Raw genomic sequence first — 57,010 nt, forward strand, 5'->3', positions numbered from 1 at the left:
GACAACACTGACTCGGCAACCTTCGGTTGAACTCGCAGCGCGGATTCCCCAATCACGCTGCAAGCCCATCCTTGCCAAGCATTGCTGCCCGACGCGCCCTACCTGACACCCGACCGCCTCCACCTTGCACACTGGCGGAGTTCGTCGCCAAGCAGTGATTGCACTGTATGACCCGTCGGCTTTCGTCAAACTTTCGGAGGCGCTCAGGACTTACCCGCATGTGCGTGCCCCCGTGCGGCAGAATGGCAGCCCCATCACACGGACTGCTCACCATGCCCGCATCTGCCGAACTGCTGATCCGCCCCATCCGCCAAGACGACTACGACGCCTGGAAACCCCTCTGGGACGGCTACAACGCCTTCTACGGCCGGGCCGGGGAAACCGCCTTGCCCGACTTCGTCACGCAGACGACGTGGCAACGTTTCTTTGACGAGCATGAACCCGTCTATGCCATGGTCGCCGAGCGCGATGGCGCGTTGCTCGGCATCGTGCATTTCCTCTTCCATCGCAGCACGACGCAGGTGCAGATGACGTGTTATCTGCAGGATCTGTTCACGGTAGAGGCGGCACGCGGGCAGGGCGTGGGCCGCGCACTGATCGAAGCCGTCTACCAGCGCGCCGCAGAGGCCGGCCTGCCGCGCGTTTACTGGCAGACGCATGAGACCAACGCGACGGCGATGAAGCTCTACGACACGGTTGCGGAAAAATCGGGCTTTGTGGTCTACCGCAAGTTTCTGTAACGCCCGCGCGCTAGCCCGCCACGCGGAATACGCTGACCGCGCGCGCCAGCTCCTGCGCCTGCTCTTCCAGCGATTCCGCCGCGGCCGCGGCCTGTTCGACCAGCGCGGCGTTCTGCTGCGTCACCTGGTCCATCTGCGTGACGGCCTGGTTGACCTGCTCGATACCGCTGCTCTGTTCGGCCGAGGCGGCACTGATCTCGTCCATGATCTGCGTGACGCGCGCGATCGCTTGCACGATGCGCTCCATCGTGGCGCCCGCTTCGCTCACCAGCGTGGAACCCGTCGCCACGCGCTCGACGGATTCACCAATCAGCGCCTTGATCTCCTTGGCCGCCGCTGCGGAACGCTGCGCCAGCGTGCGCACCTCGCCCGCCACCACGGCAAAGCCGCGGCCTTGTTCGCCAGCACGTGCTGCTTCGACTGCCGCGTTGAGCGCGAGGATGTTGGTCTGGAACGCAATCCCTTCAATCACGCCGATGATGTCGACGATCTTGCGGCTGCTGTCGCTGATCTCGCCCATGGTGGACACCACACGCGCCACCACCTCGCCGCCCTGGCTGGCCGTGCTGGACGCATCGCCCGCAAGCGCGCTGGCATGGCGGGCGTTATCGGCGTTCTGACGCACGATGCCCGTGAGCTGCTCCATGCTCGATGCGGTTTCTTCCAGCGACGAAGCCTGTTCTTCCGTACGTTGCGACAAGTCTGCATTGCCTGCCGCAATCTGCTTGGAGGCCACGTTGATCTGCTCGATGCCGGACTGGATGCGCGCCACCGTGCCAGTCAGCGTGGATTGCATCGTATGCATGGCGTGCAGCAGGCTTGACCGGTCATCCGCACGCAGCGCAACCGGCACGCTCAGGTCGCCATCGGCAATCTGCGTGCAAACGGCGGCGGCATAGCCGGGCTCGCCACCCAGGCTGCGCTTGATGTTGCGGATCAGCGCCAGCATCAGCAGCGTCAGCAGCAGGCCGATGGTCAGCACGATGGCCGTGCCCTTGATTGCGTTGTCGCGCAGTACGGCGTCGATGTCGTCGATATAGGCGCCGGTATAGACGTGCCAATCCCAGTCGGGCAGGTACTGCGCGTACGTGAGTTTGGGGACCGGTTTCTCCGTGCCCGGGCGCGGAAATTCATATTCGATGAAGCCTGTGCCGACGCCGATGATGCGCTTGACCGCCTGCACGCCGGCTGGGTCGTTCAAGGTGTCGACGTGCTGGTTCTCAGAGGTGGGTTTGACCGGCAGCAGCCGAATCACCTGCCCAGAATCCATCACGCCGATATAGCCGGTCTTGCCAAAGCGGATGGGGCGCAGCGCTTCCAGCGCGGCCCGTTTGGCGTCGTCCACCGGCATGGTCTGTTTGGCCGCTCGATCCTGGTACGACTTGATGACGGCTGTGGCGCTTTCGATCTGGTGCTGCAGGTCCAGCCGTTTCTCGTTCAGCATGGTGGCGCGGTTGGCCAGCAGGCCGATCGCCAGCAGCGCGCTCAGGCTTACCCACAGCAGCGCTAGCGTCGCGTACAGCTTGGCGTTCAAGGTCAGTCGTTTCATGTGGTTGTTGTTGTCTCGTGCGTGTCTCCGTCGCATTTCGGCCAGCCGCCAGCCAGCCGCCCCTTGTGTGCGACGAATAGAGATACGGCAACCAGTTGCATATCTGAAGAGACGTCCCTCGAAAGAGGGAGGGCGTGCGCGCCGCATCTTTCCGGCTACACCAGCTAGCGCGTACGGGTATTGATGGGGATGGCTGCCGGTTTTGGCGCCGGCGTCCTGGGTAGGAGAGGAAGGAGGGGCGCTGTCGATTGATGCAGGGCTGGCCGACCTCGCCAAGACTGGTGCCCCACGCGCCATCCGGCCGATCGGCCGGCTTCTGGTGCACCAACTTTTCACAAAACCATAGGGTAATCCCGCATCTGCGATTTCGAAGACGCGGTCTATAGTGGCACCTGTGTTCCAGATATTAACAGACGTTTCATAGGTAAAACAAGCGAAACGTGATGGAGTCGACAAATATGCAGCCGCAATTCAACCCCGACCTCGCTCCGTGGGAGCCGATTTCTCCAAACAACGTCGCTGGCAAGGGCCGTGTTGAGCGCCCGGGCCACGTCGCCAATCTGGTGTGGCAGACGCGCGCTGCTGAGCCGACGCCCTATGAGAACCAACTGGCCGATTCGCTGGAAGCGGCGTTCCTGGGCGGCGCGCAAACGCCGGCCGACATCGTCGTCGTGCTGAACGAACGTGGCCCACGCAACGCCGCTGGCGGTGAGGTCTGGACGGAAGACACGTTCCTGGCCGAAATGCGCCGCCTGGGCGCCTGATCACCACACACGATTCGACGCCGTATTGCCCGCAGAGGCAGCCGGCGCAACCCCATCAAGCGAGGCAAGCAATGGAAGGCAACAAGGAAGCGCAGAAGGAAGCGCGCATCAACACCGGTCTGCGCAACTACTGGTATCCGGTGGCGGCGTCGTGGAACGTGAAGAACGCGCCGGTGGGCATCACCCGCCTGAGCCAGAACATCGTGCTGTGGCGTGATACCGCTGGCCAGGTGCATGCACTGGAAGACCGCTGCCCGCACCGTGGTGCACGCCTGTCGATGGGCTGGAACCTGGGTGATCACGTGGCCTGCTGGTACCACGGCGTTGAAGTGAACGGCCAAGGCACGGTCACGAGCGTGCCGGCTGTCGATGCTTGCCCGATGGAAGGCAAGACCTGCGTGCGCAGCTACCCGGTGCAGGAACGTGCCGGCGCCATCTTCCTGTGGTTTGGCGACAAGGCACCGTCTGAATACGACGATGCTGTCGGCACGCTGCGTTTGCCGGAAGAGCTGACCAACGACGAGCACAGCCACTTCCTCTGCTTCGCGCACTGGAACGTCAACTACCGCTACGCCATCGACAACGTCATGGATCCGATGCACGGTGCGTACCTGCATGCGGTATCGCACTCGATGGCCAGCGGCGAGAAGAAAGCCGTGATGGAAGTGGTCGAAACCGAGCACGGCATCATGTTCCAGAAGACCGGCCAGCGCGGCGTGAACTTCGATTGGACCGAGTTTGGCGAGACCGGCACGATGTGGCTGCGCCTGTCGATTCCGTATCAGCCGAAGGTGGGCCCCGGTGGCCCGTTCACCATCATCGGCATCACCACGCCGGTGGATGAAGAACACTGCATCGTCTACTTCTGGCGCACGCGTCACGTGCAAGGCTGGGAGCGCGACGTGTGGCGCTTCCTGTATCGCAATCGCCTGGAAGGCCTGCACTGGGACGTGCTCGAGCAGGACCGCGTGGTGCTCGAATCGATGGCGCCAGAGGCGCGCGACCACGAAACGCTGTATCAGCACGACATCGGCATCACGCGTATCCGCCGCCTGCTGGCGCGCCGCGCTGCCGCCGAACTGGCCGATGCGCCGGTCGCCATGCTCAAGCCCATTGCTTCGGAAGCCCAACATGCCTGAGCGCAATCCAGCCGCCGGGCTGCTGGTCGGCCGCAAGGTGCTCGTCACGGGCGCTGCACGCGGGCTGGGTCTGGCATTCGCCAAGTCCATCGCCGAAGCGGGTGGCGCGGTCGCGCTGGCGGACATTCTGGGCGAGCGTGTGCAGGAAGAGGCCGCAGCACTGCGTGCGGCCGGCTTCGAAGCCCATGGCTTCACGCTTGATCTGGGTGATCCCGCATCCATCCAGGCATGTGCTGCTGCGGCCGCACAGGCACTGGGCGGTCTCGATGGCCTCGTCAACAACGCGGCGATCACCAACTCGGGCGGGCGCGATGCATCGTCCATCGACGTCGACACCTGGGACCGCGTGATGAACGTCAACGTGCGCGGCACCTGGCTGATGACGACGGCCTGCCTGCCGGCGCTCAAGGCGTCGGGCCGTGGCGCGATCGTCAACCTATCGTCAGACACGCCGCTGTGGGGCGCGCCGAACCTGCTGGCCTACGTGGCCAGCAAGAGTGCGGTCATCGGCATGACCAAGTCATTGGCGCGCGAGTGCGGCGCAGACGGCATCACCGTCAACGCCATCGCGCCGGGCCTGACGCTGGTGGAAGCCACCGAATACGTGCCGGCGCATCGTCACGCGCTGTATCGCGACCAGCGCGCCATCTCGCGCGACCAAGTGCCCGGCGATGTCTGCGGCGCCGTGCTGTTCGCGTTGTCCGATCTTTCCCGATTCGTGACGGGCCAGACACTGGCCGTCAACGGCGGTTTTGTCATGCAGTAACGCAAGCACATTCTGCAACCACACACCATTCAGAAGAGGCATTCGATGAGCGATCTCTCCGAACAACAGCAAGTGCAGCGCACCTGGGACCGTCCTGAAGGCGCGTCGTTTGAAGACTGGATGAACAGCCGCGTGGCGCGTTTTGCCACCCGCCGTTACGACTGGGACGCTCTCAAGTTCCAGGCCGACTTCGACCCGAAATACCGCCGCGCTCAGATGCGCTACGTGGGCACAGGCGGCACGGGCGTTGCGGCGGACACCAACACGGTGCCGTCGGAGCACTTCACGTTCTCGACCATGGTCATCCCGGCCGGCCACGAAGGTCCGTCGCACCTGCACACTGATGTGGAAGAGGTGTTCTTCGTCATCCGCGGCAAGCTCAAGCTGGTCCTGGAGAAGGACGGCGAGCGCTTCGAGACCATCCTGACCGATCGCGACCTCGTTTCGGTGCCGCCCGGTGTGTACCGCGAAGAAATCAACATCGGCGACGAAGACGCGCTGATGTGCGTGATGCTCGGCGCCAAGAAGCCGATCACGCCGACGTATCCGCCCGAGCATCCGCTCACCAAGATCAAGCGTTGATGCCATGAGCACGCAGGCTGTCATGTCCTCCCACCCGTTCCGTGTTGCTGATGCACTTGCCGTGCTCGGCGCCGAGTTTGCCGAACACACCGTCGCAATCAACGAGCAAGGCGATCGCATTGGCTTTCGGCAATGGGGTGAGCGCGGGCCGGTGGTGGTGCTGTTGCACGGCATCAGTTCCAGCGCCGCGTCATGGCTGCCTTGCGCGCAAGTCCTTTCGCAAACCATGCGCGTGTTCGCGTGGGATGCGCCGGGCTACGGCAACTCCACGCCGCTGCAAACGCTGGCTCCCTGCGCTGCTGACTATGCAGTGCGCCTGCGCGCTTGGCTGGCCGCTCTGCATGTGAAGCCGGATGTGATTGTTGGGCATTCGCTGGGCGCGCTGATGGCGTCTGCCTATGTGGCCGAAGCGCCGGCGGCGATGCAAGTGCGCAACTTGCTGCTGCTGAACCCCGCACAGGGCTACGGCCAACCAGGGAGGGAGGCGCAGTCGCGCACCATGCTGGCGCAGCGTCTGGCAACGCTCGAAAAGCTTGGCATCGACGGCATGGCGGAATCGCGCCACGCGCATTTGCTTCGACCCGATGCGAGCAACGAAGAGCGCGCCTGGGTGCGCTGGAACATGAAGCGCCTGAACGATGGGGGCTACCGCCAGGCGGTGGCCATGCTCAGCGGCGACGACATTGGCGCCTATCTGCGCAAGCGCCCGGCATCGACACCCGCCCGCGTGGCCTGTGGCGATGTTGACGGCATCACGCCGCCGCAAGGCTGCGAAGCCTTGGCCGAGACGTTCGATCTGCCGTTCGCGCTCTTACCGTCTGCCGGACACGCTTCCTATATCGATGCACCTGAAGCGGTTGCAGGCTGGATCGAACAAGCCGTCCTCTCTCAATCCCGAAACGCGTAAGCGTCAACACGTATGAGCAACGACCTCATCTCCGAAGACGTGCAGGAAAAGTACATCGTCCCCGGGCTCGAACGCGGCCTGCGCCTGCTGTGCGAGTTCAGCCACAAAGATCGCGTGCTGTCTGCACCGGAACTGGCGCGCCGGCTGAAGGTGCCGCGCTCGACTGTGTTCCGTTTGCTCACCACGCTCGAAGTCATGGGCTTTGTGGAGCGTGTCGACGGTGGCCGTGATTTCCGCCTCGGCATGGCGGTGCTGCGCCTGGGCTTTGAATACCTTGCCTCGCTGGAGCTGACCGAGCTGGGCCGTCCGCTGCTCGATCGCCTGCGCGATGAAATCCACTACCCGTGCAACCTCGTGGTGCGCGATGGCCGCTCGATCGTCTATGTGGCGAAATCGGTGGCGCCCACGCCGTTCACGAGCTCCGTCAATGTCGGCACGCGCCTGCCTGCGCATGCCACCGTGCTGGGCCGCGTGCTGCTGGCGGATCTGTCACTGGCTGAGTTGCGCCAGCTCTATCCAGAGCCGCAGCTGGAAGTGTTTTCTGCCAACACGCCGCGCACGGTGGAAGAGCTGTTCGAGATGGTCCAGCGCGACCGTGACCACGGCTACGTACTGCAAGAGGGCTTCTTCGAAGCCAACATCTCCACAATCGCCGCACCCGTGCTGGACCGCGGCGGCAAGGTGGTCGCCGCGCTCGGCACGACGATCCCGTCGCCGCGCATCGAGCCCGCCCAACTGGACACGATGATCGACAAGGTGCGCGCCGCCGCCGGTGAGTTGTCGTACCTGCTGGACTATCGCCCCGCCAGCGGCAAGGTCGTCAACCTGTTCCGGGAATGACCATGCCGATGATCGACCTGACAGGCAAGACCGCTGTGGTGACCGGGGGCTCCTCTGGCATCGGCCTCGCCACCGTTGAACTGCTGCTGGAAGCCGGTGCCGCTGTGGCGCTGTGCGGCCGCAATGCAGAACGTCTTGCACAAGCTGAACAACACCTGCGCAGCCGATTCCCGAGCGCAAAACTGTTCGCCGCAACGTGCGACGTGCTCGATGCCGCGCAGATGGCCGCGTTTGCCGATGCGGTGGAGCAGGAGCTTGGCCCCATCGACATGCTGGTCAACAACGCCGGGCAGGGTCGTGTCTCGACGTTTGCCGACACCGACGATGCCGCGTGGACGCAGGAGCTGCATCTCAAGTTCTTCTCCGTCATCCACCCGACGCGTGCGTTCATGCCGCAACTGGAGCGCTCGGCGCACGGTGCGATCGTCTGCGTGAATTCGCTGCTCGCGCAGCAGCCTGAGCCGCACATGGTCGCCACGTCGGCGGCGCGGGCGGGCGTGCTGAACCTGGTGCGCTCGATGGCCACCGAGTTTGCGCCGAAGGGCGTGCGCGTCAACGGCATCCTGATCGGCCTGGTTGAGTCCGGCCAATGGCGGCGTCGCTTCGAGGCTCGTCCCGAAGAAGACCGTCAGCTTGACTGGGCCGCGTGGACGCGCCGCCTGGCCGCGCAAAAACATATTCCCCTTGGCCGCCTGGGCCTGCCAGAAGAAGCAGCCCGCGCCATTCTGTTCCTTGCCTCGCCGTTGTCTTCGTACACCACGGGCAGCCACATCGATATCTCCGGAGGACACTCCCGTCATGCTTAAACGACAACAACAGGAACAACAACTGGTCACGGTGGGCCACGCGATTGCAGCCTTCCTGGAATCCTGCGAGGTGAAGGCCGCCTTTGGCGTGATCTCCATCCACAACATGCCCATCCTCGATGCGATGGGCGAGCGCGGCAAGATCCGCTTCATCATGGCGCGCGGCGAAGCAGGCGGCACCAACATGGCCGACGCCTATGCCCGTACCACGGGTGGCCTGGGCGTGTGCCTGACGAGCACCGGCACGGCGGCGGGCAATGCCGCCGGCGCAATGGTCGAAGCCCTGACCGCCGGCACGCCGCTGCTGCACATCACCGGCCAGATCGAAACACCGTATCTGGACCAAAGCCTCGCGTACATCCACGAAGCGCCGGACCAGCTCACGATGCTCAAGTCGGTGTCGAAGGCGGCTTTCCGCATCCGCAGCGCAGACACCGCCATCAGCACGATGAAGCTGGCTGTGCAGACTGCGCTGACGGCCCCGACCGGCCCGGTGAGCGTGGAGATCCCCATCGACATCCAGGCCGCGCTGATCCCGATGCCGACCGACCTGCGCCCGCTGCTCGTGCCGCAGCATGTGCCGTCGGCGCATGCACTGGATGAGCTGGCCGAGCGCCTGTCGCGTGCGCGCCGTCCGATGCTGTGGCTGGGCGGTGGCGCCCGCCATGCCGCAAAGCAGGTCAAGCGCCTGATGGATCTGGGCTTTGGCGTGGTCACCAGCACGCAAGGTCGCGGCATCGTGCCGGAAGACGATCCGCGCTCGCTGGGTGCCTTCAACCTGCACAAGCCGGTCGAAGCGTTCTATCAGACGTGCGACGCCATGCTCGTGGTCGGCTCGCGCCTGCGCGGAAACGAAACGCTCAAGTACGAACTGAAGCTGCCGCGTCCGCTGTATCGCATCGATGCGGATGCCTCGGCCGAAGGCCGCTGCTACGCCAGCGACTACTTCGTCTGCGGCGACTCGGCCCTCGCGTTGGACGGTCTGGCCGACCGGCTGGAAAAGAAGATGCAGATCGACGCGGCATTTGCCGGCGATCTGCGTGCTGCGCATGAGACGGCAGTTGGTGCACTGGTCGATGGCCTCGGCCCGTACTCGAAGCTGGTCGAAGCGCTGCAGGCTGCTGTGGGCCGTGAGTTCAACTGGGTGCGTGATGTGACCGTTTCCAACAGCACCTGGGGCAACCGTCACCTGCGTATTTTCGATTCGCGTGCCGGCGTGCATGCGCTGGGCGGCGGCATCGGCCAGGGCCTGGCGATGGGCATTGGCGCGGCCATTGGTGCCGCGGCAACAGGGTCGGGCAAGACCACGTTCTGCCTGGCCGGCGACGGCGGCTTCATCCTGAATCTGGGTGAGCTGGCAACGGCCGTGCAGGAGCGTGCCAACCTCGTCATCGTGCTGATGAACGACAAGGGCTACGGCGTCATCAAGAACATCCAGGACGCGCAGTACGGCGGCCGCCGCCATTACGTGGATCTGCATACGCCGGACTACGCGGCGCTCTCGCAATCCCTGCAGTTGCGTCATCGCCGCGTGTCGGATCTGGCCGACGTGGGCAACGCACTGAACGAGGCAGCATCGGGCGAAGGCCCGTTCCTGCTGGAGATCGACATGCTCTCCATCGGTAGCTTCAAGACCATTTTTGCGGGCCCGCCGGTCAATCAGCAAGCCAAGGACGGTCAAGGCGAACGCGCAGCCGAGCGCACCACGGTGGTGGCGTGAGCCCGCAACCGAGCCAACCCAAGGAGCCGGACATGCTGCATGTATCGATGGTCGGTTGCGGAGCGATCGGGCAGGGCGTGCTGGAGCTGCTCAAGAGCGATCCAGACGTCTGCTTCGACGCCGTGATCGTGCCCGAGCACGCGATGGACAAGGCGCGCGAGGCCATCGCCCCGTTCGCCCCGAACGCGCGCGTGACGACGCGTCTGTCGGCAGATGCACATCCAGATCTGTTGGTCGAGTGCGCCGGCCATGACGCGCTCGAAGAGCATGTGCTGCCTGCACTGGAGCAAGGTATCGACTGCCTGGTGGTGTCCGTCGGTGCGCTGTCCGAGCCCGGTGTCGCCGAGCGGCTGGAAGCAGCGGCCCGTCGCGGTAATGCGCAGGTGCAATTGCTGTCGGGGGCCATCGGTGCCATTGATGCGCTGGCTGCCGCGCGTGTTGGTGGGTTGGATGCTGTGATCTACACCGGCCGCAAACCACCGCGCGCCTGGAAGGACACGCCGGCCGAGTTGCAATTCGACCTCGACGCACTGCGTGAGCCGACCGTGATCTTTGAGGGTAACGCCCGCGAAGCTGCGCGCTTGTTCCCGAAGAACGCCAACGTGGCTGCCACGCTGTCGCTGGCTGGCCTGGGGCTCGATCACACGCATGTGAAGTTGCTGGCCGATCCGACTGTTGATGAGAACGTCCATCACGTGGAGGCGCGCGGCGCCTTCGGTGGCTTCGAATTGACGATGCGCGGCAAGCCACTGGCAGCCAATCCCAAGACTTCTGCGCTGACGGTGTTCAGCGTGGTGCGTGCGCTGGGCAACCGCGCGCACGCTGTTTCGATCTGAGAGAGGCCACTGCGCCATGACTGTCTCCACCCTGAATCCAACCGCAACCGCTTTGCTGCCGATCTGCATTGCAGGCGAATGGCGCCTCGGCACCGGCGAGCGCTATGTCACGCGGTACCCCGCCACGGGCGAAGTCGTGGCTGAACTCAACGCTGCCAGCGTGGCCGATGTGGAAGAGGCCGTGGCCGGTGCCTACCGTGCTTTCCTCTCCAGCGGCTGGGCACAGCGTAAGCCACATGAGCGTGCGGCTGTGCTGTACCGCGTGGCCGAGCTGATCCGTTCGCGCAGCGAAGCCCTTGCCCAGCGCCAGCGCCTGGACAACGGCAAGCCGATCAACGAAACGCGCGCCCTGGTGGCGAGTGCGGCCGCGACGTTCCAATTCTTCGGCGCCGCCTGCGAGACGCTGGAAGAATCGCTGACGCCTGCGCGTGGCGATTGCCTCACGATGAGCGTGCACGAGCCTATGGGCGTGGTGGCGGCCATCACACCGTGGAACTCGCCCATCGCCAGCGAGGCGCAGAAGATGGCGCCTGCGCTGGCCGCCGGCAACGCCGTCGTCGTCAAACCTGCGGAAGTCACGCCGCTGATGGCGCTGGAACTGGCCGCCATCTGCGAAGAGGCGGGTGTGCCCAAGGGCATGATCAGCGTGCTGCCGGGCAAGGGTTCGATCATTGGCGATGCGATTACCAAGCATCCGCTGGTGCGCCGCGTGTCGTTCACGGGCGGCACGAACACTGGCCGCCATATCGCGCATATCGCGGCTGACAAGATGATGCCGGTGTCGCTGGAGCTGGGTGGCAAGTCGCCGACCATGGTGTTTGAAGACGCCGATCTCGACCACGCGGTCAACGGTGTGCTGTACGGCATCTTCAGCTCATCGGGCGAATCGTGCATCGCGGGTTCGCGTTTGTTTGTGGCGCGCTCGCTGTATGAGCCGTTCATGGACCGCCTGGCGGCTGCCGCAGCACGCCTGCGTGTCGGCAACCCGGCGGATGAGTCCACGCAGATGGGGCCGCTGATCACCGATCGCCACCGCGAAACCATCGAGTCGTATGTGGCAATGGGCGTGGAAGAGGGCGGCCACCTGCGCACCGGCGGTCTGCGCCCGGAAATCTCCGGTTGTGAGTCGGGCTACTTCTATACGCCGACCATCATCGAAGGCCTGACCAACAGCGCGCGCATCTGCCAGGAAGAGATCTTCGGCCCGGTGCTCGTTGCCATGCCGTTCGACGATGAAGAGGAGCTCATCGAACAGGCCAATGACAGCGTGTACGCATTGGCCGCCGGTATCTGGACGCGCGACTACAAGCGCGCCTGGCGCATCGGCCGCGCCGTGCAGGCCGGCAACGTGTGGATCAACACGTACAAGCAGTTCTCCATCTCGACGCCGTTTGGCGGCTGGCGCGATAGCGGCCTGGGCCGCGAGAAGGGTCGCCTGGGCATCCTGCAGTACATGGAGCAGAAGAGCCTCTACTGGGGCCTGAACGAACAACCGCTGGCCTGGGCCAATTGAAGAATTGAAGCCGGGCAGGTGTGAGGAGACAAAAGAATGAAATCGCATCAACGCAACGCGCAAAGGAGCTCGCAATGAACTCAAGTGCGCAACGCTGGTTTGGCGTGGTCGTGTTGTTCCTGGTCGTCGCCATTTCGTATATCGATCGCATCAATATTGCGGTGCTGATCACGCAGCACGATTTTCTGCAGCATGTGGGTCTTGCTGCGAATGACCGCAGCGGCCAAGGGTTGCTGGCGACGGCGTTCATGGCGGGTTATGGCTTGTCCGCCATTGTGTTCACCCCGTTCTGCGCGGCGCTGTTTGGTGTGCGCCGTAGCCTGATCTATGGGCTGGCGTTGTGGGGTGCCATCACCATGGTTTCGCCCTGGTTCAACAGCTACATGGAGCTGCTGACGTCCCGCTTCGTGCTTGGCTTTGCCGAAGGGCCGCTCTTCTCGCTGGGCGCGTCTTACATCAAGGCCCATTTCGACAGCCGGGAAAGCGGCAAGCCCAACGCGATCTTCAACATGGGCACAGGTGTCGGCTTGGCGGTGGGCTATCCGCTGGTGGGCTACGCCATTGCCAGCGCCGACTGGGAAGCGTCGTTCCATCTGCTCGGCCTTCTTAATCTGCTCTTGGGCATTCCGCTGGTGCTGGCCTTCGTGCGCATGCCGGCTCGATACGCGGCCATCCCCAAGCCGGAGTCATTCCCTGCAGCGCTGAGCACGGTTGGCGAGATGTTTCGCGGCGCCTTCCACACGCGCCATATCCTGACCATGACGGTGCTGACCGCCGCCTTCCTTTCCTACCTGTGGGGCAGCAGTAACTGGTTGCCGACCTACCTGAAGGAAGCGCGTGGTTTTTCCCTGCGCGAGATGGGCTGGATGGCATCGATGCCGCAATACGCGGCGGTGCTCGGTGTGCTGCTGGGCGGGCTGTTGCTGGATCTCATTCCGCGCCGTCGCATTCCGCTGATCTTTGTGTTTGGGAGTCTGGGCGTGGCGGTGGCAGTGTTGCTGGCCATCAATAGCACCGATCGCTATGCCGCCGCTTACTGGCTGACGGCCGCCAGCCTGTGCTGGGGCCTGCAGAGCCCGGCCATCCCCAGCACCGTGCAATTCAACGCCAAGTCAGAACATGTTGCGTGCGCGTTTGGTGTCACCAATGGCGTGGGCAGTCTGGTGGCGGGGTTCATGCCGGCCATCATGGGGGTTGTGATCGGGTTGGGGGGCGGCGGTGGGCTTGCTGCCGGTTTCGGCAGCCTGGTGGGCACCCAACTGATCGTGTTGCTGTGCGGCCTGGCTTTGCTGCGCAATGGTGAGGCGGTCACGCGTGCCGTCCCGGACGCGGCGCACTGACAACCCGCAACGAATCACAGCGCTCGCCGGCCACCCGAGGCCACGCGGCGCCAAGCAGGAGATGAAGATGAATACCATTCGAGGCATCGACGAAATCGTCTACGGTGCCGACGACCTTGCCGCCTGTAAGCAGTTCTTCCAGGACTGGGGCCTCACGCTGAAGGCAGAAGACGCCGGTGGCTTGCTGTTCGAAACACTCAACGGTTGCCGCGTACGCGTCAAGCGCAGCGACGATGCAACACTGCCGCCGGCCATGGAGGCTGGCCCCACGCTGCGCGAAGTGATCTGGGGTGCGGATTCGCAAGCCGTGCTGGATCGTCTGGCCGACAAGCTGGCAGATCAGCCGGGCTACATCAATGCGGATGGCCGTGTTGGCTGTATCGACCCGAACGGCTTGGCCGTGCGTGTACAACTGACCGCCAAGCACGACATCGATGTGCAATGCGCCGCGATGAACACGTGGACAGACAAGCCACGCCTCAATCAACCCAGCCCCATCTATGAACGTGCCACGCCCATCGAAGTGGGTCACGTGGTGTTTTTCGTGAAGGACGTGGAGACCACCGAGCGCTTCTACATCGAGAAGCTCGGCTTCGTACCGTCGGATCACTATCCGGGCCGCGGCGCCTTCCTGCGCTGCGAGCCGGAAGGTGGCCACCATGATCTGTTCCTGCTGCAACTGCCGCAGGCCAAGAGCGGGCTGAACCACGTCGCCTTTACCGTGCGCGACATCCACGAAGTGTTTGGCGGCGGCATGCATGTGTCGCGCTGCGGCTGGGATACACAGCTCGGTCCGGGCCGTCACCCGATCTCGTCGGCGTACTTCTGGTATTTCAAGAACCCCGCCGGCGGCCTGATCGAGTACTACGCCGATGAAGACCAGCTCGACGCCGAATGGCAGCCGCGCGATTTCGAGCCCGGTCCGACCGTGTTTGCCGAATGGGCTATCGACGGCGGCATCGACGGCAATACGCGCCGGCAGAAGGATGCCGGCAAGGTTGAGGGCAAGTTCCTCACCGAGAAGCGCTGAACTGAAGTTGAGAGACGTGTCAGTCATGAGTACGAATCCCCCCCTCAACCTGCGCGTGCACGCCATGCGCTACGAAGCCCAGGGCATCGTGAGCGTGGAGCTGCGCGATGTGGACGGCAAGACCCTGCCCGAGTACGCGCCGGGCGCACATATCGACCTGCACCTGGGCAATGGCCTGGTGCGCAGCTACTCGCTGTGCGGTGCGCCGGAGGTGCGTGACCGCTACGTGGTTGGCGTGCTGCTCGACCGCAACAGCCGTGGTGGCTCGCGCTACGTGCATGAGCAACTGCGTGTGGGCTCGACGCTCAAGATCGGCGGCCCGCGAAACAACTTCGTGTTGGATGAAGCCGCGCCGCGCACGGTGCTGGTGGCCGGCGGCATTGGCGTGACGCCTATCGTGTGCATGGCGCGCCGGCTGGCGGAGCAGGGCAAGACATTCTCGATGCTCTACTGCGCCCGCTCACGCACCGAAGCCGCTTTTTCTGACGATCTGGCGGCACATGGCGATGCCGTGCGCTTTCACTTTGACGCAGACGCCGGCGGCCCGCCGGATTTGAAGGCGCTGCTCGCAGGCCATCCGGCGGAGACGCATTTCTACTGTTGTGGCCCAGGCCCGATGCTGCGCGCCTTCGAGGCCGCATGCGAAGCGCTGGGCTACACCAATGTCCACATCGAACGCTTTGCCGCGGATGCGGAAGTGTCGTCGGTGCAGGAGGGGGAGTACACAGTCAAGCTGGCGCGCACCGGCTCGGAGCTGTGCGTGCCCGCCGGAAAATCACTGCTGGATGCGCTGCTGGAAGTGGGCGTGGAGGTGGAATACAGCTGCAAGGAAGGCGTGTGCGGCTCGTGCGAGACGCGCGTGCTGGAGGGGGAACCCGAGCATCGGGACAGCGTGCTCTCCAAGAGCGAGCGTGCCTCTAACCAGACCATGATGGTCTGCGTATCCGGCTGCAAGGGTAAGCGCCTGGTGGTTGATCTTTAAGCAGTTGAGCGCCGGCCTGACCAGCCGCGCGCTCTCTTTTTTTACGGTGCCAATTTCTTAAACATCGTTTCATAGGTGGAACGATCGATAACGGTCTGCCAATAGGCGGGCGATAACAACTGGCGGGGCCCGACACCCCGGCCAACGGAGGAAGCAAAATGAGGAAGACACTGTTCGCCGTGGCGGCGATGAGCCTGGCCGGTACGGCTGCCGCGCAGAGCAACGTGACGCTGTATGGCAGCATCGACCAGGGCGTGGCCTACATCAACAACCTGAAAAGCGGTGCGACCAGCGGCTCTGCCATGCGCGTGGACCCGGGCACGATGCAGCCGGACCGGTTTGGTTTCCGTGGCTCGGAAGATCTTGGTGGCGGCACGCAAGCCATCTTCCAGTTGGAATCGGGCTTTCTGGGCGACACCGGCAACAGCGTGGTGGCGGGCAAGCTGTTCAACCGCGCCGCATGGGTCGGCCTGTCGAATGAGCGCCTGGGCAACATCCAGCTCGGCCATCAGGCGGACTTCATGTTCGACTACCTGGGCCGCCTGAGCAACGGCTTCCAGCTCACCAACTTCTACCTGTTCCACCCGGGCAACTTCGACAACCTGGCCAACCAGTTCCAGATCGACAACGCCGTGCGCTATGTCTCGCCCATCTTCGGCGGGCTGCAACTGGGCGGTATGTACGGTTTTGGCGAGGTGCCGGGTTCACCCTCGAAGAGCCGCAGCTACAGCCTGGGCGCGTACTACAGCAACGGCGGCTTCCGTGCGGCAGCGGCGTACACGGCCTCGAACGACCGCGCGCTGGACATTGCCGGTCGTCTGGGGATCACCAACACACTGGGCACGACGCTGGTGCCGGGCGTGATGACGCCGATGAGCTCGGTCAAGTCGTTTGGTGCGGGCACGCTGTACCAGTTCAGCAGCCTGCCGGTGCAGATCAACGCGGTCTACACGCAGACGCGCATCACGCTGGGCGGCGCCAATGCCCGCTCGCAGAACGTCGACCTGGGCACGGCGTGGCACTACACCGCTGCGAACACGCTCAATGTCGGCTACACCTTCAGCAAGTACGAAAGCGCACGCTGGAACCAGTTCAGCGTGGGCAACGTGTACGCGTTCTCCAAGCGCACGCAGGTGTACTTGCAGGGTACGTATCAGCGCGCCTCAGGCGATGCGCCGTCGGCGGCGATCAACGGCGTGGGCGTGTCGGCCAATCGCAGCCAGATCGTTGTCAGCACCGGGGTGCATCACTCGTTCTGATGGCCTGACCCGGCGCCGCGCTGCCAGACTGTCGTCTAGCGGTGCAGCGCCGCGCGTTCCCTAGGCCTTGCGCCGTGATTTGGCGGCAGGCAGCGGCATGGCGTTTGCCACCGCTTCGCGGCGCCGGGTGGATTCACGCACAACCAGGCGCGGTTCGAGCAGCGCATATTCGCCATCGCCGTTTTGGCCAGCCAGCAGGTCGAGCAGTTTCTGCATGGCCACCTCACCCATGCGCTCGCTCTGCAAGTCCATCGTGGTGAGCGCGGGGGAGGAGTACTCCCCATAGGGCACGTTGTCGAAGCCCACCACCGATACGTCATCAGGCAAGTTGAACCCGAGTGCGCGCGCTTCCTTCATGAAGCCGAGTGCGATCAAGTCGTTGTAGCAGATCACCGCCTGCGGGCGTTTGGGCGCAAGCATGATGGCAGAGCAGGCCTGTTCGCCGGCCTGTGCCGAGGGGGCGTGCGCGTCGTGAATGTCGACGGTAAGGCCGGCCTCCTGAAAGCACTCCGATACCCCGCGAATGCGCTCTGCATTCCAGCGTGACTGGCCGAAGCCCAGGTAAGCCACCTGGCGGTGGCCTTCGTTCAGCAAGTGTTTCGCCAGCATGTAGGCTGCCAGATGGCTGTCTGAGCCGACGCTGGGAATCTGCAGTTCACGCGTGCGGCCAAACAGCACCACCGGCTTGTTCAACTCGACCATCCACTGAATCGCTTCTTCCGGCATGCGCGAGCTGACGATCATGCCGTCCACGCGCTGTGCAAGCGCTTCGATCAACTGTCGCTCGCGCTCCTGGCTTTCTTCCGTATCCACCAGCAGCAGGGTGTAGTCATTCTGCAGGGCAATCCGGTTGGCGCCTTTCACGATGTTGGTGAAGTGCGGATTGCGGATGTCGAGGATGGCCAGGCCGATGGTGCGTGTCTTGCCCGTGATCATCGAGCGCGCGAGCGGGTTGGAGCGGTAGCCGAGCTGTTCGATGGCGGCCTTGAGCTTGGCTTCCACCGGCGCGGAAAAACGCTGCGCGCCGTTCATATACTTCGACACGGTGGCCACGGATACCTCGGCAGCGGCTGCAACGTCTCGAATGGTCGGAGAGCTCTTTTTCATCGGGTGGCACGTACGTGCAGGGGAGGGGCGAGAGAGTCGGCCGCTGCACGAAAACGGCAGCGGCCAATGGTGTGGAATTATAGGTGGAGAACGTTTTCCACCGGTGCGCATTGGCGTGGATGGCGCACCGTGCTGCGCCGGTACCCTCAGGCGACGGTGTGGTCCGCCATCAGTTCGAGCGCGCGCACCATGGCGGAGTGGTCCCATGCCTTGCCGCCGTTGGCTGCGCACACGCTAAAGAGTTGCTGCGCGCTGGCTGTGTTGGGCAGGGCGATGCCGAGCTTGCGCGCGCCGTCCAACGCCAGGTTCAGGTCTTTCTGGTGCAGTTCGATGCGGAAGCCCGGGTCGAACGTGCGCTTGATCATGCGCTCGCCATGCACTTCCAGGATGCGCGACGAGGCAAAGCCACCCATCAGCGCCTCGCGCACGCGCGCCGGGTCGGCGCCGGCCTTGGAGGCGAAGAGCAGCGCCTCGCCCACCGCCTCGATGGTCAGTGCCACGATGATCTGGTTGGCCACCTTGCAGGTTTGCCCGGCGCCGGATTCGCCCACCAGCGTGATGTTCTTGCCCATCAGTGCAAACAGCGGCTTGGCGCGTTCAAACGCCGCCTCCTTGCCGCCCACCATGATGGTGAGCGTGGCATCGCGCGCGCCAACTTCACCGCCCGACACAGGCGCATCCAGGTAGTCGGCCCCGAGCGCTTCGATGCGCTTGGCGAAGGCCTGCGTCTCGATCGGCGAGATCGAGCTCATGTCGATGAACAGCTTGCCGGCGGTCAGCCCCTGGGCCACGCCATCTTCGCCAAACAGCACGTTGGCCACGTCCTGCGTATCCGGCACCATGGCGATGATGATGTCCGCCGCCTGGGCGACAGCCGCGGAATTGGCGACGACCGTGGCGCGTGCACGCAGGTCATCGGGCACCGAGTGTTTGCCACTGACGACAAGCGTGTGATCGCCCTTGAGCAGGTTGCGGGCCATATGGGCGCCCATGATGCCCAGACCGATGAAACCGATGGTTGCCATGATGTTCTTCCGTGTTGTTCAGTGCAGCGTTGGTGAGGATTCGTAGTGTGGCATCAGTAACGCGGCTTTTTGCGTGTCCAGTCGGGGCGGAACTTGCGCATCTGCGAGACATCGTCGCGGTTGGTGATGCCGCAGCGCAGGTACTGCTCGTGCAGGGTGGCCAGCGCATCTTGGTCAATCTCGATGCCCAGGCCCGGCGCGTCGGTCACGCTAACGCAACCGCCCTCGATGGCGATCTTCCCGCCTTTGAGCACTTCGTCGTCCTGCCACGGGTAGTGCGTGTCACAAGCGTAGGTCAGATTGGGTACGGCGGCGGCCAGATGCGTCATCGCCATCAGGCTGATGCCCAGGTGCGAGTTGGAGTGCATCGACAGGCCCAGTCCGAAGGTCTCGCACATCGCCGCCAGCGTCTGCGTGGCGCGCAGGCCGCCCCAGTAGTGGTGGTCAGACAGCACGATCTGCACACCATTGAGTGACACGTTGCGGCGGAACTCGTCCATGTCGGTCACCACCATGTTGGTTGCCAGCGGCAGGCCGGTGGCCTTGTGCAGTGCAGCCATGCCCTCCAGGCCCGGGGTGGGGTCTTCGTAATATTCCAGGTCGCCCTGCAGCAGCTCGGCCATGCGGATGGCCGTCTCCAATGACCAGTTGGCGTTCGGGTCGATGCGCAGCGGATGGTTGGGGAAGGCGCGCTTGAGTGCCTTCAGGCACGCCACCTCCACCTCCGGCTCCAGTGCGCCGGCCTTGAGCTTGATGCTGCCGAAACCGTACTCGTCGATCATCTTGCGGGCCTGTTCGACCATCTGCTCGGCGTTGAGCGCAGGGCCCCACGCGTCGGGCTTGTACGACGGGTCGACATCGCTGGCGAACTTGAAGAACAGGTAGGCGGAAAACGGCACCTTGCGACGCACGGCGCCACCCAGCAGCGCGTGCACGGGAATGCCGAGCGAGCGCGCTTGCAGATCCACGAACGCCACCTCGAACCCGCCGAACACCTTGCGATCCCCCTTGCTGGCCGCGGAGCCCGGCGCGACGTCCAGTTCGACGCCCTGCGACACCGGAGCACCTGCCGCCGCCACACGCTGCCACAGACCGTTTAGGTCAAACGGGCTCAGTCCGATGAGGGAATCCTTCACGCGCAGCAGGCCTTCGAGCACCGGCTTGTCGCCGTAGGTTTCGCCCAGGCCGACGAGCCCGTTGTCAGTCTCCACCTCGATGATGGAGCGCAGTGCAAACGGCTCGTGCACACCGCTGGCGTTGAGCAGAGGCGGATCGCTGATGGCGATGGGAGTGACGCGGACGGCGGTGATCTTCATGGCGGGCTTCCTGTTGCGGATGGGGCGGCTGGTCTGCCGCTAGGAATATTAGGGTAACGTTTTCCTATCGTAAACAATTTTCCTGAAAGCGTAAACCGAGGGGTCAGCTGCCTGGCTTGCAAAGAAAGTACTGAGGCTGAGTTCGACAGAAAGCGGGACGGAGAAAACAGAATTTTGGCGTATCTAAGCCATCTTTGACTGGGTGGTTGTGCAAGGATGGCGGTGCATTCCAGTTGGTATGAGCGGAAAGGTGGCGAGCGAATCGCTTTGGGGAGGCCCTCTGACGACGGATGCGGGTTTTCACGAATGCGGAAATTTAGGAAAACGGTTGACTTGATTTTGGTCGGTCCCTATAGTTTGGAAACCGTTTTCCGAGAAGTTCTCTTTCAACCGCTTCCTCGCTATGCACACTCAGTTCGATTTCCACGGCAAGTTGGCTGTCGTGACCGGCGCCAGCGGCGCGATCGGCGCAGCCATCGCGCGCGAATTCCACCGTGCCGGCGCGCACGTGGTCGCCACCGGCCGCAATCGCCAAGCACTCGATGCCCTGAGCAAGAGCCTGGGTGAGCGCTGCGACATCGTCATGGGTGACATGGCGGATGGTGCGCATCGCCAAGCCATCATCGACCGCTCGGCAGAGCGCGGCGGCATCGACGTGCTGGTCAACAACGCCGGCATGACCCAGACCAAGAGGCCAACGGCAGACGGCACGCTCACGGATTTCGACGAGATCGTCTCCGTCAACCTCCGTGCCATGTATGCGCTGAGCCTGGATGTGATCCGCGGCTGGATCGGGCGCGCGCATCCGGGGGTCGTGGTGAACGTGTCGTCGCCGGGGGCGCAGCGTGCGCACCGCAACAACGCAATCTACGACATCAGCAAGGGCGGCGTGGATGCCATGACGCGCTGTCTGGCAGTGGACTTCGGCCACCACGGTATTCGCGTGAACGCGATTGCGCCGGCACAGATTCCGCATTCCCACACGAAGAACGTCGACCCAGCTGCCGCACGCGGCTTGCCGCTGCCCCGTCATGGGTTGGCGGAAGAGGCTGCGCGGCCGGTGCTGTTTCTGGCGTCCAGCGCAGCGTCGTTCATCACCGGGCATGTGTTGCCCGTTGATGGCGGCCTGCTCGCGCAGTTGCGGATGCCCGCCACCGCGTAAGGGTAAGGGGCGGTGCAGGGCTGGCGCGGCTTGCCCGAGCCGGGGCGTAGAAGTTGATGAACGAGCGCGGCGCCACATACGTTGGACGCCGGGCCGACAGAACAAGCAGGAGACAAGATGAAGATCACCAGGGAACGCACGCGCCTGTTTGCGCGGCTGATGGCATCTGGCGCGGTATGCGCGGCACTGTTCGGATTCGCATCGCACGCGCAGGCGCAGACCACGCTGCGTGTTTGGACGCGCTCCAACCCGGATGCGCGCACGACCTACGACAACATCGCAGCCGCGTTCACCAAGAAGACCGGCATCAAGGTCGAGTACTTCAATGCGATGACGGACTACGAGCAGCGTCTGTCGCGCGCCATTGCCGGCAATGACCTGCCCGACGTCATCATCAACGACAGCTCGTCGCTGGGCCTGATGATGAAGACCGGTGTGGCTACCGAGATCGACCGGGCGGGCTTCCCCGGCGGCGCCGATATCCAGGACCGTGCCTGGCAGGGCGCGCAGGGCTACAACGGCAAGTACTACGCGGTGCCGGTGTCGGTGCAGTCGTTCGTGTTCTTCATCCGCAAGGACTGGCGCGAGAAGCTGGGCCTGCCGCAGCCTAAGTCGTGGGATGACATGGCGAAGCTGGCCAAGGCCTTCACCACGATGCAACCGGCAGGCGCGGGCAAACCGGTCTACGGCTTTACGTTCCCCGCCTCGGCCACGCGTGGTTACACCACGTGGTTCATGAGCAGTTTCCTGTGGCAGGCGGGTGGCGATTTCATCCGCCCGGATGGCAAGGGCAAGTTCCGCGGCGCGCTGGATGAGCCTGCCGCCGCCAAGACCGTCGCCTACTTCCGCCAGATGCTGTGTACCGACAAGGTGACGCAGCCGGGCGCCATCAACGCCACCACGGCCGATGCCATCGCCAGCTTCCGTTCCGGCCAGACGGGCATCTTCTTCAGTGGCCCGTATCACATCGCAGTCGTGGATCAGGAGCCGGGCCGCGACAAGATCGAGGTGGTTGCGCCGCCGCCGGGCCCGGCCGGCAAAGCGGACAGCCTGGGCGAAGGCGAGTTGGCGTACGTCACGCGTTCGGCCAACAAGCAGGCGGCGCTGTCATACATCGCGTTCCTCACGTCGCCGGAAGGGCAGAAGTTGGGCATGCATCCGGGCGGTTTTCCGGTGGTGCGCCTGCCGGTCAACAAGACGGTTGATGCCGGCAAGGTCTACAACGACCCGCGCTGGCAAACGGTCGAAACCGTGTACGAGAAGAGCGCGCACTACGCACCTGCCATTCCTGACTGGATGAGCATGCGCCAGCTCACGGCCGACGGCCTGAACCGCATCCTGGCCAACTGCAGCAGCGATATCGATGCCGGCCTGAAAGACCTGAACAAGAAGGTCAACCAGGAACTGGCCCGCCAGCGCGTGGCTGCAAACTGACGGCGGGCTTGTCATGCGACTCACCATGAAACGCAACGCGCGCGGGCTGGCCACACGCCATCCGATCGTGCCGTGGCTCTTCCTGTTGCCGGCCATTGCGGTGTTCGTCACGTTCAAGTTCGTGCCGATGCTGCGCGGGCTGGAGATGAGCTTCTACCAGGTGCACTTCGGCTCGGATTGGCAGTGGGTGGGGCTCGAGAACTTCGAGCGCGCCTTTGCCGACTCCGATCTGCATGCGGCTGTGGTGCAGACGGCGCTGTATGTGGCGGTGTCGGTCATCGCCTCCGCCGCGATCGCCTTCTTCCTGGCGCTGGCACTGGAAGGCCCGGCCCGGCATCTGCGCATCATCCGCACGGCGATGTTCCTGCCGGCCGTGACGAGCGCTGCCGTGGTTGCGCAGATCTGGCAGATCCTGCTGGCGCCCACGCCAGAGGGCATCGGCAACACGATCCTCGGCTGGTTTGGCGTGGCACCCGCAGGCTTCTTCTCCGACCCCGATCTCGCTCTCGGCTCGCTCATCGCCATGCAGATCTGGAAGACCGTGCCCTACGACATGATGATCTTCATCGCGGGCCTGACCGGCGTGAACCGCGAGCTGTACGACGCGGCCGCCGTGGATGGCGCACGTTGGCACCACCGCCTGTGGTACGTGACGCTGCCTGCCATCCGCCACACCTTCGTGATCGTGGGCGTGCTCGGCTTCATTCGCGGTGTGCGCGTGTTTACCGAGGTGTATTCGAGCACGGGCGGCGGCCCTGGCGGCGCTACCGAAGTCGTCATGACGTACGTCTACAAGGCCGGCTTCGTGCAGTTCGACTACGGCTATGCCTCTGCCGTGTCGTGCCTGCTGTTCCTCTTCACGGCGGTGACCACCGTCACCTACTTGGCCCTGCGGCAGCGGAGCAAACGTCATGAGCGCTAAACCGATCGTTTCCGGGCAACCCGTTGCCATGGCGCCTGCGCAATCCGGCGTTCGGCTTTCGGGGGTGGCCGGTACGGCTGTCCGCTGGCTGCTGTACGCAGTGGTCGTGGCTGTGTTTGCCGGCCCGTACTGGGCAATGATCGCCACCGCTTTCAATGCCGATACCGTGCAGCCGGGCCAGCTCCAGTTGTGGCCGTCGCACCCGTCGCTCAAGCATTTCGTCTATGCGTGGAGCGAGGCTGGCGCGTGGCGCAATCTGCTGAATTCTTGCGTGGTGGTGGTGGGCGGCCTGGCATTGCAGATGACCGTCAGCGCGTTGGCGGCCTATGCACTGGCCCGCAAGAAGTTTGTTGGCGCGGGCATCGTGAGCCTGTTGTTCCTGTCGACCATGATGCTGCCGGAAGAGGTCATCGCCATTCCGCTGTACCTCGTGCTCGGCAAGCTGCCGGTGGTGCACGCGAGCCTGTTGAACTCCTACCTCGGGATGATCCTGCCGGTGGCCGGCTGGGCGTTCTCGATCTTCGTGCTGACCGAGTTCATGAAGGCCGTGCCGATGGAGCTGGAAGAGGCCGCGCGCATCGACGGCGCAAGCGAGTGGCAGATCTTCTTCAACGTTGTGCTGCCGCTGGTCAAGCCGGCACTGGGCACCACGGCCATCTTCGGTTTCCTGATGATCTGGGACCAATACCTGCTGCCGCTCATCGTGGTCAACCGCGAGACGCTGTACACGCTGCCCGTGGTGCTGGCCTCGCTGCGCACGGACGAACACATTTCGCCCAACGTCTTCATCGCCGTCACGCTGCTGGCAATGATTCCCAGCGTGGGGCTCTACCTTGGCCTTCAGAAGCACTTCCAGCGCGGGCTGACGTCCGGCGCGTTGAAGGGCTGAGGCTGAACCCGGTAACCGATCAGAACAGAAAGAGGAGCGAACCATGGCTTCCGTGACCCTGGACGCAATCGACAAGCGTTTTGGTGACCAGCACATCATCAAGAACGTCTCGGTAGACATCCGCGACGGTGAATTCTGCGTGCTCGTGGGCCCGAGCGGCTCGGGCAAGTCGACGCTGTTGCGCATCATCGCCGGCCTGGAGGAAGTGTCGGGCGGCACCGTGCGCATCGGCGGGCGTGACGTCACGCAACTGCACCCGAAGGAGCGTGACATCGCGATGGTCTTCCAGAGCTACGCGCTGTATCCGCAACTGACCGTGCGCGAGAACATGGGCTTCAGCCTGAAGCTCGCCAAGCGGCCGAAAGCAGAGATCGATGCCATCGTGAATGAGATCGCGCGTTCGCTGGCGCTCGACAAGTTGCTGGACCGCTATCCGCGCCAGCTCTCGGGCGGACAGCGCCAGCGCGTGGCCATGGGGCGCGCCATTGTGCGCAAGCCGTCGGTGTTCCTGTTCGACGAGCCGCTGTCCAACCTGGATGCCGCGCTGCGTCACCACGTGCGTGCGGAGATCCGCGAGATGTACGAGCGCATGCGCACCACCTGTGTGTATGTGACGCACGACCAGGTCGAGGCCATGACGCTGGCCGACCGCATCGTCGTGTTGCGCGATGGCCGTGTCGAGCAGGTCGGCACGCCGGTCGATTTGTATGACCGCCCGGTGAACCGGTTCGTCGCGCAGTTCATCGGCTCGCCCGCCATCAACTTTTTCGAGGGTGTGGCCCGGGTGCGTGGTGACCAGGCCGCCATCCGCTGTGCGGAGGGCATCGAGATTGCACTGCCGGACCGGGCCCCCGTGCACGATGGCCAGGAGATCGTCTGTGGCGTCCGCCCCGAGCACATCCGCATTGGCGCGGACGATGGGGCGCAGAACATCCGGGTGAACGCCCGCGTGAAGAGCGGCGAGTTTTACGGCGCCGAGACGCTGCTCGTCTGTGACACCCCGGTCGGCGCGCTTGCCGCAACCGGGCGCGACCGCCAGGCGTATGGCCTACAGCACGGCGCACAAGCCAGTCTCAGCATTCCGGCGGCGCATTTGCATCTGTTCGATCGCACGACTGAACTGCGGTTGAACTGAGAGACCGGTTTCCCGCAGTGGATCTGCCACGGGTGAAAACCACAACGCAATCACAAAGAAGACAGAGATCCACAAGGAGAAAGGAAATGGGTTTGAAGACGAAACTCTCTTGCGCAGCGGGCGCGGTGGCGGCGATGTGTGCGACCGTCAACGTGCATGCACAGAGTTCGGTGACGCTGTATGGGGTGATCGACAACACGGTCGAGGCTGTTCGTACCACGGGCGCCAACAAGGTGGGCGGCAACGTGCCAATGGCGGTGAAGGATTCCAGCAACAGCTCGCTGTGGGGCCTGCGCGGCAATGAGGATCTGGGTAACGGTCTGTCGGCCATCTTCCAGATTGAATACGGCTTCAATGCCGACACGGGCTCCGGCCCCAGCGGGCGTGACCAGTTCGTCGGCCTGCGCAGCGATAAGCTCGGCACGGTACAGATGGGTCTGATGACAACGCCGATGCGCGGCCTGGGCGGCAAGCTCAACTTTATTCCGGGCAGCACGTCGATTGCCAACAACATTGGCATCATGACCACGCTCAACGGCACGCAAACCAACCTGAACGCGCGCCTGGCCAACACCATTGAATACACCACGCCCGACATACTGGGCGGATTGAGCGCGCAGGTGGTGTATTCGCCGGGCGAGGGCAGCGTCGGCCCCACCAACAGCAGTGTGGGTGGCACCGCGGGCAAGCCGATCAACGGCATGTATGCATGGGGCGCCGGGACGCAGTACGCGAACGGCCCGATCTACGCGGCCTATGCTTACGAAACGCGACGTGGCCAGGCATTGCTGGGCGCGGGCGCAGGCCTCTCGGGTGCAGCCAGCGCAGGCATGGGGGTAGCCGCAGCAGGCTACTCGAACGATTACGAACACCGCGTGGCCGTACGCTACGAAGCGAAGTGGCTGTCAGCGGGCTCGACCAACTTTTCGGTGGGCTGGGATCGGCTGGGCTCCAAGGGCATCTTTGGCACGGGCGCATCCACTGGCAGCGGTGAGACCTACCGTGACGCCTTCAGCGTGTCGGTCATGCAGAAGGTCGGCGCGCAGGATTTCATCTTCAGCTACTCGGTGGCGCGCCCGCTTAAATGCTCTGGCGCGGCGCAGTTCGGCCAGTGCTCGGATGCGCAGCGTGAGCACACTGGCGCCCAGCAGATGGTGTTTGCTTACCACTACTGGTTGTCGCAGCGCACCATGTTGCAGGCCTACGTCAGCCGCATTCACAACGGCTCGTTTGCCACCTATGACTATGACGTGAACCCGGTTGTCACTGCGGTGGCAAGCCGTACACCGGGCGGGTCGCCAATCGGTGTGGGTCTGGGTATCCGCCACTCCTTCTAACCTTCGGTGGGGCTTTTCCATGCAGCGCAACCGGTTCAAGGCACAGTTGCTCGCCCGCAAGCAGCAACTCGGCATCTGGAGCATGCTGGCCTCCAGCAATGTCGTTGAAGTCCTGACGCAGTCTGACTACGACTGGATCCTCCTCGACACCGAGCACGCACCCAACGAGGTGCCGATGGTGCTGGACCAGTTGCGCACGGTGGCCCAGACGACGATGTCGGCAGTGGTCCGGCCAAACACGAACGATGCGGTGGTGCTCAAGCGCCTGCTCGACATTGGCGCGCAGACGGTGCTGGTGCCCATGGTGGATACGGCGGACGACGCACGGCGTGCCGTTGCGGCGGTGCGCTATCCGCCGCTGGGCATTCGCGGTGTGTCGCTGGCCACACGCGCCAACCGCTACGGGCGCGATGCCGACTACGGCCAGTGCGCCAACGAGGAGGTCTGCCTGCTCGTGCAACTGGAGACACCCAAGGCCCTGGAGAACCTCGAGTCCATCGCCGCGGTGGACGGCATCGACGGCATCTTCGTCGGGCCGGCCGACCTGGCCGCCACGATGGGGCACCTGGGTAACGTCCGGCATGCGGCAGTGCAGGCTGCCATCCATGACGCTCGCGAGCGCGCTCACCGTTGCGGCAAGCCGATCGGCATCCTGATGGCCGATCCGGAGCTGAATGCCCGCTACATCGCCGACGGCTTCGACTACGTGGCCGTCGCCACCGACATCAGCCTGATGCGCAGCGGTGCCGAGGCGGCACTCAAGCAGGCACGGTCACATCAACGCTAACCACACCATTCAAGCATGGGAATCCACGACAAAGAAGGCGGCACGGCCGCACAAGGCAAGCCATTCAAGCGGCTGCTGCTGACCGGCGCTGCCGGCAATCTCGGCCGGCAACTGCGCGGCGCACTGGCAGCCTGGGCAGATGTGGTTCGCGTGAGCGACATTGCCCCGCTGGGCGAGCTGGCTGCGCACGAAGAGGGCGCGGTCGTCGACCTGGCGGACCGTCAAGCCGTGCTCGCCCTGCTCGAAGGCGTGGATGCAGTCGTGCACCTGGGCGGTATCTCGGTCGAGGCGCCGTTCGATGATCTGATGCAGGCCAACATCCTCGGTCTGTACAACCTGTATGCGGCTGCGCAGAAGCAAGGCGTGAAGCGTGTTGTCTACGCCAGCTCGAACCATGCGATGGGCTTCCATCCCGTCACCTCCGTGCTGGATATCGATGCGCCGCTGCGCCCCGATTGCCTGTACGGCGTGACCAAGTGCTTTGGCGAGGCGCTGTCGCGCTACTACTTCGATCGCTTCGGCCTGGAGACCGTGTGCCTGCGCATCGGCTCGTCGTTCGAGGCGCCGAAGAACCCGCGCATGCTGGTCACCTACCTGAGCTATCGCGATTTCATTGAGCTGGTGCGCTGCTCGTTGTTCACCAACCGTGTCGGCCATGCCATCGCGTATGGCGTGTCGGACAACCGCATCAAGTGGGGGGACAACACCAAGGCCGGTTTTCTGGGCTTCCGCCCGCAGGACAGCTCAGCCCAGTTCGAACATCTGTTCCCGGCCGTTGCTCCCACCCCCGATCTCGACGACCCGACGCAGCGTTTTCAGGGCGGACCGTTCGTACTCGCCGGGCCGATGGAGCCAAAGTGATGCACGTGGTTTCGCAAGCGCGTATCGAGCGCATTGACGAGGGGTACGCACCAGCCACGGTCGGTGAGAGCCCGGTCTGGCGCGCGCAGGAAGACGCGCTGTACTGGGTGGATATTCCCGCGCAGCGCATCGTGCGGCAGCACGTGGCCTTGGGTGTGCGCACGGAGTGGGCGCTGCCGGAGAAGGTTGCGTGCTTTGCGTTCTGCCGCCATGGCGGGTTGGTGGCCGGATTGGAGACGGGCCTGTTTGCCGTCGCGTTGCCAGAACCGGCGCCTGCCGATGGCGCAACGCCGGCCTACGCACGCAAGCTTGCCGCACCGGTGTTCCCCGTGCCGGGCATGCGCTTCAACGACGGCCGCTGTGATCGCCAGGGCCGCTTCTGGTCGGGCACGATGGTGCAGGACATGGCTGCCGCCAACCCGGCCGGCGCACTGTTCTGCCTGGACACGCAGGGGCGGTTGTCGGCGCCCGTGGTTGATCAGTTGATCGTGCAGAACGGGCTGGCGTGGTCGCCCGATGGCACGACGATGTATCTGTCCGATTCGCACCCGCAGCGCCGGCTGATCTGGGCGTTCGACTACGACACCGAGACCGGCATGCCCAGCCGCCGCCGCGTCTTTGCCGATCTGCACGACTATGTGGGGCGCCCCGATGGCGCCGCGGTGGATGCCGATGGCTGTTATTGGATCTGCGCGAACGATGCCGGCGCGGTGCTGCGCTTCACGCCACAGGGTGTGCTGGATCGCAGGATCGATCTGCCGGCCATCAAGCCGGCCATGTGTGCATTCGGCGGGACCGATCTCGACACGCTGTTCATCACGTCAATCCGCCCGGCCACCGGTGCCACTGAGCACGACGGGCATGTCTTCGCCGTCCGCCCAGGCGTGCGAGGGTTGGCCGAGGCGGAATACGCGGGGGTGCTATGAGCTGCGAAGACGTTTCCGGCCGGCACTCCCAGGGCCGTCGCGTGCTGCTGCGGGGCATGTTTGCGGCACCGCTGACGGCGGTGGCAGGCGCCTATCGCACCACGTGGGCAGACGGTGCCGTCGCCAAAACCAGTGCCACGCCCGCTGCCACCTATGCACTGTTTTCAACGCAGCGTGCAGAGGCGTTGGCGGGCAACGTGCCGCCTGCCGTGGCTGCGCAACTGATCTCGCTGGCACAGGCCGGGCTGACGCGTGCGTTGCACGTGCGCGAGGTTGTGCATACGCAGGGCCTGCTGCCGCATGAAGGCGACCGCGATGCGAGCGTGCTGGCGCAGCAGGACTGGCAGCAGACGCTGGTGCAGGCGCTGGCGTTTCGTGTGTCCAGTACGTCCGCCTATGCCGACAAGGCGGTGGCGTACATCGCCGGCTGGCTGCCGGCGTACCGGTCATCCTCCAACCCGGTGGACGAGGCGGGGCTGGTGCAATTCCTGTTTGGGCTGGATCTGGTGCGCGAGCATGTGTCGGCCGAGCTGACTGCCCGCATTCCTGCCTTCGGCGCGCAGCTGGCCGAGGCTTACCTGACGCCCGCGCGGCGCGTGGGCGACGACAGCACCCTGCTCAACAACTGGCAGAGCCATCGCGTCAAGCTGGCGACCGCCGGTGCCTACCTGAGCGGCGACAAGCGCTGGATCGACGCTGCGCGTGCCGCCTTCATCGGCCACGTGCGACAGAACGTGCGCGATGACGGCAGCACCTACGATTTCGCCCAGCGCGATGCCATGCACTACGTGGTCTTCAACCTCGAGCCGCTGTTGATGGCGGCGTCGATGGCGGCCGCGCATGGGCACGACTGGTATGGCGCGCCCGAGATTCGCGGTCGGCTGGCGAGCGCACTGAACTGGCTTGCCCCCTTTGCGCGCGGCGAGCGGCAGCACGAGGAGTTCGTGCACAGCACCGTCAAGTTCGATGCGCGTCGTGCTGCTGCCAACGTGAAAGGCTACGCAGGCCTTTGGCAACGCAACGAGGCTGCCGACCTCTACCGGATCGCCTCGCACCTGGATCCGCAATTCCGCGCCGTATCGGTTGGGCTGGATGCCACGCCGGTTGTGCGCACTTTGTTCCCGGCCTAGGGAGATCGCAATGACAATGAAAATCAAGGGACTGCGCTGGTGGATGATCGGCCTGCTGACGCTCGGCACGGTCATGAACTATCTGGCGCGCAGCTCGCTGGGCGTGGCCGCACCCACGGTCATGCAGAGCCTGCACATCACCACGCAGCACTATGGGTGGATCACGGGCGCCTTCCTGGTCATGTATCCGATTGGCGCACCGCTGACCGGCTACCTGATGGACCGTATCGGCTTGCGCTTCGGCTTCTTGCTGTGCGGGGTGGCATGGTCGCTGATCTGCATGGCACACGGGTTCGTGAGCGGCTGGGTTGGCCTGTTCATCCTGCGCGGCCTGCTGGGGCTGGTGGAGGGGGCATTCATTCCCGCCGGCATGCGTGCCACCGCCTATTGGTTCCCTGCACGCGAGCGGGGCTTTGCGGCCGGCACGTTCAACCTGGGCGCATCGGTCGGTGCCATCCTGGCGCCACCGTTGATCGCATGGTCGATCCTCAAGTACGACTGGGAGACCGCGTTCATCATTGCCGGCGCGTTGAGCCTGGGCTGGGCGGGGTTGTGGCTGATCTTCTATCGCCACCCTGATGAGCACCCGGCGCTCACGCAGGAAGAGGCCGACTACATCGCAACCGGGCAGGAGCAGGACCAGAAATTCACTGGCAGCGAGCGGGCGGAACCGGCCAGGGAGGGCGGCAGGCCGCCCATCCGGCAGATCCTGTCGCAGCGCAATTTCTGGGGCATCGCGCTGCCGCGCTTCTTTGCCGATCCGGTGTGGGGCACGCTGGTCTACTGGATGCCGCTGTACCTGTACCAGGCGCGCGGGTTCGATCTCAAGACCATCGCGCTGACCGCGTGGCTGCCGTTTGTGGCGGCGGATTTCGGCTGCATGATGGGCGGCACCATCTCGGCCTATCTGAACAAGCGCTTCGGCATCCTCATCGTCGATGGCAAGCGCGTGGCGTTCTCGCTGGGTGCGGTGCTGATGATCGGCATGGCGGGCGTTGGCTTCGTCAAGGATCCGGCCGTGGCCATCTTCCTGCTGTGCCTGGGCGGCTTTGCGCACCAGACCTTGTCGATCTCGGTGATCTCGCTGTCGGCGGACCTGTTCCCCAAGAATGAAGTGGCGACGGTGACCGGCATGGCCAGCTTCGTGGCCGGTCTCGGCAACCTCGGCTTTACGCTGATGATCGGCTGGCTGGTCAGCAGTATCGGCTACACGCCGTTTTTCGTGGCGCTCGGTTGCGGAGACCTGATTGGCATGGCGTTGCTTTGGACGCTGGTCAGGCCGCGTGCGCAGACGCTCGGGCGTGATGTGCCCTCCGCTGCCAACGCGTGATTGGCGTTCTGCGAGGGCAAGAGACCCTGGATTTCAGCCAAGGCATGCTGATCAAGACAGGGTCTGCGCAGTTGCAGGTCAAGTTGCGCAGACTGCGCGCCAAGCCCACCGCGCTGGGTGTCAATCGCGCGTCACATCAAGGTGACGTGATGCAAAAAATCCCCCGGAGAATTGGCCCCAAGAACCGTCATTGCTCGTGCAATGGCTTTTCGCTGCCCTCTCATAAGCTGAATCCGTGCCGATAACACAACTATCGGAGCACGGCGGAGATGGGAGGGGATATGTCCACCACAGCCACAGCAGCCAACTGGATCGTCGTCCTGACATGCGCGTACATGGAGTACAGCACCTGGCGCGGTATGAGTGTCTATCGCCGCACAGTCGGCTATGAGAGCGTGGTGTGGTGCTGACTAGCGCACCGGTGGCTCCGTGGGCAACTTCGGCAGCAACCGACGGATCAGATCATCATGTGCCGCATGACGCTCCAACAGCACACGGCCCTCCGCCAGTTCGAATTCACTGAACTCGAAGCCCGGCGCGACCGTGCAGCCAACCAGCGTGTAGCCATGTGCACCGGCAACACGCTCGGCAGCAAACCAGCGGCCTGCCGGCACCACCGCCTGGTACACCGCCATCTCGTCCTCGGCCGCGTGGCCCAGGCGATGCGTGCGCACCGTACCGTCGTCTTCCAACACATGCACGTCTAGCGCATCACCCGTATGGAAATGCCAGAGCTCGTCTGACTGGATCCGATGCCAGGCGGAATATGCATCATCCGCCAGCAGGTAGTAGATCGCGGTGGCAGCCGCACGTTCAGCGGCCTGGCAATCGATTCGGCCGCGCTGGATGCGTTCCTCGCTGCGATAGGTCTCGCGGTAGAAGCCGCCTTCCGGGTGCGGCTCAAGACCGAGCCGGCGGATGAGATGCAACGCAGCGGGTGCAATCGGCATGATGATGAGGCCTCTGCGGCTCAGTCCTTCTGACGCTGGAACGGAAAGCGCTGCTGGTTGATGAAGCCGTCAGGCATGTAGTCGCCCACCACGCCGTATTTTTCCGGAAACGCCTTCTTCGATTTCACCGCCGTGCCGAACAGGTAGTCGATGAAGGCGAAGTGCGCAGCGTAGTTCTTGTCGATGGCCTCGTCTTCCGACGAATGGTGCCAGTGGTGGAAATCCGGCGTCACGAAGATGTACTTCAGCGGCCCCCACGGCAGGTGCACGTTGGCGTGGTTGAACACCGCCTGGAAGCCCACGATGATGATGTAGATGTCGACCACGGCCTTGTCGAAACCCAGCACGAACAGCGGCCCCAATACAGCCACGCGCGTCACGATCAATTCAAGAATGTGCTGGCGCGAGCCGGCCAGCCAATCCATCGTCTTCACGCTGTGATGCACGGCATGAAAGCGCCACAGGAACGGCACCTCGTGATATGCGCGGTGCGTGACGTACTCCATCAGATCGGCCACCAGCATGCACAGCAGCAACTGCGGAATGAACCAGATGTGCTGCACCATCTGCTGGAAGTCTGCGTGGACCATCCACCCGAATACGCGGTGGATCAGGAAGTTCACCACCAGCAGCACCAGCCCCACGATGAAGTGGTTGACCGCAAAGTGCGCCATGTCGGTCTGCCACTCGGCGCGGAACACTGGCTGCTTCTTGTAGAGCGGGAACAGCTTTTCGAGCAGCACGAAAATGGCCGTCGAACCGAGCAGGTCGAGAATGAACCAGTCCATGCCGATATACGGCGTATGGTCTGGAAAGTCGCCCACCGGCACCCGCGAGCCGCCCAGTGCCACTGCGATCACCACGAACACAAACGCCAGGCAATTGAGGCGGCGACGGTTATCCAGCACGATATTCGCCAGCGACAGCCCACCCGAGATCAGCAACGAAAAAAACAGGATCTGCCGAATCACATCCACAGAGTACGCACGCCGCAATTCCGGCGTGGTCATGTACTGCGGAAAATGAAACGCCAGCACGCCCAGCAGGCATAGGAAGCCCAACACCAGTGCCAGGACGGTGCCGATCATGCCGCGGCCGAAAACCATGCCACCGCTGGAGTGCAGCAGCGTGTTGGCATCGCGGATCGTGGCGTCAGCCACGCGGACGATGACGGGATGTTGTTCCTCTTCGGGCAACGGTGCCGAAGGTTTATGGTTGGTATTCATGGACCTGACTCGCGCGTATTGTTTTATTTTGCTTTGATAACAAACGATGTGCCTTATCGCGAAAACCCTTTTAGCTTGGATGCCGCTTTTTGTAGCGGGTTTTCCGTAGAAGCAACGCCCCGGATGATATACCGGTACGCGATGTAAATCGCACCGGTTCTTTTGCGTCTGGTGACTGAAATTGAGGGGTGAGTTAGAAGCACCGGATGACAAAAATCAAGCGGCTCTAAACCATCGTGGATACAGCGCAAGTAGGAGGGGCGATGTCGAGCGGGGGATGCCATCATTCCCGGGTTCGGCAAGGTCACCGTGCAGGGCCGTGGGCCAATGGCGGTGCGGCCAAAGCAGATCCGCGTGCGTTGACGCAAGCATCGGCAAATGCCCTGCGCGAGGGCAACACACTGCAGCGGTTCCTTGCCCTGTGTCGGGTAAAGGATGGATAGTGCCCCTTACTCCTCAGCTTCGCTGCGCACCATCAGCACAGGTTTGTTGGTCTTGCGAACCACGCCTTCGGCCACACTGCCCAGCACCAGATGGCTGAGCCCACTCCGGCCGTGCGTTCCAAGCACGATCAGGTCCGCTCCGTTTTCGTTGGCTTCCGCCACGATCGTCGCCGAGATCTGGCCGGGTTCGATCCCCCTTTCCAACAATTTGGTCGAGTGTTTGACGCCAGCCGCCCCCAGCTTGGTCGCTGCGCTGGCCAGGGTTTCCCGGCCTACCTCGAGCACGCGCTTTGCGTAGGCAACCGAGTCGCAGCCGACCATGTCGAAGGTCAAGTCTGAGCTGTCAGCCACAAACAAGGCTTCGACCTCTGCGCCGGTGGCTTTGCCTACGACGATGGCCTGATGCAATGCGAGGAGCGATGCATGACTTCCGTCGATAGCGAGCAGGATGCGTTGGTACATGGTGGTCTCCAATGGGATCTCGCGGAATGGTGCCGCGTGTCACCAGCGTAGCCCGCATGGAGGCCGCCCCATTGACCCACATCAACGCTGATCAGGCATTGACCCTCAGTACTGCCGCGCCGGCAACGCGCCCAGCGCGCAGGTCATCCAAGGCGGTGTTGGCATCCTGCAGCCGGTACGGCGTGACATGAACCTTCAGCGGGATTGCCGATGCCACACGCATCAGCGCAAGGCCATCCGCGCGTGTCAGGTTGGCAACCGACATGAGTTTGCGTTCTTCCCACAGCAGCCGGTATGGGAACGACGGAATGTCGCTCATGTGAATGCCGCCACAGACCACGGCACCACCCTTGGCCACGGCCAGCAGGGCTTGTGGTATCAGCGCCCCAACCGGAGCAAAGATCAAGGCCGCGTCCAGCAGCTCTGGCGCAGATTGGTCGCTCGACCCCGCCCAACTGGCGCCGGTCTGCAGGGCAAGTTGCTGTGCGGCAGTGGCTCCGGCACGCGTGAAGGCAAAGACTTTGCGCTGCTCCGCCACGGCAATCTGGGTGACCAGGTGGGCTGCCGCACCAAAGCCATAGATGCCGATTCGGCGCACATCTCCAGCCATGCGCAGCGTGCGATAGCCGATCAGGCCAGCGCATAGCAGCGGCGCCGCATGCGCATCGTCATACCGCTCTGGAATGGGCAGGCAGTACCGTGCATCACAGACCACGTACTCGGCATAGCCGCCATCACGCGTGTAGCCCGTGAAGGCGGGGTGGTTACACAGGTTCTCGTGCCCGCTCAAGCAGAACGGGCAGGCTCCGCATGTCCAGCCAAGCCAGGGCACGCCGACTCGCTCGCCCAGCGCTGGCCAAGAAACGCCAGGGCCACAGGACTCGACCACGCCCACGATCTCGTGGCCGGGAATGAGCGATGCCTTGGGGTGTGGAAGCTCACCATCCACGATGTGCAAATCGGTGCGGCAGACACCACACACGGACACGGCAATCCGGACTTCACCTGGCCCGGGAGTCGGCACCGGCATCTTTCGCCAATGCAAAGGCGTTCCCGCGCTCTCATAGACCATGGCGCACATTGACTCGGGCATAGGGCCTCCAAACGCACCGTACCCATTCAGTATGGACGGCGAGGAGCGTTCAATCTCGGCCGATGCCCATCATCCAATAGACCGGACACATGCGGATGAGGCCGGTGACCAGAGGTACCAGGCCAAGCCATCCAACCCAGGGCGGCACCTTGCTGAAGAGCGCCAGAAGAATCATCACAAGGCCGATCAGGATGCGAACGATGCGGTCGGCTGTTCCTACGTTGGGAAACATGGCGGCACTCCTACGGATGACATGAAATCGGGCGCACGTCCGACGCGCTTAACGGAGATCGGGTGTCGAAACCGTCGTCGCTGCACCGGTCGCGGCCGAGGATGCCGGCCAGCAGCGTCCATTCGCCGCCGATTGCGCGGATGGTGTCGTCCAGTGTCAGCATGCCGATGAGCTGCTGCTGATCGTCGATGACCGCAAGGCGGTGCAGGCCGTGACCGAGCATGGTGCGCAGGGCTTCGCTCATGACCGCATGCCCCTGAATGGTCAGCACGCCACGCGTCATGACTTCGGATACGGAGATTTGCGCGCAATGGGTCTGGCTGGCGATGCCGTGTACCACCATGTCGCGGTCGGTCACGATGCCGACAACCCGCATTCCTGTTACGCCGTGCTCAGTCACGAACAACGCCCGCAGGCATTGGTCTCGCATCAGGCGCGCGGCCGTCTGCAGCGTTGCGGATACCGGAACGTGGACGATGCGGCGGGAGCAAATCTCACTGACCCTCATGCTGACCTCCGATACGCGTACGTACTCACTATAAGAACGGACCGGTTCCGGAAGTTGATCCTGCACAAGATGTTGTCGCCCTCGATTGCGGGTGTGGGTGGCCGCGGGTGACGAAAAAGTCTAGAGAAAAGGGCGCCAACACCCTTGAGGTAGATCAAGCAGCCTTGATCTCTTTGCGTGTGGAAAAACGCTGATGTAAATCAAGGGGCAATCCCTCCGGTGGTCCAACATGGAATCACGTCAGCCCGTGTTCGGGCGCTCGGGCCGATTCCATATGGAGGCACACCATGTACGACAGGATCCTGGTTGCGGTAGATGGCAGTCCAACGGCAGATCGCGCTTTGGACGAAGCCACTCAGCTCGCCCTGAAGCTTGACGCAGAGCTGATCATTGCGCACGTGATCGACAACAACTACCTGAGGTACGACGTTGGCTACATCGACGTGGCTGGATTCACTGAAATGCTGATTGAGTCCGGCAAGCAGATCGTCGCGAGCGCAAAAGCCAAGGCAGAGAAGGCAGGCGCGCGCGTCAAGACGGCACTCGTCAACGACCCGCTTGGTGCGTTCGATGTGGGCTATGCAATCGAACAGGCCGCACGCGACGCCGACGCCAAGCTGCTGGTGCTTGGAACGCATGGCCGACGAGGCTTTCGGCGGATATTGCTCGGCAGCGTGGCAGAGAGCGTCACGCGACAAAGCACGCTGCCGGTGCTGCTGGTGCGGGCCGTTCCGACCGAAACCGAGCACGTCGTCACAGAACCGCTAACGAACATTGCCATTGCGTAGTGCGTTCTTCTTCTGACTCAGAACAAGGTTCGATCATGACTTATGCCAGCGTGATGGTGCACCTCGATGCCAGCGAGCGTGCGATGCACCGCCTCAGTCTTGCCGCGTGCTACGCGCAAGCGCACCACGCAACGCTCATCGCTGTCTACGCAAGCTTTGCGCCAAGCCCGAACTGGTTTTACCGGATGGAAGGCGCCGCCCATTACCTGGACGAGGACCGCAATCGGCGTGACCGTGTTCGGGACGTTGTACACGCACGTTTTCGTGAGGCGATGCAGTCCGTTCCTGTTGAGACGGAATGGCGGGCTGTCGACGGTGATCCGCTGGCGGAGGTGTTGCGTCAGGTGCGCGAGGCGGACCTGCTGGTTGTCGGGCAGGAAGACGGCAGCGACGCCGAGAGTTTTGTTGCCCCCGATTTTGTTGAAACGCTGATCCTTGAGTCAGGCCGGCCGGTACTGGTCGTGCCGTATGCAGGCCGTTTTACGAGCGTGGCGCAGAGGGTGCTGGTGGCGTGGAGCGGCGGCCGAGAGTCGGCACGTGCGCTGCACGATGCCATGCCGCTGATGTCCGGAAACACCGTGCGGGTGCTGCAGATGACGGGTGACCGTCCGCGACATTGGGCGGAGGACACGACGGTTGGCCAAGTCGCCCGCACGCTGTTGGCACATGGGATTGAACCCACGGTTGAGGAAGCGCGCTGTGTGGATTCCGACGTCGCAATTGGCGAGATGCTGCTATCGCGCGCCGCCGATTTCGGCGCCGACCTGATCGTGATGGGGGGCTACGGGCACAGCCGTTTGCGTGAGCTCGTGCTGGGTGGGGTGACGCGCACGCTGCTCAACACCATGACCGTACCCGTCTTGCTGTCTCACTGAGTCCGGACGTTGTGCCAGGAGGCCACCATGAAGAACGACATCCAGCTCAAGGGCGATGTGGAAGACGAACTGCAATGGGATCCGGCGGTGGATGCCGACCGGTTTGCCATTCGCGTCAAGAACGGCGTCGTGACGATTTCTGGCAGCGCCGACAGCTTTGCGGACAAGCATGCCGCGGAGGAAGCCATCTGCCGGGTGGCCGGTGTGACCGCGCTCGTTGTGCATGTGCAGGTGCGCGTGCCGCCCGATATGCGGCGCCCGGACGAGGAGATTGCCCAGGCCATCGGCCATGCCCTCCATTGGAACACTGCCGTACCTGCTGACGCCATTCGCGTCACGGTCGAGGATGGTGCGGTGACCTTGCGGGGCCAGGTTGATCAGGATTTCCAGCGCCGTGCCGCACTGGATGCCGTACAGCGCGTGCGCGGGGTGACATCGATTGCCAACGCGCTGACCCTTCGGGAGGCCGCTGGCCCGGCAGACCTGTCTGAGCGCATCGTCAAGGCACTGCAGCGCCAGGCTGTTCTCGACGCCGCACGGATCAATGTGGTGGTGGCGGATGGCACCGTCACGCTGTACGGGCCCTTGCGCAATCTGCATGAGTGCCGTGCCGCGCGAGAGGCCGCCATGGACGCGCCAGGTGTCCGTGCTGTGATCGACCATCTTTGGGTGGGCACCTGACCCACGGTGGCGCACCGCCCAACCGTCTCCATTCCGGACATCTGCCATGGAAAAAAACCTGATCGTTTACTACTCGCGCACCGGCACGGCACGCCAGGTGGCTGAACTGATGGCGGCGCAAAGCGGGTGGCAGCTTGCCGAGGTTTCGGATGCGTATCCGCGTGCCGGCTTTCTTGGCGATGTACGCTGCATGATCGAAACGCTATTCCACAAGCGCGCCAAGTATCACTACGCCGGACCGCCACTGGATGAAGTCGACCAGGTTGTTGTGCTGGCGCCAATCTGGATGGGGCATCTGGCCTCGCCGATGCGGGATTTCCTGGCGGATCAATCGCCGTTCTCGGCAAACCTGTCGGTGATTTGCGTCATGGCATCGCGTGGGGCATTCAGCGCCATGGAAGAGATTGCGCGCATCACCTCCGCCATTCCGGCACCCGTCCTGGCACTTTGCCAGCGCGATGTGCTCAGTGGTCTTTCTCAACAAGAGATCTCGGGCTTTATCGAGCAAGTACAGACAGCCGGCAAATGGGATCAATCCAAGCGCCGGCCGGCATGGCTGTCACCGACCGAGGCCTGAAACCTACGTAAGGATTGCGCGTCAGATCGACGGCAGGAGAGTGTGCATGGACCGCTTTACCGAGGCGCAATGGACGCGACTCAACACATTGCTTGATGAGCAAGAGGCGCGTACACAGCGTCAGCTGGTAACACTGCGCGCCGCGACTCAACCCGCCTCTCGCGAGGCGCCAGTCGAGCATGCAACCCTGGCGGAACAGGAAGCGGGAGACCAGACGAGCGACATCATGCTCGTTCACTACCGAAACGAGCTCGCGCAGGTCGATGCGGCACGACAACGCATGCAGGAGCAGCAGTACGGTATCTGTGTGGATTGTGGCGAGGCGATTCCCTTCTTGCGCCTGCAAGCCCAACCAACCGCGCTGCGGTGCCTGAGCTGCCAGGCACTGCGAGAGCGCAAGTGGGGTTAGGTGGCAACCCAAGCACAGTAGGCGTGAGGTATGAAAATTGACTTGCGACTTGCGACTTGCGTATCAAGCAAGACCTCAATGACGAGCTGCCCTGGGAGCCCGCGGTGGATGCAGCAGGCGTGGGTGTGGATGTCGCTCGCCACTTGATGGCAGGGCAGCGCAGCCTGCCCCTGTCACGGCGGTAGTTGCCCTTTATCGCGCGGCTACAGTTCACTGAGCGCCGATTTGTTGGCGATCTCGATCTGCTTGCCGCTTACCGTAATCCAACCTTCGCGCTGGAACCGAGACAGCGCGCGGCTGACGGTTTCCAGTTGCATGCCCAGATAGCTGCCGATCTCTTCGCGCGTCATCCGCAGCGTAAAGCTGGACCCGGAGTAGCCCCGGTCTTGCATGCGTGTGGACAGATTGAGCAGGAAGGTGGCGACGCGCGCCTCTGCTGTCAGCCCGGCCAGCAGCAGCATCAACCCGGATTCGCGCACGATTTCCTCCGCCATCAGCTGGTGGAGCCGACGCTGCAGCGGGCGAATGTCCTGGCACAGGTCTTCAACACAGTGGAAGGGCATCGAGCAGACGGTGCTGTCTTCCAGGGCAATGGCGTCGCACGTATGACGATCTGCGGCAATGCCATCGAGACCAAGGGTTTCTCCAGCCAACTGGAAGCCTGTCACGTGGTTCGTGCCATTGGGGTGGGATACGACCGTCTTGAAAGAGCCCGAGCGGATGGCATACAGCGCATGAAAGGTGTCGCCAGCACGGAACAGCGATTCGCCTTTGCCGACCTTGCGCCACGTGTGCACCAACCGGTCCAGCCGTTCTTGTAGCGCGGATGGTACGGCTGCGGTGATACACGCCCAATGCATCATGCAGCCGGCGCACCGGCTGCTCGGCGCCGGGCCGGCCGTTTGGCAGCGCTGTGTTGCATCGCGGACCAGCTTGAGCTGGGGAAGGGGCGTAGGGCGGACAACGTCCACGGACGTCTGGGCTTGGAGAGCGCTCGGAATCATGGGGGCCTCCGGAGGGCACGCGCTGTATGTGGTCCTGCGCCTGGTTGGGCGAGGCAGGATCGGCCACCGCATGCAGCCACAGTTCGGTGTCCGTATGTTCAGTATCGGAGGTGCACCGTTGGCGCGAAATCAGGCGGCGCTGAGATGTGTGTCGGCATAGGCTGCGATGTTGTCAGGCATCCCTGACAGCGACGATGGGTTTTTCCAGAGGCGCATCCATCACATGGCTAGTATCTCCCGCCATCCGGATGGGCTATGTTGTGTGCATCCCGGTCTTTTTTGGTGGCATTTGTGGTGGAGCAAGACAGCCATTCCTTAAAGGCGTCGCGCAGGCGCCTGTTGCTATCGCGTTCCACACTGGCCGAACTGGTGGCGGGTGGGTTGGCCATTCTGCTGCTCGCTGCGTCAGTCACTTGGCTTGCCATGGCGGTTCAGGCGCGGGATGCGCCGTTTGTATGGTTGGCCCTGGCAAGCATGGCGGCCGTCCTGGCGCTCGTCTTCTATTGGTTGCGACTTCGGGTGCTGCGTGCGGCGGTGGCAAAGGATCTGATCGATCTGGAGAAGAGCGAGGCCCGGTTGGCGGGCATCATCCGCTCCTCCATGGAGGCCATCATTTCCGTGGACGATGCGCAGCGCATCGTTCTGTTCAATCCCATGGCGGAAACCCTGTTCGGATGCCCGGCCAAGCATGCCATCGGCCGGCCGCTGTCCGATTTCATGCCGGAACGGTTTCGCGGTGCACACGAGGCACACGTGCGGCGCTTTAGCGTGACAGGCGTATCCGAGCGCCAGATGGGCAAGCAGCGCCCGTTGTTCGCGCTGCATGCCGACGGCCGTGAATTCCCCATTGAGGCGTCGATCTCGCAGGTCGAGGTGAATGGTGGCAAGCTTTTTACCGTGATGTTGCGCGACACCACGGAGCGCGTGCGGGCGGAAGCGGCACTGCGGCGCTCGCAGGAAGAGTTGCAGCACCTGTCGGACAGCATTCTGGCGTCGCGGGAGGAAGAGCGGCATCGCATCGCGCGGGAGCTGCACGATGACCTTGGGCAGCGCCTGAGTGCGCTCAAGATGGATATCTCGTTGCTGGCAACGGACCTGCAGGCCGGGGGAAGTGACAGGGCGCTGATCTCGCAGACGGAGGCCATGCAACGCGTGATTGACGAGACCATTGCGGCAGTCCGACAGATTTCTGCGGATCTTCGTCCGCCGTTGCTCGATGAACTCGGGCTGGTGCCGGCCATCGAGTGGATCGCCAAGAACTTCCGTCAGCGCTTTGGGCTGATCGTCAACGTGCACGCCCAGGAGGCACCGCTGCAGGAGCGTGCGGCAATTTCGGTGTTCCGGATTGTGCAGGAGGCGCTCAACAACGTGGTGCGCCATGCCGACGCGACCCGCGTTGATATCGGGTTAGCGCAGCAAGGCGACATGCTTGAACTCACGATCCAGGACAACGGCCGTGGCTGGAGCGGGGTGCCGCCCACAGCGGGTGAGCGCAAGCCGCTGGGGCTGCTTGGCATTCGCGAGCGTGCGCGTCTGCTGGGCGGCCAGGCCTCTATCACGCATACGCCCAACAGCGGCTTTCGGTTGAGCGTGCGTTTTCCTGCTGCCCACGAAGTGACCGAGGAGACCGGACCATGATCCGCGTGATGATTGCCGACGATCACGCTGTCATGCGCGACGGCGTACGCCATATTCTGGAGCGTGCTGGAGATTTCGAGGTTGCCTGCGAGGCGTCCGACGGCACCCAGGTGCTGCAGCTCGTGCGCGAGTACCAGCCACAGGTGATCGTGCTTGACCTGTCGATGCCGGGGCGCAGTGGGCTGGAGCTGCTGCGCCAGCTGCATGACGATCACCCGACCGTACGAGTGCTGGTGCTGACCATGCACGCAGAGGAGCAGTATGTGGCGCGCGCCTTTCGCGCGGGGGCTGCGGCCTATCTGACCAAGGAAAGCGCCGCGACCGAATTGGTGACGGCGTTGCAAAAAGTGGCGCGTGGCGGCACGTATGTCAGCCCGCCCATGGCCGAAAAACTGGCACACAGCCTGGGCGAAGCCAACGAAGAGGCTGCCCACACCCGCCTGTCCGACCGGGAGATGGAGGTCTACCGCCGGCTGGTACGCGGAGAACCGCTCACGGAAATTGCCACCAGCCTGTGCGTGAGCGCCAAGACCATCAGCACTTACAAGATGCGTCTGATGGACAAGCTGCAGGTGTCCAGCGACGCCGCGCTGGTGCGCTATGCGATACGCCATCGCCTGTTCTCGGACGACGACATCCTGTAGCGCATCCACGCGCAAGACGTGCGCCGCCTCTGCGGCACATCAACGTGCGTAACGGTCCGCTGATGCAGATCAATGGTCGGGCGCGGCAGTTGCCTAGCATGGAATCTCTACTCCAACGGATGATTTCCATGAAAGCACTGGTCTATGACGGCGCCGGCAAGATCTCGCTGGCAGACAAGCCGAAGCCCGAGTTGCAGGCGCCCAGCGATGCCGTGGTCCGCGTGACGTTGACGACAATCTGCGGGACCGATCTGCACATCATCAAGGGCGATGTGCCCACCTGCGAACCCGGGCGTACGCTGGGGCATGAGGGTGTCGGGGTCGTCGAGTCCGTCGGCGCCGCTGTGACGTCGCTCAAGCCGGGCGACCACGTGTTGATCTCGTGTATCTCTTCATGCGGAAAATGCGCGAACTGCCGACGCGGCATGTACTCGCATTGCGAGACGGGAGGCTGGATCCTGGGAAACCGCATCGATGGCGTGCAGGCCGAGTACGTCCGGATACCGCACGCAGAAACCAGTCTCTACAAGCTGCCGCCGGGTATCGACGAAGAGGCGCTGGTCATGCTGTCAGACATCTTGCCGACCGGCTTCGAATGCGGCGTCCTGAATGGCCGCGTGCAGCCGGGCAGCACCGTGGCGATTGTCGGTGCCGGGCCCATCGGGTTGGCCTCGCTGCTGACCGCCCAGTTCTACTCGCCTGCCCAGATCATCCTGATCGATACCAACGCCGCCCGCCTGGAGGTGGCGAGCCGGCTGGGCGCCAGTGCGTGCATCAACGTCACCAATGAAGATGCGGTTGCCGCAGTAAAGACGCTGACCGATGGCGTGGGCGTGGATTGCGCAATCGAAGCGGTCGGCGTGCCTGCCACGTTCGAGCTGTGTCAGGACCTTGTTGCACCGGGTGGCGTGATTGCCAATATCGGCGTGCACGGCGTGAAGGCGGATCTGCATCTGGAAACACTGTGGAGCCAGAACATCGCCATCACCACACGGCTGGTCGATACGGTCAGCACGCCGATGCTGCTGAAGACGGTGCGCTCAGGCAAGCTCCAACCAGGCCAACTCATCACGCACCGGTTCACGCTGGAAGACATCCTCTCCGCCTACGACACCTTCCGCAACGCGGGGGAGTCACATGCACTCAAGGTCATCATCGCCGCCTAGGGCACCCAGGTGACAACGGCCACGGAGGGTCATGCACGTCAGCCCCGGCGGGAGCACCACGCATAGGCCAAGCGCACGACGTGGCACGTGGTGTCGCAAGACTGTGCCGGCAAGCCCGTGTGGGTGATCCCACGCGCAGGCTGATCTGCCGGCGCCATTGCCCAGGGAGGCCATTGCCCTGGTGAGACGACGCGTGAACACGCCTTCAGGTGGGGCACCCAGAAGGGATCTTGGCCGGCCCCGTCGATGAGGGTGCACGCTCGCCGGATGACGACACCACGTGTTGATCTGCCGCAAAGCATGCCTGGTTTGTCGTGCCACGATACATGCGCTGGCCCCCAAAAGCCCAGCGGGGCCATTCATCAGGAGGCTGTCATGAGCCAACTCAGGCGTTACGACCCATTCGCCATCGAACCGGTGGGCGACATGTTTCAAGGGCTTCTGCGTTCGTTCCGCGGTGGCGTGGACGGCGCGCTACCGTTCAAAGTCGACGTGACGGAATCCGATACGGCCTACAACGTCGTTGCGGAAATCCCGGGTGCGAAGAAGGAAGACATTGACGTGACCGTCGACCGCGGCACGGTCATGCTCTCTGCCAAGGTGGAGCGTCAGTCCGAGAAGAAGGAGGGCGAGCGCGTCATCCGCAGCGAGCGCTACAGCGGATCGATGCAGCGCATGTTCACGCTGGATGCCGCCATCGACGAAGGCAAGGTGGAAGCCACTTACGAGAACGGGCTGCTGCGCGTGACGCTGCCCAAGAAGGAAGCCTCGCCGCAGCAACGCATCACGATTCGTTAAGCGCGGGAGCAGCGCATGCGATTGCAGTTTCTCGGGGCCACCGACACGGTGACCGGCTCGAAGTACGTGCTGGAGGCAGCCGGGCATCGCGTCATGGTCGATTGCGGGCTGTTCCAGGGCTACAAGTCCTTGCGACTGCGGAACTGGGACGCGCTCGCCGTCAATCCGCACCACGTCGACGCTGTCGTCCTCACGCATGCCCACATCGACCACAGCGGCTACTTGCCGCTGCTGGTCCGCAACGGGTTTCGCGGCCCCGTCTACTGCACGAAGGGTACGGCCGAGCTGTGCAACATCCTCCTCCCCGATAGCGCACGGCTTGCCGTTGAAGATGCGCAGTACGCCAATGCGCAGGGCTTCTCGCGTCACCATCCTGCCTTGCCGCTCTACGACGAGCAGGACGCCGCCAAAGCGTTGCGCAGGCTGCATCCGATGAACCATGGGGAACGCTTTCCTGTGGCCGATGGGGTTGAGGCCGAGTTTCACCGTGCCGGACACATCATCGGTGCCTCCACTGTGACGGTGCTGACGGAAGGCCGGCGCATCGTGTTCTCGGGCGACTTGGGGCGGCAGGTCGATCCGGTGATGCGTCCGCCGGAGGCGGTGGCAGAGGCCGATACCTTGCTGGTGGAATCCACCTATGGGGATCGGCTGCATCCATCCGGCGATCCGCTCGACGAACTTGAACGGATCGTGCACAGAACCCTGGAGCAGGGCGGCACGCTGCTGATTCCCGCATTTGCGGTCGGTCGCACGCAAGCGTTGCTGTACTGCCTCTACAAGCTGATCCAGGCGCATCGGATTCCGCACGTGCCGATTTATCTCGACAGCCCGATGGCCGAGCGGGCCACCGAGGTGTTTGCCCGCCACGTTGACGAGCTGCATATCGATGCCGTGGATTGCCAGGCAGCCTGTGCGCTGGCGATTCCAGTGCAAAGCCCGCAGCAGTCGATGCACCTGTCTAACGACCGCGCGCCGAAGATCATCCTCGCTGCCAGTGGCATGGCCATAGGCGGCCGCGTCTTGCATCACCTGAAGAGCTTCGGCGGCGGCAAGCGCAATGCCATTCTGATGTCAGGGTTCCAGGCGGCCGGCACGCGTGGGGCGGCGCTGCTGGCCGGGCAGCGGCAGTTGCGCGTGCATGGCCGCGATGTGGCCATCCGCGCCACGGTTGAGCAGATCGCCAATCTTTCCGCCCACGCCGATGCCAACGAGTTGATGACCTGGCTGCGTGGATTTTCTCGCGCACCGCAGCAGACATTCATCGTCCATGGCGAGCCGGCCGCCAGCGACGCCTTGCGCCAGCGGATCGAACGCGAACTGCAATGGCCTGTGTGCATGCCGGAGTACCGGCAGTCCTATGCGCTGAGCTGATCATGGAACCCCTCACGTCACTTCGTACGTTCTCGGGCAAGCCGCAAAGGCGGGTCGTACTGGCTTTGCCAGGCAATCAGGCTGCAGCCGCCAGGCTGGCCGTGCCCCTGGCAGCCGAAATTGGACACGCCGAGCTGAAACGCTTTCCTGATGGTGAATTCCACGTGAGGCTGCAAACGCCCGTGAGCGATGCTGACGTGGTCATCGTCTGCACGCTGGATAGGCCGGACGACAAGGTCATGGCATTGCTGTGGCTTGCCATTGCCGCCCGCCAGGGTGGGGCAGCCCGTGTTGGACTGGTCGCACCGTATTTGGCCTACATGCGGCAAGACGCCATCTTCCAACCGGGGGAGATCTGCGCGGCACAGCATTTTGCCGAGTTGCTGACGCGCTATTTCGATTGGTTGGTCGCAGTCGACCCTCACCTGCATCGCATTCCGAACCTGTCGGACATCTATGGCGTGCCGGCTGCCGCAGTGCAGGCGGCACCCGCCGTGGCCGCATGGGTGCAGACCCACGTCACCAAACCGCTGCTGGTCGGGCCGGATGAGGAAAGCCGGCAATGGGTCGAACACGTGGCCAACCTCTGCGGTGCGCCCTGGACGGTTCTGAGCAAGACGCGCCACAGCGCCTGGCGCGTGGAGGTGTCGGCAGTCCGATCCGATTTGCCAACGGAGCGTACGCCTGTATTGGTCGACGACATCATCTCCACCGGCCGCACCATGATTGCAGCGGCCGACCAGTTACGCAGGGCAGGGCTGCCGCACCCCGTATGCGTAGGCGTCCACGCGGTGTTTTCCGCAGATGCCTACAGTGAGTTGAGTGCCGTGGCAGCCGACGTTGTCACCTGCGACACCATCGCCCACCCCACCAACCGCATCGAGCTGACGGAGCCCATTGTCGAGGCGATTTCAAACATGTTTGATCTACCTCTGCCCACCGCTACGCGGCGCCTTGTACGGTAGTGGCAGGGTCCTAACGCCAACGAAGGCAAGACCCCAACCCTGTGTGAGATGCACCATGAAACAGATCGAATTCCAGGCTTGCGAGCCAATCTACTGCGCGGCGGGCCCAACGTTGCTGTGCGGCGCCTCGGTGGATGGCAATAACGCCACCTATGCCATTACCGCAGAAGCACTCGAAGACCACTTTGGCGCGCGGTCGTGCCGCTCAGAAGATCTCGTGCAGGCTTTCTCCGGCCACCGCAACGATATCGAGGCCGTTGCACGGGCCATGTTTGAGATGACCGGGTCCAAACAGATCACCCTGCATAGCGGCCACTTCCGCTTTCGCCTCTAAGCGCCGCTAAGCCGATTAGGAGCCGTCACCATGCTTGTTCCGCCCGAGGTAGCGGTGCTGCCGGACCGGCTGACCTTCAAGCCCCTGGGCATCGACACCTGGCAGGAGCATGTCATCTACATGCATCCGGACTGTGCGATCTGCCGGTCGGAAGGGTTTACCGCGCAGGCTCGGGTGGAGGTACGGATTGGTCAACGGTCCTTGATTGCCACGCTCAACATGGTCGGTTCAGGGCTGCTGGAGATGTGCGAGGTCAGCCTGTCCGTCAGTGCCGTCGAGTCGCTGATGGCAAGGCCTGGCGATGTGGTGACGGTCAGCCACGCCCCGGCGCTGGAGTCGTTGCGGGCGGTGCGCGCCAAGATCTATGGGGCGCATCTGGATACGCATCAATTGGCAAACGTCGTGAGTGACATCGCCAAGGAGCGCTATGCCGATGTCTACATCGCGGCATTCCTGAGCGCTTGCGGCGGCGAGCGCATGAGCGTCAAAGAGACCATCGACCTGACGCAAGCCATGGTCGACACGGGTGAACGTCTCAAATGGGACCGCGCCATCGTGGCGGACAAGCATTGCGTGGGCGGCCTGCCCGGCAACCGCACGAGCCCAATCGTGGTGGCTATTGCCGCGGCGGCAGGTCTGCTGCTGCCCAAGACGTCTTCACGCGCGATCACCTCGCCTGCCGGCACCGCCGATACGATGGAAACCCTCACCCGCGTAGCGTTGAGCGCCACGGAGTTGCGGCGCGTCGTTGATCGGGTGGGGGCTTCACTGGCGTGGGGCGGTGCGCTGAGCCTGAGCCCCGCAGACGATGTGCTGATCCGCGTGGAGCGGGCGCTGGATGTGGACAGCGATGCCCAACTGGTGGCCTCCATCCTGTCGAAGAAGATCGCGGCTGGGTCGACCCACGTGCTGATCGACGTACCTGTGGGGCCAACGGCCAAGGTGCGCCGCCTGCAGGATCTGGAGCGTTTGCGCATGCTGCTCGAACGCGTAGCGCGAGCGTTTGGTGTGCACGTCATGATCGTGCGTACCGATGGCGCGCAACCCGTAGGCCGTGGCATTGGCCCGGCGCTTGAAGCGCGAGACGTTCTGGCCGTGCTGCAGCGCTCGCCAACGGCGCCGTTTGATTTGCGGGAACGGTCGTTGCTGCTGGCCGCGGTGCTGCTGGAGTTCTGTGAGGCAGCAGAGCAGGGCGCGGGGCTTCAACTGGCGACGGGCTTGCTTGACAGTGGCGCTGCGTGGCGCAAGTTCGAGGAGATCTGCGAAGCGCAAGGCGGGCTGCGCGTACCGGGCGAAGCGATCTTCCGTCACGATGTTGTTGCTGAGCAGGACGGCATCGTGACCGAGATCGACAACCGGCATCTCGCCCGTATCGCCAAGCTTGCCGGCGCGCCGGTACGCCAGGTGGCCGGCGTGGAAATGCATGCGAGGTTGCATGATCAGGTTCAGGCAGGACAGCCGCTCTTTACCATTCACGCCCAGGCTTCGGGTGAACTGGAGTATTCCTCAGCCTATGCGCGGATGCACTCGGCGGTATCTCTGGCCCCAATCGAGCATGCTGGCGTGTGCTCGCCTGTACTACCGGCTTGTCAGCAAGGGCATTGAACGATGGGCGGTAGCCTGCTGCTGCGTCAACCCTTGCGGCCTGAAGCGCGTGGCCGACGGGCACCATGCATCCTTACCTGCCGAGCAGGCAAATCGCTCACGCAATCCGCCAGGCTGCATGTCATGTCTGTGAAGGGCATCTAGAGTCGGCGCTCTTGTCTCGGTTTGAGATGCATCAAGTTCCTGCCGCGGCAGCTGGCATCTAATGGGTTGCATATTTGCAACCGTTTGACGCCCCCGACCATGCGCACCGCCCCCGTGCCGTCTTCCCCAGCTGCCGAGCTGATCGATCCGCCGTTTCACGCTGCGCTTGCTCGTACGTCGAATTCGTTGTCATTTGTATCGATGCAACTGGCGTTGCTCGATTGGGCCCTGCACCTGGCGGTATCGCCCGGCAAGCGGCTCGACCTGTGCCGGCTGGCGTTGACCCAGGCCGAACAGCTCGGGCGCTACATCCAGAACTGCATGGCGGCGGGCCCTCAGCAGCCGTGTCTTTGCGTTCTGCCGCCGGCACAAGATCGTCGCTTTGCGGCCGACGAGTGGCGCCTGTGGCCGTTCAACGTACTGCACCAATCCTTCCTGCTGACCGAGCAATGGTGGGAGGCGGCCACGCGCGGCGTGTGGGGCGTCGCCAGGCACCATGAAGACGTGGTGGCCTTTGCCGCACGGCAGTGGCTCGACATGATGTCGCCAGGCAATCAACTGGCGACGAACCCTGTCGTTTTGCGTCAGACCGTTGCGCAGCACGGCACGAATCTCGTGCGGGGCGCGCTCAATGCGCTTGACGATCTGGAGCGTGCCATGAGCGGTGCGCCGGCCGCCGGCACCGAGCGTTTCGTGGTGGGGCGCGACGTGGCGGTGACGCCCGGCAAGGTCGTGCTGCGCAATCGCCTGATGGAACTGATCCAGTACACCCCCATCACGTCTGTCATGCCCAAGGTTCAGGCCGAGCCCATCCTGATCGTGCCGGCGTGGATCATGAAGTACTACATCCTGGATCTATCCCCGCAGAACTCGCTGATCCGCTACCTGGTGGAGCAGGGCCATACCGTGTTCTGCATCTCCTGGAAGAACCCTGACGAGGCGGACCGCGATCTCGACATGGATGACTACCTCAAGCTCGGCGTCTTTGCCGCGCTCGATGCGGTCAATGCCATCGTGCCGAATCAGCGCGTGCACGCTACGGGCTACTGTTTGGGCGGCACGCTGCTTGCCATCGCCGCAGCAGCCATGGCGCGCGATGGCGATGCGCGGCTGGCGTCCATGACGCTCTTTGCCGCGCAGACCGATTTTTGTGAACCGGGCGAACTGGGCCTGTTCATTGACGAAGCGCAGGTCAGTCTGCTTGAAGCGCAGATGGCGCAGACCGGCTACCTGCGTGCAAGCCAGATGGCCGGCGCCTTCCAGATGCTGCGGTCATACGACTTGCTGTGGTCGCGCGTGGTGGGCGAATACCTGCTGGGCGATCGCGCGCCCATGAATGACCTGATGGCCTGGAATGCCGATGCCACACGCATGCCCGCGCGCATGCACAGCCAGTATCTGCGGCGCCTGTTCTTGAATGATGATCTGAGCGAAGGGCGCTACCCCGTCAACGGCGCGCCCGTGGTCCTGAACGATCTGGACCTGCCGATTTTCGTGGTGGGCACGCTGACCGATCACGTGGCGCCGTGGCGCTCGGTCTACAAACTGCATCACCTGACCGAGGCGGAATTGACGTTCGTACTGACCAGCGGCGGCCACAACGCCGGCATCGTCAGCCCGCCGGCAAACTCGCATCGGCGCTTCCAGATGCAGACACGTCACGCAGGCGCGGTTTCGGCAGCGCCGGATGATTGGCTGGCATCCGCCCCGACCACGGATGGTTCATGGTGGCCGGCATGGCATGCATGGCTGACCGCGCATGCATCCGTCTCCGCACCCGTCAAGCCACCCAAGATGGGCGCACCGGGCCTGTCGCCACTGGACGATGCGCCTGGCACCTACGTGCTGGAGAAATAAATGCGTGTGCAAAAACAACCCTTGGCGTGCGGCTGGTACGCCGGCACACGGTTGGCCACCCTTGCCGCAATGGCCGCAGCCACAGCCGTACTGGCGCTGTCGGGCTGTATCTCGATGGCACCGCCTTACCAAGCCCCCGCGCTGCCCGTGGCCCAGCACTATGACGCCGACGATGGCCGTGATGGCCTGTCCGCCGCTGCGGTCGGCTGGCAAGCCTACTTTACGGACACACGTCTGCAGGCATTGATTGCCCAGGCGCTGGAGAACAACCGAGACTTGCGGACCGCCGTGCTGCGTGTGGAAGAAGCACGCGCGGCGTTCGGCATCCAGCGGGCGGAAACGTTTCCGCACCTCAATGCGCAGGCCGGCATCAACCGCCTGAGCATTCCGGCTGACCTGAGCCCCCTCGGCATGCCCATGCGGGTGAGCCAGTACCAGGTGGGCGCGGGTGTCTCCAGCTGGGAGATCGATTTCTGGGGGCGCGTTCGCAATCTCAATGACGCCGCGCTGGAAAGCTACGTGGCGTCCGATGCGGCGCGCCGTGCGGTCGCACTCGGGCTGATCGCACAGGTGGCCGACAGCTATCTGGTTTTGCGTGAACTGGATGAGCGCATTGCGCTGGCGCAGCAGACCGTGGACAGTCGCACCGAGACCCTGCGCATCTTCTCGCGCCGTGTGGCGGTGGGGGCGACATCGCGGTTGAACCAGACCCAGGTCGAGACCCTGCTGACCCAGGCGCAGGCATTACTGACGCAACTACAGCAGGCACGCGACGCACAGGCACACGGTCTGGCGCTGCTCGTGGGCAAGCCGATCGACCTGCCGCCGGTGGCCGAGCCGCTTGATGAGCACCGGATGCTGGCCGAACTGCGTGCAGGGTTGCCCTCCGACCTGCTGACGCAACGCCCGGACATTGCTGCTGCAGAACACCGGCTGCGTGCCGCGCATGCCAGCATCGGCGCAGCACGCGCGGCGTTCTTCCCACGCGTGGCATTGACTGGCGCGTACGGCACGGTCAGCCCCGAACTCGGCAACCTGTTTGCACCGGGCACGCGCGCGTGGGTCTTTGCGCCGAGCGTGACCCTCCCGCTGTTCGAGGGCGGCAAGCTGCGCAGCAATCTCGACCTGGCGGAAGCCCGCCGTGACCTTGCCGTGGCTGGCTACGAGAAGACCGTACAAAGCGCGTTCCGCGATGTGTCCGACGCGCTTTCCGCGCGCAAGTGGCTGGCCGAACAACTCGACATTGCGCAGGCTGCGCTGGCGGCGCAGACCGAGCGTGCACGGCTGTCGCAACTGCGCTTCGATGCCGGAGCCTCGACGTTTCTGGAGGTGCTCGACGCGCAGCGCGATCTGCTGGCCGCGCAGCAGCAACTGGTCCAGGTGCGCCGCGCGCTGCTGTCCAGTCGCGTGGGCCTGTATGCAGCGCTGGGCGGCGGCACGCAGGCCGTCGAATCCGCATCCGATCCCCATACCCATCTGAGCCTGACGCCCACTGCGCGCGCATCGGGAGAACCAACACCATGACAACAACGCCCCAACAACGATGGATTGCATTGATCGCTGCCGCTCTGGTGATTGCCGGTGGTGCATTTGCATGGAAGGCCTTGCGGCAGGACGGCCCCGGCAAGGGCTTTGCCAGCGGTAACGGCCGCATCGAGGCCACCGAGATCGATGTGGCGACCAAGCTCCCCGGCCGCGTGCAGGACATCCTGGTGGATGAGGGTGACTTCGTGACTGCCGGTCAGCCGCTGGCGCACATGCAGATACAGACGCTGGAAGCCCAGCGTGACGAGGCCCAGGCGCGGCAGCAGCAGTCCGTCTCCGCCGTGGCCAGCGCGCAGGCCCAAGTGGCCGTGCGAGAGGCGGACCGGCAGGCGGCCCTGGCGCAGATCGCCCTGCGCGAAAGCGATTTGGATGCGGCACAGCGCAGGCTGGCGCGTTCTGAAACGCTGTCGCACGAAGGGGCGTCGTCCATGCAGGAGCTGGATGACGACCGTGCCCGCGTGCGGGGCGCCAAAGCCGCACTGGTGGCGGCCCGCGCGCAAGCGGAAGCGGCACAGGCCGCTGTGGCCGCAGCCCGCACGCAGGTGGCCGGCGCCAATGCCACCGTCAAGGCGGCAGACGCGACGGTGTCGCGCGTGAAGGCGGACATCGACGACAGCGCCCTGGCCGCCCCGCGAGATGCCCGTGTGCAATATCGCATCGCTCAGCCCGGCGAGGTGCTGGCCGGTGGCGGGCGGTTGCTCAACCTGGTGGATCTGTCCGACGTCTACATGACTTTCTTCGTGCCAGAGACGGACGCCGGGCGCATTGCCATGGGCAGCGAGGTGCGCATCGTGCTCGATGCCGCGCCGCAGTATGTGATTCCGGCCCGCGTGTCGTTTGTGGCCAGCACCGCGCAGTTCACGCCCAAGACCGTGGAAACGGCCACCGAGCGCCAGAAGCTGATGTTCCGGGTCAAGGCGCAGATTGATCGTGATCTGCTGCGCAAGCACCTCAAGCTGGTGAAGACCGGTTTGCCCGGCATGGCGTGGCTCAAGCTCGACGGCCAAGCCGAATGGCCGGCCAACCTGGCGATCAAGGTTCCGCAGTGACCCAGTTCGCCAATCCGCTTACCCAGCACGATGCCCAGCTTGGGCCGCCGCTTGGTCCACCCGTCGTCAGCCTGGCCGGCGTGCGCCTGCGTTACCGCAAGACACTGGCGCTGGATGGCGTCACGCTCGACCTGCCGGCCGGTTGCATGGTGGGGCTGATCGGGCCCGACGGCGTGGGCAAGTCGAGCCTGCTGTCATTGGTGGCGGGTGCACGGGCCTTGCAGGATGGGGCCGTGCACGTGCTGGGCAGCGACATGGCCGACCGCCGCGCACGTGCCGCGGTCGGCCCGCGTATTGCCTACATGCCGCAAGGCTTGGGGCGCAATCTGTATCCCACGCTGTCGATCGAAGAGAACCTGCAGTTCTTCGGCCGCCTGTTCGGTCACAACGCAGCGGAGCGCCGCCGCCGCATCGATGCGCTCACGGCCAGCACTGGCCTGCGGCCATTCCTTTCGCGGCCGGCGGGCAAGTTGTCGGGCGGTATGAAACAGAAGCTGGCGCTGTGCTGCGCGCTGATCCATGACCCCGATCTGCTGATTCTCGATGAGCCGACCACGGGCGTTGACCCGCTCTCGCGCAGCCAGTTCTGGGATTTGATTGCCAGCATTCGGGCCGAGCGCCCAGGCATGAGCGTGATCGTGGCCACCGCGTACATGGAAGAGGCCGAGCGCTTTGACTGGCTGGTCGCCATGGATGCAGGGCAGGTGCTTGCCACCGGCACGCCGGCGGCGTTGCGCAGCCGCACGGGCACCGATACGCTGGAGGCCGCGTTCATTGCGCTGCTGCCGCCCGCACGCCGGCAAGGGCACCAAGCCGTGGTGGTGCCGCCGCTGGTGGCCGGCGCGGACGACGATGTGGCCGTGCAGGCGAGCGGACTGACAATGCGTTTTGGCGACTTTGTGGCGGTCGACCACGTCGACTTCCGCATCCGTCGCGGAGAGATCTTCGGCTTTCTCGGCTCCAACGGCTGCGGCAAGTCGACCACCATGAAGATGCTCACCGGCCTGCTGCCCGCCAGCGAGGGCCAGGCGTGGTTGTTTGGCCATCCGGTCAACCCGAAGGACATCGACACGCGCCGGCGCGTGGGCTACATGTCGCAGGCGTTCTCGTTGTACGGCGAGTTGACCGTGCGCCAGAACCTCGTACTGCATGCGCGCCTGTTCCAGTTGCCCGAACCCGAGGTGCAACCGCGTGCGGCAGAGATGCTCGCCCGTTTCGGGCTCCAGGAGGTGGCCGACAGCCTGCCCGAGAGCCTGCCGCTGGGCATGCGGCAGCGCCTGTCACTGGCCGTGGCGATGGTGCACAAGCCGGAACTGCTGATCCTGGACGAGCCGACCTCCGGCGTGGACCCGGTCGCGCGCGACATGTTCTGGCGCCTGATGGTCGACCTCGCACGGCAAGATCGCGTCACCATCTTCATCTCCACGCACTTCATGAACGAGGCCGAGCGCTGCGATCGCATCTCGCTCATGCACGCTGGCCGCGTGCTGGTGAGCGATGCGCCCGCCGCGCTGGTACGTACGCGCGGCACGCAGACGCTGGAGCAGGCGTTCATTGCCTATCTGCGGGAAGCGTCTGAAACGGTGTCCGACGCGGCTCCCGGCGCCAACGAGGTCGCCGCACCGGCACCGGCACCCGTAGCAACCACCACCACATCAACCGGCACGTCTACCCGTCGTCACTTCAGCCTTGCGCGTGCCTTGAGCTACTCGCAACGCGAGGCGCTGGAACTGCGCCGCGACCCGGTGCGCGCCACGCTGGCCCTGCTGGGCACGGCCATCCTGATGTTCATCATCGGATACGGCATCAGCCTGGATGTGGAGAACCTCACCTACGCGGTGCTCGACCGCGACCAGACCGCAATCTCGCGTGATTACACGCTCAACCTGGCCGGCTCGCGGTATTTCATCGAAAAACCCCCGATTCGCGACTACGCTGAGTTGGACCGCCGCATGCGCAACGGCGAGCTGTCGCTGGCGATTGAAATTCCCCCAGGCTTTGCGCGCGATGTGGAGCGCGGCGCGGCCGTACAGATCGGCGCCTGGGTGGACGGTGCCATGCCCACCCGTGCAGAAACCGTACGCGGCTACGTGCAGGCCATCCACCAGCTCTGGCTGGCTGATGCCGCCGTGCACCGGCTGGGGATGCGGCTTGCGATGCCCAGCACGATTGAGACGCGCTATCGCTACAACCCCGACGTGAGAAGCCTGCCCGCCATGGTGCCCGCCGTGATCCCGATGCTGCTGATGATGATTCCTGCCATGCTGGCGGCGTTGTCGGTGGTGCGCGAAAAGGAACTGGGCTCCATCATCAACTTCTACGTGACGCCGGTCACCCGCGCGGAATTCGTGCTGGGCAAGCAGGCACCGTACATCGTGCTGGCGATGCTGAACTTCCTGCTGCTGGCATTGCTGGCGGTGACGGTATTCGGTGTGCCGATCAAGGGCAGCTTTGCGACGCTCGCGCTGGGGGCGTTGATCTTCGTGACGTGCTCGACGGGTTTCGGGTT

The 57,010-nt window shown here is 63.9% G+C and carries 55 protein-coding genes (1 of these 55 cut by a window edge); 44 read left to right on the forward strand and 11 right to left on the reverse strand.

Annotated elements, in window-relative coordinates; genetic code table 11:
• The first annotated feature begins 272 nt into the window (after positions 1–272).
• Positions 273–740 carry a GNAT family N-acetyltransferase gene (locus tag C404_RS37580; RefSeq protein ID WP_021193933.1) on the forward strand — a complete coding sequence of 156 codons (468 nt, stop codon included), beginning with the start codon at positions 273–275 and terminating at the stop codon, positions 738–740.
• A 10-nt stretch (positions 741–750) separates the two neighbouring features.
• Here the strand turns inward: C404_RS37580 and C404_RS37585 are convergent, their stop codons facing one another.
• Positions 751–2,289: a methyl-accepting chemotaxis protein gene (locus C404_RS37585; RefSeq protein WP_021193934.1), complete on the reverse strand. Its 1,539-nt coding sequence runs from the start codon at positions 2,287–2,289 to the stop codon at positions 751–753.
• A gap of 458 nt (positions 2,290–2,747) precedes the next feature.
• Between C404_RS37585 and C404_RS37590 the strand changes: the two genes are divergently transcribed.
• From C404_RS37590 to C404_RS37655, 14 genes are all read left to right on the forward strand, one after another.
• A complete protein-coding gene (locus C404_RS37590; protein ID WP_021193935.1) occupies positions 2,748–3,053 on the forward strand; it encodes a recombinase-like helix-turn-helix domain-containing protein in 306 nt (101 codons plus the stop codon).
• Between the two features lie 71 nt (positions 3,054–3,124).
• Positions 3,125–4,192, forward strand: a complete 1,068-nt coding sequence (locus C404_RS37595) for an aromatic ring-hydroxylating oxygenase subunit alpha (RefSeq protein ID WP_021193936.1) — start codon at positions 3,125–3,127, stop codon at positions 4,190–4,192.
• A complete protein-coding gene (locus C404_RS37600; protein ID WP_021193937.1) occupies positions 4,185–4,958 on the forward strand; it encodes an SDR family oxidoreductase in 774 nt (257 codons plus the stop codon). Before C404_RS37595 ends, C404_RS37600 begins: the two co-directional genes overlap by 8 nt.
• A gap of 45 nt (positions 4,959–5,003) precedes the next feature.
• Complete coding sequence (locus C404_RS37605; RefSeq protein ID WP_021193938.1) at positions 5,004–5,540, forward strand: cupin domain-containing protein; 537 nt, start codon at positions 5,004–5,006, stop codon at positions 5,538–5,540.
• A 4-nt stretch (positions 5,541–5,544) separates the two neighbouring features.
• Complete coding sequence (locus C404_RS37610) at positions 5,545–6,447, forward strand: alpha/beta fold hydrolase (RefSeq protein ID WP_021193939.1); 903 nt, start codon at positions 5,545–5,547, stop codon at positions 6,445–6,447.
• Between the two features lie 12 nt (positions 6,448–6,459).
• A complete protein-coding gene (locus tag C404_RS37615) occupies positions 6,460–7,287 on the forward strand; it encodes an IclR family transcriptional regulator (RefSeq protein WP_021193940.1) in 828 nt (275 codons plus the stop codon).
• Between the two features lie 2 nt (positions 7,288–7,289).
• Positions 7,290–8,093, forward strand: a complete 804-nt coding sequence (locus tag C404_RS37620) for an SDR family oxidoreductase (protein ID WP_031329074.1) — start codon at positions 7,290–7,292, stop codon at positions 8,091–8,093.
• Positions 8,086–9,813: a thiamine pyrophosphate-binding protein gene (locus tag C404_RS37625; RefSeq protein ID WP_031329076.1), complete on the forward strand. Its 1,728-nt coding sequence runs from the start codon at positions 8,086–8,088 to the stop codon at positions 9,811–9,813. The genes C404_RS37620 and C404_RS37625 overlap by 8 nt, the downstream gene beginning before the upstream one ends.
• Positions 9,814–9,845: 32 nt before the next feature.
• Positions 9,846–10,649: an aspartate dehydrogenase gene (locus C404_RS37630; protein WP_021193943.1), complete on the forward strand. Its 804-nt coding sequence runs from the start codon at positions 9,846–9,848 to the stop codon at positions 10,647–10,649.
• Between the two features lie 16 nt (positions 10,650–10,665).
• Positions 10,666–12,162: an aldehyde dehydrogenase gene (locus tag C404_RS37635; protein ID WP_021193944.1), complete on the forward strand. Its 1,497-nt coding sequence runs from the start codon at positions 10,666–10,668 to the stop codon at positions 12,160–12,162.
• Positions 12,163–12,236: 74 nt separating this feature from the next.
• Positions 12,237–13,502 (forward strand): MFS transporter, encoded by a 1,266-nt coding sequence (locus C404_RS37640; RefSeq protein ID WP_021193945.1) that lies wholly within the window; start codon positions 12,237–12,239, stop codon positions 13,500–13,502.
• Between the two features lie 67 nt (positions 13,503–13,569).
• Positions 13,570–14,532, forward strand: coding sequence for a VOC family protein (locus tag C404_RS37645; protein WP_021193946.1), 963 nt, complete (start codon positions 13,570–13,572; stop codon positions 14,530–14,532).
• A 25-nt stretch (positions 14,533–14,557) separates the two neighbouring features.
• Positions 14,558–15,514 (forward strand): PDR/VanB family oxidoreductase, encoded by a 957-nt coding sequence (locus C404_RS37650; RefSeq protein WP_021193947.1) that lies wholly within the window; start codon positions 14,558–14,560, stop codon positions 15,512–15,514.
• Positions 15,515–15,672: 158 nt separating this feature from the next.
• On the forward strand, positions 15,673–16,773 hold the full coding sequence (locus C404_RS37655) for a porin (RefSeq protein ID WP_021193948.1): 1,101 nt from the start codon (positions 15,673–15,675) through the stop codon (positions 16,771–16,773).
• A gap of 60 nt (positions 16,774–16,833) precedes the next feature.
• On the opposite strand, the gene C404_RS37660 is transcribed toward C404_RS37655, so the two are convergent.
• From C404_RS37660 to C404_RS37670, 3 genes are all read right to left on the reverse strand, one after another.
• Complete coding sequence (locus C404_RS37660; RefSeq protein ID WP_031329077.1) at positions 16,834–17,880, reverse strand: LacI family DNA-binding transcriptional regulator; 1,047 nt, start codon at positions 17,878–17,880, stop codon at positions 16,834–16,836.
• 146 nt (positions 17,881–18,026) lie between these two features.
• A complete protein-coding gene (locus C404_RS37665) occupies positions 18,027–18,905 on the reverse strand; it encodes a 2-hydroxy-3-oxopropionate reductase (protein WP_021193950.1) in 879 nt (292 codons plus the stop codon).
• A gap of 53 nt (positions 18,906–18,958) precedes the next feature.
• Complete coding sequence (locus C404_RS37670; protein ID WP_021193951.1) at positions 18,959–20,221, reverse strand: glucarate dehydratase family protein; 1,263 nt, start codon at positions 20,219–20,221, stop codon at positions 18,959–18,961.
• Positions 20,222–20,624: 403 nt separating this feature from the next.
• On the opposite strand from C404_RS37670, the gene C404_RS37675 reads away from it, so the two are divergent.
• From C404_RS37675 to C404_RS60855, 12 genes are all read left to right on the forward strand, one after another.
• The gene (locus C404_RS37675; protein WP_021193952.1) at positions 20,625–21,383 is read left to right on the forward strand and encodes an SDR family NAD(P)-dependent oxidoreductase; all 759 of its coding nucleotides are present in this window, start codon (positions 20,625–20,627) and stop codon (positions 21,381–21,383) included.
• A gap of 117 nt (positions 21,384–21,500) precedes the next feature.
• Positions 21,501–22,817: an ABC transporter substrate-binding protein gene (locus C404_RS37680; protein ID WP_021193953.1), complete on the forward strand. Its 1,317-nt coding sequence runs from the start codon at positions 21,501–21,503 to the stop codon at positions 22,815–22,817.
• Positions 22,818–22,842: 25 nt separating this feature from the next.
• On the forward strand, positions 22,843–23,739 hold the full coding sequence (locus C404_RS37685; protein ID WP_021193954.1) for a carbohydrate ABC transporter permease: 897 nt from the start codon (positions 22,843–22,845) through the stop codon (positions 23,737–23,739).
• Positions 23,729–24,628, forward strand: a complete 900-nt coding sequence (locus C404_RS37690) for a carbohydrate ABC transporter permease (protein ID WP_197495063.1) — start codon at positions 23,729–23,731, stop codon at positions 24,626–24,628. The genes C404_RS37685 and C404_RS37690 overlap by 11 nt, the downstream gene beginning before the upstream one ends.
• Positions 24,629–24,671: 43 nt before the next feature.
• Complete coding sequence (locus C404_RS37695) at positions 24,672–25,763, forward strand: ABC transporter ATP-binding protein (protein WP_021193956.1); 1,092 nt, start codon at positions 24,672–24,674, stop codon at positions 25,761–25,763.
• Positions 25,764–25,855: 92 nt separating this feature from the next.
• On the forward strand, positions 25,856–27,100 hold the full coding sequence (locus C404_RS37700) for a porin (protein ID WP_160170173.1): 1,245 nt from the start codon (positions 25,856–25,858) through the stop codon (positions 27,098–27,100).
• A gap of 19 nt (positions 27,101–27,119) precedes the next feature.
• A complete protein-coding gene (locus tag C404_RS37705; protein WP_021193958.1) occupies positions 27,120–27,887 on the forward strand; it encodes an HpcH/HpaI aldolase family protein in 768 nt (255 codons plus the stop codon).
• 15 nt (positions 27,888–27,902) lie between these two features.
• Complete coding sequence (locus C404_RS37710) at positions 27,903–28,748, forward strand: NAD-dependent epimerase/dehydratase family protein (RefSeq protein WP_021193959.1); 846 nt, start codon at positions 27,903–27,905, stop codon at positions 28,746–28,748.
• Positions 28,748–29,674: an SMP-30/gluconolactonase/LRE family protein gene (locus C404_RS37715; RefSeq protein WP_021193960.1), complete on the forward strand. Its 927-nt coding sequence runs from the start codon at positions 28,748–28,750 to the stop codon at positions 29,672–29,674. The genes C404_RS37710 and C404_RS37715 overlap by 1 nt, the downstream gene beginning before the upstream one ends.
• Positions 29,671–30,804 carry an alginate lyase family protein gene (locus C404_RS37720; protein WP_021193961.1) on the forward strand — a complete coding sequence of 378 codons (1,134 nt, stop codon included), beginning with the start codon at positions 29,671–29,673 and terminating at the stop codon, positions 30,802–30,804. Before C404_RS37715 ends, C404_RS37720 begins: the two co-directional genes overlap by 4 nt.
• 10 nt (positions 30,805–30,814) lie before the next feature.
• On the forward strand, positions 30,815–32,134 hold the full coding sequence (locus tag C404_RS37725) for an MFS transporter (RefSeq protein ID WP_021193962.1): 1,320 nt from the start codon (positions 30,815–30,817) through the stop codon (positions 32,132–32,134).
• A gap of 281 nt (positions 32,135–32,415) precedes the next feature.
• The gene (locus C404_RS60855; RefSeq protein ID WP_021193963.1) at positions 32,416–32,544 is read left to right on the forward strand and encodes a hypothetical protein; all 129 of its coding nucleotides are present in this window, start codon (positions 32,416–32,418) and stop codon (positions 32,542–32,544) included.
• On the opposite strand, the gene C404_RS37730 is transcribed toward C404_RS60855, so the two are convergent.
• The 6 genes from C404_RS37730 to C404_RS0129760 form a co-directional block, all read right to left on the reverse strand.
• Positions 32,545–33,084: a cupin domain-containing protein gene (locus tag C404_RS37730; RefSeq protein ID WP_021193964.1), complete on the reverse strand. Its 540-nt coding sequence runs from the start codon at positions 33,082–33,084 to the stop codon at positions 32,545–32,547.
• Positions 33,085–33,104: 20 nt separating this feature from the next.
• On the reverse strand, positions 33,105–34,310 hold the full coding sequence (locus C404_RS37735; protein WP_021193965.1) for a sterol desaturase family protein: 1,206 nt from the start codon (positions 34,308–34,310) through the stop codon (positions 33,105–33,107).
• A gap of 449 nt (positions 34,311–34,759) precedes the next feature.
• The gene (locus tag C404_RS37740; RefSeq protein ID WP_021193966.1) at positions 34,760–35,215 is read right to left on the reverse strand and encodes a universal stress protein; all 456 of its coding nucleotides are present in this window, start codon (positions 35,213–35,215) and stop codon (positions 34,760–34,762) included.
• Between the two features lie 91 nt (positions 35,216–35,306).
• Positions 35,307–36,308, reverse strand: a complete 1,002-nt coding sequence (locus tag C404_RS37745; protein ID WP_031329083.1) for a zinc-dependent alcohol dehydrogenase family protein — start codon at positions 36,306–36,308, stop codon at positions 35,307–35,309.
• Positions 36,309–36,357: 49 nt separating this feature from the next.
• Complete coding sequence (locus C404_RS37750) at positions 36,358–36,540, reverse strand: YgaP family membrane protein (protein ID WP_021193968.1); 183 nt, start codon at positions 36,538–36,540, stop codon at positions 36,358–36,360.
• Positions 36,541–36,550: 10 nt separating this feature from the next.
• A complete protein-coding gene (locus tag C404_RS0129760) occupies positions 36,551–37,048 on the reverse strand; it encodes a CBS domain-containing protein (RefSeq protein WP_031329084.1) in 498 nt (165 codons plus the stop codon).
• Between the two features lie 287 nt (positions 37,049–37,335).
• Here C404_RS0129760 and C404_RS37755 point away from each other — a divergent pair, with 287 nt between their 5' ends.
• From C404_RS37755 to C404_RS37775, 5 genes are read left to right on the forward strand one after another with little or no spacing between them, the layout of a single operon-like run.
• Positions 37,336–37,836 (forward strand): universal stress protein, encoded by a 501-nt coding sequence (locus tag C404_RS37755; protein ID WP_021193970.1) that lies wholly within the window; start codon positions 37,336–37,338, stop codon positions 37,834–37,836.
• A 35-nt stretch (positions 37,837–37,871) separates the two neighbouring features.
• On the forward strand, positions 37,872–38,711 hold the full coding sequence (locus C404_RS37760) for a universal stress protein (RefSeq protein WP_021193971.1): 840 nt from the start codon (positions 37,872–37,874) through the stop codon (positions 38,709–38,711).
• Between the two features lie 27 nt (positions 38,712–38,738).
• A complete protein-coding gene (locus C404_RS37765; RefSeq protein WP_021193972.1) occupies positions 38,739–39,392 on the forward strand; it encodes a BON domain-containing protein in 654 nt (217 codons plus the stop codon).
• 46 nt (positions 39,393–39,438) lie between these two features.
• A complete protein-coding gene (locus C404_RS37770) occupies positions 39,439–39,969 on the forward strand; it encodes a flavodoxin family protein (RefSeq protein WP_021193973.1) in 531 nt (176 codons plus the stop codon).
• A gap of 46 nt (positions 39,970–40,015) precedes the next feature.
• Complete coding sequence (locus C404_RS37775) at positions 40,016–40,378, forward strand: TraR/DksA family transcriptional regulator (protein WP_021193974.1); 363 nt, start codon at positions 40,016–40,018, stop codon at positions 40,376–40,378.
• Positions 40,379–40,581: 203 nt separating this feature from the next.
• Here the strand turns inward: C404_RS37775 and C404_RS37780 are convergent, their stop codons facing one another.
• A complete protein-coding gene (locus C404_RS37780; RefSeq protein WP_031329085.1) occupies positions 40,582–41,382 on the reverse strand; it encodes a helix-turn-helix domain-containing protein in 801 nt (266 codons plus the stop codon).
• 255 nt (positions 41,383–41,637) lie between these two features.
• Here C404_RS37780 and C404_RS37785 point away from each other — a divergent pair, with 255 nt between their 5' ends.
• From C404_RS37785 to rbbA, 12 genes are all read left to right on the forward strand, one after another.
• On the forward strand, positions 41,638–43,020 hold the full coding sequence (locus C404_RS37785; RefSeq protein ID WP_031329086.1) for a PAS domain-containing sensor histidine kinase: 1,383 nt from the start codon (positions 41,638–41,640) through the stop codon (positions 43,018–43,020).
• The gene (locus C404_RS37790; RefSeq protein ID WP_021193977.1) at positions 43,017–43,664 is read left to right on the forward strand and encodes a response regulator; all 648 of its coding nucleotides are present in this window, start codon (positions 43,017–43,019) and stop codon (positions 43,662–43,664) included. The genes C404_RS37785 and C404_RS37790 overlap by 4 nt, the downstream gene beginning before the upstream one ends.
• A gap of 128 nt (positions 43,665–43,792) precedes the next feature.
• On the forward strand, positions 43,793–44,830 hold the full coding sequence (locus C404_RS37795) for a zinc-dependent alcohol dehydrogenase family protein (RefSeq protein WP_031329087.1): 1,038 nt from the start codon (positions 43,793–43,795) through the stop codon (positions 44,828–44,830).
• A 375-nt stretch (positions 44,831–45,205) separates the two neighbouring features.
• The gene (locus C404_RS37800) at positions 45,206–45,628 is read left to right on the forward strand and encodes an Hsp20/alpha crystallin family protein (protein WP_021193979.1); all 423 of its coding nucleotides are present in this window, start codon (positions 45,206–45,208) and stop codon (positions 45,626–45,628) included.
• Between the two features lie 15 nt (positions 45,629–45,643).
• On the forward strand, positions 45,644–47,002 hold the full coding sequence (locus C404_RS37805; protein ID WP_021193980.1) for an MBL fold metallo-hydrolase RNA specificity domain-containing protein: 1,359 nt from the start codon (positions 45,644–45,646) through the stop codon (positions 47,000–47,002).
• Positions 47,003–47,004: 2 nt separating this feature from the next.
• Positions 47,005–47,967: a ribose-phosphate pyrophosphokinase gene (locus tag C404_RS37810; protein WP_021193981.1), complete on the forward strand. Its 963-nt coding sequence runs from the start codon at positions 47,005–47,007 to the stop codon at positions 47,965–47,967.
• 55 nt (positions 47,968–48,022) lie between these two features.
• The gene (locus C404_RS37815) at positions 48,023–48,301 is read left to right on the forward strand and encodes a DUF1488 domain-containing protein (protein WP_021193982.1); all 279 of its coding nucleotides are present in this window, start codon (positions 48,023–48,025) and stop codon (positions 48,299–48,301) included.
• A gap of 30 nt (positions 48,302–48,331) precedes the next feature.
• Complete coding sequence (locus C404_RS37820; RefSeq protein WP_021193983.1) at positions 48,332–49,906, forward strand: thymidine phosphorylase family protein; 1,575 nt, start codon at positions 48,332–48,334, stop codon at positions 49,904–49,906.
• Between the two features lie 243 nt (positions 49,907–50,149).
• A complete protein-coding gene (locus C404_RS37825) occupies positions 50,150–51,907 on the forward strand; it encodes a PHA/PHB synthase family protein (protein WP_021193984.1) in 1,758 nt (585 codons plus the stop codon).
• Positions 51,908–53,431: an efflux transporter outer membrane subunit gene (locus C404_RS37830; RefSeq protein WP_021193985.1), complete on the forward strand. Its 1,524-nt coding sequence runs from the start codon at positions 51,908–51,910 to the stop codon at positions 53,429–53,431.
• Entirely contained in the window at positions 53,428–54,501 is a 1,074-nt protein-coding gene (locus C404_RS37835; protein ID WP_031329090.1) for an HlyD family secretion protein, read from the forward strand. Before C404_RS37830 ends, C404_RS37835 begins: the two co-directional genes overlap by 4 nt.
• On the forward strand, positions 54,465–57,010 hold the 5' portion of the coding sequence (gene rbbA, locus C404_RS37840) for a ribosome-associated ATPase/putative transporter RbbA (RefSeq protein WP_021193987.1). 295 nt of this gene lie beyond the right edge of the window; only the first 2,546 of its 2,841 coding nucleotides appear in the window; it begins with the start codon at positions 54,465–54,467; its stop codon lies beyond the right edge, outside the window. The genes C404_RS37835 and rbbA overlap by 37 nt, the downstream gene beginning before the upstream one ends.

This window comes from Ralstonia sp. AU12-08 (assembly GCF_000442475.1).
Lineage (GTDB): Bacteria > Pseudomonadota > Gammaproteobacteria > Burkholderiales > Burkholderiaceae > Ralstonia > Ralstonia insidiosa.

Excerpts from the sequence above, each read along its gene's own strand:
- C404_RS37620 (WP_031329074.1), top strand. The coding sequence starts at position 7,290 with ATGCCGATGATCGACCTGACAGGCAAGACCGCTGTGGTGACCGGGGGC.
- C404_RS37730 (WP_021193964.1), bottom strand. The coding sequence starts at position 33,084 with ATGCCGATTGCACCCGCTGCGTTGCATCTCATCCGCCGGCTCGGTCTT.
- C404_RS37685 (WP_021193954.1), top strand. The coding sequence starts at position 22,843 with ATGAAACGCAACGCGCGCGGGCTGGCCACACGCCATCCGATCGTGCCG.
- C404_RS37795 (WP_031329087.1), top strand. The coding sequence starts at position 43,793 with ATGAAAGCACTGGTCTATGACGGCGCCGGCAAGATCTCGCTGGCAGAC.
- C404_RS37710 (WP_021193959.1), top strand. The coding sequence starts at position 27,903 with ATGGGAATCCACGACAAAGAAGGCGGCACGGCCGCACAAGGCAAGCCA.
- C404_RS37695 (WP_021193956.1), top strand. The coding sequence starts at position 24,672 with ATGGCTTCCGTGACCCTGGACGCAATCGACAAGCGTTTTGGTGACCAG.
- C404_RS37805 (WP_021193980.1), top strand. The coding sequence starts at position 45,644 with ATGCGATTGCAGTTTCTCGGGGCCACCGACACGGTGACCGGCTCGAAG.
- C404_RS37655 (WP_021193948.1), top strand. The coding sequence starts at position 15,673 with ATGAGGAAGACACTGTTCGCCGTGGCGGCGATGAGCCTGGCCGGTACG.
- C404_RS37825 (WP_021193984.1), top strand. The coding sequence starts at position 50,150 with ATGCGCACCGCCCCCGTGCCGTCTTCCCCAGCTGCCGAGCTGATCGAT.
- C404_RS37670 (WP_021193951.1), bottom strand. The coding sequence starts at position 20,221 with ATGAAGATCACCGCCGTCCGCGTCACTCCCATCGCCATCAGCGATCCG.
- C404_RS37815 (WP_021193982.1), top strand. The coding sequence starts at position 48,023 with ATGAAACAGATCGAATTCCAGGCTTGCGAGCCAATCTACTGCGCGGCG.
- C404_RS37580 (WP_021193933.1), top strand. The coding sequence starts at position 273 with ATGCCCGCATCTGCCGAACTGCTGATCCGCCCCATCCGCCAAGACGAC.
- C404_RS37800 (WP_021193979.1), top strand. The coding sequence starts at position 45,206 with ATGAGCCAACTCAGGCGTTACGACCCATTCGCCATCGAACCGGTGGGC.
- C404_RS37715 (WP_021193960.1), top strand. The coding sequence starts at position 28,748 with ATGCACGTGGTTTCGCAAGCGCGTATCGAGCGCATTGACGAGGGGTAC.
- C404_RS37780 (WP_031329085.1), bottom strand. The coding sequence starts at position 41,382 with ATGATTCCGAGCGCTCTCCAAGCCCAGACGTCCGTGGACGTTGTCCGC.
- C404_RS37785 (WP_031329086.1), top strand. The coding sequence starts at position 41,638 with ATGTTGTGTGCATCCCGGTCTTTTTTGGTGGCATTTGTGGTGGAGCAA.
- C404_RS37750 (WP_021193968.1), bottom strand. The coding sequence starts at position 36,540 with ATGTTTCCCAACGTAGGAACAGCCGACCGCATCGTTCGCATCCTGATC.
- C404_RS60855 (WP_021193963.1), top strand. The coding sequence starts at position 32,416 with ATGTCCACCACAGCCACAGCAGCCAACTGGATCGTCGTCCTGACATGC.
- C404_RS37690 (WP_197495063.1), top strand. The coding sequence starts at position 23,729 with ATGAGCGCTAAACCGATCGTTTCCGGGCAACCCGTTGCCATGGCGCCT.
- C404_RS37610 (WP_021193939.1), top strand. The coding sequence starts at position 5,545 with ATGAGCACGCAGGCTGTCATGTCCTCCCACCCGTTCCGTGTTGCTGAT.
- C404_RS37830 (WP_021193985.1), top strand. The coding sequence starts at position 51,908 with ATGCGTGTGCAAAAACAACCCTTGGCGTGCGGCTGGTACGCCGGCACA.
- C404_RS37595 (WP_021193936.1), top strand. The coding sequence starts at position 3,125 with ATGGAAGGCAACAAGGAAGCGCAGAAGGAAGCGCGCATCAACACCGGT.
- C404_RS37790 (WP_021193977.1), top strand. The coding sequence starts at position 43,017 with ATGATCCGCGTGATGATTGCCGACGATCACGCTGTCATGCGCGACGGC.
- C404_RS37720 (WP_021193961.1), top strand. The coding sequence starts at position 29,671 with ATGAGCTGCGAAGACGTTTCCGGCCGGCACTCCCAGGGCCGTCGCGTG.
- C404_RS37665 (WP_021193950.1), bottom strand. The coding sequence starts at position 18,905 with ATGGCAACCATCGGTTTCATCGGTCTGGGCATCATGGGCGCCCATATG.
- C404_RS37835 (WP_031329090.1), top strand. The coding sequence starts at position 53,428 with ATGACAACAACGCCCCAACAACGATGGATTGCATTGATCGCTGCCGCT.
- C404_RS37635 (WP_021193944.1), top strand. The coding sequence starts at position 10,666 with ATGACTGTCTCCACCCTGAATCCAACCGCAACCGCTTTGCTGCCGATC.
- C404_RS37675 (WP_021193952.1), top strand. The coding sequence starts at position 20,625 with ATGCACACTCAGTTCGATTTCCACGGCAAGTTGGCTGTCGTGACCGGC.
- C404_RS37810 (WP_021193981.1), top strand. The coding sequence starts at position 47,005 with ATGGAACCCCTCACGTCACTTCGTACGTTCTCGGGCAAGCCGCAAAGG.
- C404_RS37645 (WP_021193946.1), top strand. The coding sequence starts at position 13,570 with ATGAATACCATTCGAGGCATCGACGAAATCGTCTACGGTGCCGACGAC.
- C404_RS37725 (WP_021193962.1), top strand. The coding sequence starts at position 30,815 with ATGACAATGAAAATCAAGGGACTGCGCTGGTGGATGATCGGCCTGCTG.
- C404_RS37640 (WP_021193945.1), top strand. The coding sequence starts at position 12,237 with ATGAACTCAAGTGCGCAACGCTGGTTTGGCGTGGTCGTGTTGTTCCTG.
- C404_RS37820 (WP_021193983.1), top strand. The coding sequence starts at position 48,332 with ATGCTTGTTCCGCCCGAGGTAGCGGTGCTGCCGGACCGGCTGACCTTC.
- C404_RS37680 (WP_021193953.1), top strand. The coding sequence starts at position 21,501 with ATGAAGATCACCAGGGAACGCACGCGCCTGTTTGCGCGGCTGATGGCA.
- C404_RS37630 (WP_021193943.1), top strand. The coding sequence starts at position 9,846 with ATGCTGCATGTATCGATGGTCGGTTGCGGAGCGATCGGGCAGGGCGTG.
- C404_RS37765 (WP_021193972.1), top strand. The coding sequence starts at position 38,739 with ATGAAGAACGACATCCAGCTCAAGGGCGATGTGGAAGACGAACTGCAA.
- C404_RS37755 (WP_021193970.1), top strand. The coding sequence starts at position 37,336 with ATGTACGACAGGATCCTGGTTGCGGTAGATGGCAGTCCAACGGCAGAT.
- C404_RS37585 (WP_021193934.1), bottom strand. The coding sequence starts at position 2,289 with ATGAAACGACTGACCTTGAACGCCAAGCTGTACGCGACGCTAGCGCTG.
- C404_RS37605 (WP_021193938.1), top strand. The coding sequence starts at position 5,004 with ATGAGCGATCTCTCCGAACAACAGCAAGTGCAGCGCACCTGGGACCGT.
- C404_RS0129760 (WP_031329084.1), bottom strand. The coding sequence starts at position 37,048 with ATGAGGGTCAGTGAGATTTGCTCCCGCCGCATCGTCCACGTTCCGGTA.
- C404_RS37760 (WP_021193971.1), top strand. The coding sequence starts at position 37,872 with ATGACTTATGCCAGCGTGATGGTGCACCTCGATGCCAGCGAGCGTGCG.
- C404_RS37660 (WP_031329077.1), bottom strand. The coding sequence starts at position 17,880 with ATGAAAAAGAGCTCTCCGACCATTCGAGACGTTGCAGCCGCTGCCGAG.
- C404_RS37745 (WP_031329083.1), bottom strand. The coding sequence starts at position 36,308 with ATGCCCGAGTCAATGTGCGCCATGGTCTATGAGAGCGCGGGAACGCCT.
- C404_RS37735 (WP_021193965.1), bottom strand. The coding sequence starts at position 34,310 with ATGAATACCAACCATAAACCTTCGGCACCGTTGCCCGAAGAGGAACAA.
- C404_RS37770 (WP_021193973.1), top strand. The coding sequence starts at position 39,439 with ATGGAAAAAAACCTGATCGTTTACTACTCGCGCACCGGCACGGCACGC.
- C404_RS37625 (WP_031329076.1), top strand. The coding sequence starts at position 8,086 with ATGCTTAAACGACAACAACAGGAACAACAACTGGTCACGGTGGGCCAC.
- C404_RS37590 (WP_021193935.1), top strand. The coding sequence starts at position 2,748 with ATGCAGCCGCAATTCAACCCCGACCTCGCTCCGTGGGAGCCGATTTCT.
- C404_RS37615 (WP_021193940.1), top strand. The coding sequence starts at position 6,460 with ATGAGCAACGACCTCATCTCCGAAGACGTGCAGGAAAAGTACATCGTC.
- C404_RS37775 (WP_021193974.1), top strand. The coding sequence starts at position 40,016 with ATGGACCGCTTTACCGAGGCGCAATGGACGCGACTCAACACATTGCTT.
- C404_RS37650 (WP_021193947.1), top strand. The coding sequence starts at position 14,558 with ATGAGTACGAATCCCCCCCTCAACCTGCGCGTGCACGCCATGCGCTAC.
- C404_RS37600 (WP_021193937.1), top strand. The coding sequence starts at position 4,185 with ATGCCTGAGCGCAATCCAGCCGCCGGGCTGCTGGTCGGCCGCAAGGTG.
- C404_RS37705 (WP_021193958.1), top strand. The coding sequence starts at position 27,120 with ATGCAGCGCAACCGGTTCAAGGCACAGTTGCTCGCCCGCAAGCAGCAA.
- C404_RS37740 (WP_021193966.1), bottom strand. The coding sequence starts at position 35,215 with ATGTACCAACGCATCCTGCTCGCTATCGACGGAAGTCATGCATCGCTC.